The organism is Proteus faecis (assembly GCF_030286765.1).
Lineage (GTDB): Bacteria > Pseudomonadota > Gammaproteobacteria > Enterobacterales > Enterobacteriaceae > Proteus > Proteus faecis.
This window is the reverse complement of the sequence record NZ_JASVWV010000007.1, coordinates 115068-172738: the sequence shown is the minus strand read 5'-3', so window position 1 is coordinate 172738 and position 57671 is coordinate 115068. Positions and strand designations below refer to the sequence as shown.

At 37.5% G+C, this 57671-nt stretch carries 46 protein-coding genes (2 of these 46 cut by a window edge); 25 read left to right on the top strand and 21 right to left on the bottom strand.

The genetic code is table 11. The annotated features are described in order from the left end of the window. The 6 genes from atpA to glmS all read left to right on the top strand — a co-directional run. Window positions 1-647, top strand: the end of a protein-coding gene (atpA, locus tag QSH13_RS11265; RefSeq protein WP_006534343.1) for a F0F1 ATP synthase subunit alpha. The gene continues 895 nt to the left of window position 1, outside the view; the window shows 647 of its 1542 coding nt (coding positions 896-1542); its start codon lies beyond the left edge, outside the window; it ends in the stop codon at window positions 645-647. A gap of 58 nt (window positions 648-705) precedes the next feature. Then, a complete protein-coding gene (gene atpG / locus QSH13_RS11260) occupies window positions 706-1569 on the top strand; it encodes a F0F1 ATP synthase subunit gamma (RefSeq protein WP_006534342.1) in 864 nt (287 codons plus the stop codon). Between the two features lie 34 nt (window positions 1570-1603). Next, complete coding sequence (gene atpD, locus QSH13_RS11255; RefSeq protein WP_023583323.1) at window positions 1604-2986, top strand: F0F1 ATP synthase subunit beta; 1383 nt, start codon at window positions 1604-1606, stop codon at window positions 2984-2986. 21 nt (window positions 2987-3007) lie between these two features. Continuing rightward, window positions 3008-3424 (top strand): F0F1 ATP synthase subunit epsilon, encoded by a 417-nt coding sequence (locus QSH13_RS11250; protein WP_006534340.1) that lies wholly within the window; start codon window positions 3008-3010, stop codon window positions 3422-3424. A gap of 152 nt (window positions 3425-3576) precedes the next feature. After that, window positions 3577-4950, top strand: a complete 1374-nt coding sequence (glmU, locus tag QSH13_RS11245) for a bifunctional UDP-N-acetylglucosamine diphosphorylase/glucosamine-1-phosphate N-acetyltransferase GlmU (protein WP_196544742.1) — start codon at window positions 3577-3579, stop codon at window positions 4948-4950. A gap of 159 nt (window positions 4951-5109) precedes the next feature. Then, window positions 5110-6936, top strand: a complete 1827-nt coding sequence (glmS, locus tag QSH13_RS11240; protein ID WP_109398559.1) for a glutamine--fructose-6-phosphate transaminase (isomerizing) — start codon at window positions 5110-5112, stop codon at window positions 6934-6936. A gap of 114 nt (window positions 6937-7050) precedes the next feature. Here the strand turns inward: glmS and QSH13_RS11235 are convergent, their stop codons facing one another. Beyond that, entirely contained in the window at window positions 7051-7500 is a 450-nt protein-coding gene (locus QSH13_RS11235) for a DUF411 domain-containing protein (protein ID WP_109398558.1), read from the bottom strand. Between the two features lie 247 nt (window positions 7501-7747). Beyond that, a complete protein-coding gene (locus QSH13_RS11230; RefSeq protein WP_109398557.1) occupies window positions 7748-8155 on the bottom strand; it encodes a YgiW/YdeI family stress tolerance OB fold protein in 408 nt (135 codons plus the stop codon). A 352-nt stretch (window positions 8156-8507) separates the two neighbouring features. Here QSH13_RS11230 and satP point away from each other — a divergent pair, with 352 nt between their 5' ends. Further along, window positions 8508-9071, top strand: coding sequence for an acetate uptake transporter (gene satP, locus QSH13_RS11225; protein ID WP_109406954.1), 564 nt, complete (start codon window positions 8508-8510; stop codon window positions 9069-9071). A gap of 19 nt (window positions 9072-9090) precedes the next feature. On the opposite strand, the gene QSH13_RS11220 is transcribed toward satP, so the two are convergent. The 3 genes from QSH13_RS11220 to ybiA all read right to left on the bottom strand — a co-directional run bounded on the left by QSH13_RS11220 (window position 9091) and on the right by ybiA (window position 11385). After that, window positions 9091-9675, bottom strand: coding sequence for a rhomboid family intramembrane serine protease (locus tag QSH13_RS11220; RefSeq protein WP_109398556.1), 585 nt, complete (start codon window positions 9673-9675; stop codon window positions 9091-9093). Between the two features lie 88 nt (window positions 9676-9763). Then, entirely contained in the window at window positions 9764-10675 is a 912-nt protein-coding gene (gene nagK / locus QSH13_RS11215) for an N-acetylglucosamine kinase (RefSeq protein ID WP_109398555.1), read from the bottom strand. A gap of 158 nt (window positions 10676-10833) precedes the next feature. After that, the gene (gene ybiA / locus QSH13_RS11210) at window positions 10834-11385 is read right to left on the bottom strand and encodes a riboflavin biosynthesis intermediates N-glycosidase (protein ID WP_109398554.1); all 552 of its coding nucleotides are present in this window, start codon (window positions 11383-11385) and stop codon (window positions 10834-10836) included. A gap of 1372 nt (window positions 11386-12757) precedes the next feature. Between ybiA and QSH13_RS11205 the strand changes: the two genes are divergently transcribed. The 9 genes from QSH13_RS11205 to QSH13_RS11165 all read left to right on the top strand — a co-directional run bounded on the left by QSH13_RS11205 (window position 12758) and on the right by QSH13_RS11165 (window position 25819). Continuing rightward, on the top strand, window positions 12758-13156 hold the full coding sequence (locus QSH13_RS11205; protein ID WP_109406955.1) for a hypothetical protein: 399 nt from the start codon (window positions 12758-12760) through the stop codon (window positions 13154-13156). A gap of 170 nt (window positions 13157-13326) precedes the next feature. Next, window positions 13327-15447, top strand: coding sequence for a UDP-forming cellulose synthase catalytic subunit (gene bcsA / locus QSH13_RS11200; protein WP_109398552.1), 2121 nt, complete (start codon window positions 13327-13329; stop codon window positions 15445-15447). 2 nt (window positions 15448-15449) lie between these two features. After that, window positions 15450-17801, top strand: a complete 2352-nt coding sequence (gene bcsB / locus QSH13_RS11195; protein ID WP_286039149.1) for a cellulose biosynthesis cyclic di-GMP-binding regulatory protein BcsB — start codon at window positions 15450-15452, stop codon at window positions 17799-17801. 13 nt (window positions 17802-17814) lie between these two features. Then, window positions 17815-21516, top strand: a complete 3702-nt coding sequence (locus QSH13_RS11190) for a cellulose biosynthesis protein BcsC (RefSeq protein ID WP_286039148.1) — start codon at window positions 17815-17817, stop codon at window positions 21514-21516. Between the two features lie 15 nt (window positions 21517-21531). Continuing rightward, window positions 21532-22002, top strand: a complete 471-nt coding sequence (gene bcsD / locus QSH13_RS11185; protein ID WP_109398549.1) for a cellulose biosynthesis protein BcsD — start codon at window positions 21532-21534, stop codon at window positions 22000-22002. 39 nt (window positions 22003-22041) lie between these two features. Then, on the top strand, window positions 22042-22953 hold the full coding sequence (locus QSH13_RS11180; protein WP_286039147.1) for a sensor domain-containing diguanylate cyclase: 912 nt from the start codon (window positions 22042-22044) through the stop codon (window positions 22951-22953). Window positions 22954-23116: 163 nt separating this feature from the next. Then, window positions 23117-24076, top strand: a complete 960-nt coding sequence (galU, locus tag QSH13_RS11175) for a UTP--glucose-1-phosphate uridylyltransferase GalU (RefSeq protein ID WP_109398547.1) — start codon at window positions 23117-23119, stop codon at window positions 24074-24076. Between the two features lie 73 nt (window positions 24077-24149). After that, complete coding sequence (locus QSH13_RS11170) at window positions 24150-25178, top strand: family 8 glycosyl hydrolase (protein ID WP_196544655.1); 1029 nt, start codon at window positions 24150-24152, stop codon at window positions 25176-25178. 212 nt (window positions 25179-25390) lie between these two features. Beyond that, window positions 25391-25819, top strand: coding sequence for a TOBE domain-containing protein (locus tag QSH13_RS11165; RefSeq protein ID WP_109398545.1), 429 nt, complete (start codon window positions 25391-25393; stop codon window positions 25817-25819). A gap of 114 nt (window positions 25820-25933) precedes the next feature. On the opposite strand, the gene QSH13_RS11160 is transcribed toward QSH13_RS11165, so the two are convergent. From QSH13_RS11160 to fdnG, 7 genes are all read right to left on the bottom strand, one after another. Beyond that, on the bottom strand, window positions 25934-27583 hold the full coding sequence (locus QSH13_RS11160; protein ID WP_109398544.1) for an LTA synthase family protein: 1650 nt from the start codon (window positions 27581-27583) through the stop codon (window positions 25934-25936). A 110-nt stretch (window positions 27584-27693) separates the two neighbouring features. After that, window positions 27694-29556, bottom strand: coding sequence for a selenocysteine-specific translation elongation factor (gene selB, locus QSH13_RS11155; protein WP_196544657.1), 1863 nt, complete (start codon window positions 29554-29556; stop codon window positions 27694-27696). After that, entirely contained in the window at window positions 29553-30944 is a 1392-nt protein-coding gene (gene selA / locus QSH13_RS11150; protein ID WP_109398542.1) for an L-seryl-tRNA(Sec) selenium transferase, read from the bottom strand. The genes selB and selA overlap by 4 nt, the downstream gene beginning before the upstream one ends. A gap of 15 nt (window positions 30945-30959) precedes the next feature. Further along, window positions 30960-31880 carry a formate dehydrogenase accessory protein FdhE gene (gene fdhE / locus QSH13_RS11145; RefSeq protein WP_286039146.1) on the bottom strand — a complete coding sequence of 307 codons (921 nt, stop codon included), beginning with the start codon at window positions 31878-31880 and terminating at the stop codon, window positions 30960-30962. A 205-nt stretch (window positions 31881-32085) separates the two neighbouring features. Further along, window positions 32086-32742: a formate dehydrogenase cytochrome b556 subunit gene (gene fdoI, locus QSH13_RS11140; protein ID WP_109398540.1), complete on the bottom strand. Its 657-nt coding sequence runs from the start codon at window positions 32740-32742 to the stop codon at window positions 32086-32088. After that, a complete protein-coding gene (fdxH, locus tag QSH13_RS11135; RefSeq protein ID WP_109398539.1) occupies window positions 32739-33677 on the bottom strand; it encodes a formate dehydrogenase subunit beta in 939 nt (312 codons plus the stop codon). Before fdxH ends, fdoI begins: the two co-directional genes overlap by 4 nt. Window positions 33678-33688: 11 nt before the next feature. Beyond that, a complete protein-coding gene (fdnG, locus tag QSH13_RS11130; RefSeq protein ID WP_109406960.1) occupies window positions 33689-36736 on the bottom strand; it encodes a formate dehydrogenase-N subunit alpha in 3048 nt (1015 codons plus the stop codon). Between the two features lie 179 nt (window positions 36737-36915). On the opposite strand from fdnG, the gene fdhD reads away from it, so the two are divergent. After that, on the top strand, window positions 36916-37746 hold the full coding sequence (gene fdhD / locus QSH13_RS11125; protein WP_109398537.1) for a formate dehydrogenase accessory sulfurtransferase FdhD: 831 nt from the start codon (window positions 36916-36918) through the stop codon (window positions 37744-37746). A gap of 303 nt (window positions 37747-38049) precedes the next feature. Here the strand turns inward: fdhD and QSH13_RS11120 are convergent, their stop codons facing one another. Next, window positions 38050-38913 (bottom strand): ATP-grasp fold amidoligase family protein, encoded by an 864-nt coding sequence (locus QSH13_RS11120; RefSeq protein WP_109406961.1) that lies wholly within the window; start codon window positions 38911-38913, stop codon window positions 38050-38052. A gap of 243 nt (window positions 38914-39156) precedes the next feature. Then, complete coding sequence (gene umoA, locus QSH13_RS11115; protein WP_109398535.1) at window positions 39157-39693, bottom strand: UmoA family flagellar biogenesis regulator; 537 nt, start codon at window positions 39691-39693, stop codon at window positions 39157-39159. 423 nt (window positions 39694-40116) lie between these two features. On the opposite strand from umoA, the gene QSH13_RS11110 reads away from it, so the two are divergent. From QSH13_RS11110 to QSH13_RS11090, 5 genes are all read left to right on the top strand, one after another. Then, window positions 40117-41004: a LysR family transcriptional regulator gene (locus QSH13_RS11110; RefSeq protein WP_196544659.1), complete on the top strand. Its 888-nt coding sequence runs from the start codon at window positions 40117-40119 to the stop codon at window positions 41002-41004. 422 nt (window positions 41005-41426) lie between these two features. After that, window positions 41427-42227 carry a Slam-dependent surface lipoprotein gene (locus QSH13_RS11105; RefSeq protein ID WP_109398533.1) on the top strand — a complete coding sequence of 267 codons (801 nt, stop codon included), beginning with the start codon at window positions 41427-41429 and terminating at the stop codon, window positions 42225-42227. A 230-nt stretch (window positions 42228-42457) separates the two neighbouring features. Then, window positions 42458-43777 carry a surface lipoprotein assembly modifier gene (locus tag QSH13_RS11100; protein ID WP_286039145.1) on the top strand — a complete coding sequence of 440 codons (1320 nt, stop codon included), beginning with the start codon at window positions 42458-42460 and terminating at the stop codon, window positions 43775-43777. A gap of 41 nt (window positions 43778-43818) precedes the next feature. Then, window positions 43819-46872, top strand: coding sequence for a TonB-dependent receptor domain-containing protein (locus QSH13_RS11095; protein WP_109406964.1), 3054 nt, complete (start codon window positions 43819-43821; stop codon window positions 46870-46872). 26 nt (window positions 46873-46898) lie between these two features. After that, on the top strand, window positions 46899-47699 hold the full coding sequence (locus QSH13_RS11090) for a cell envelope integrity TolA family protein (RefSeq protein WP_185901498.1): 801 nt from the start codon (window positions 46899-46901) through the stop codon (window positions 47697-47699). A gap of 60 nt (window positions 47700-47759) precedes the next feature. On the opposite strand, the gene QSH13_RS11085 is transcribed toward QSH13_RS11090, so the two are convergent. Together QSH13_RS11085 and QSH13_RS11080 are read right to left on the bottom strand one after the other, a co-directional pair. Continuing rightward, complete coding sequence (locus QSH13_RS11085; protein WP_286039144.1) at window positions 47760-49721, bottom strand: hypothetical protein; 1962 nt, start codon at window positions 49719-49721, stop codon at window positions 47760-47762. 197 nt (window positions 49722-49918) lie between these two features. After that, a complete protein-coding gene (locus tag QSH13_RS11080) occupies window positions 49919-50383 on the bottom strand; it encodes a DUF1097 domain-containing protein (RefSeq protein ID WP_109398529.1) in 465 nt (154 codons plus the stop codon). Between the two features lie 653 nt (window positions 50384-51036). Here QSH13_RS11080 and QSH13_RS11075 point away from each other — a divergent pair. Continuing rightward, window positions 51037-51489: an excisionase family DNA-binding protein gene (locus QSH13_RS11075; RefSeq protein WP_109398528.1), complete on the top strand. Its 453-nt coding sequence runs from the start codon at window positions 51037-51039 to the stop codon at window positions 51487-51489. Then, window positions 51489-52058, top strand: coding sequence for a PIN domain-containing protein (locus tag QSH13_RS11070; protein WP_109406965.1), 570 nt, complete (start codon window positions 51489-51491; stop codon window positions 52056-52058). Before QSH13_RS11075 ends, QSH13_RS11070 begins: the two co-directional genes overlap by 1 nt. Before the next feature lie 351 nt (window positions 52059-52409). On the opposite strand, the gene mnmE is transcribed toward QSH13_RS11070, so the two are convergent. From mnmE to rpmH, 5 genes are all read right to left on the bottom strand, one after another. Next, window positions 52410-53774 (bottom strand): tRNA uridine-5-carboxymethylaminomethyl(34) synthesis GTPase MnmE, encoded by a 1365-nt coding sequence (mnmE, locus tag QSH13_RS11065; protein ID WP_196544006.1) that lies wholly within the window; start codon window positions 53772-53774, stop codon window positions 52410-52412. 131 nt (window positions 53775-53905) lie between these two features. Next, complete coding sequence (yidC, locus tag QSH13_RS11060; protein ID WP_109398525.1) at window positions 53906-55546, bottom strand: membrane protein insertase YidC; 1641 nt, start codon at window positions 55544-55546, stop codon at window positions 53906-53908. A 2-nt stretch (window positions 55547-55548) separates the two neighbouring features. Then, window positions 55549-55809: a membrane protein insertion efficiency factor YidD gene (gene yidD / locus QSH13_RS11055; RefSeq protein ID WP_072064717.1), complete on the bottom strand. Its 261-nt coding sequence runs from the start codon at window positions 55807-55809 to the stop codon at window positions 55549-55551. Beyond that, window positions 55773-56132, bottom strand: coding sequence for a ribonuclease P protein component (gene rnpA / locus QSH13_RS11050; protein WP_071788569.1), 360 nt, complete (start codon window positions 56130-56132; stop codon window positions 55773-55775). The genes yidD and rnpA overlap by 37 nt, the downstream gene beginning before the upstream one ends. Window positions 56133-56149: 17 nt before the next feature. Then, complete coding sequence (rpmH, locus tag QSH13_RS11045) at window positions 56150-56293, bottom strand: 50S ribosomal protein L34 (protein ID WP_004246509.1); 144 nt, start codon at window positions 56291-56293, stop codon at window positions 56150-56152. 741 nt (window positions 56294-57034) lie between these two features. Here rpmH and dnaA point away from each other — a divergent pair. Beyond that, a protein-coding gene (gene dnaA, locus QSH13_RS11040) for a chromosomal replication initiator protein DnaA (protein WP_196544005.1) crosses the window boundary here: on the top strand, window positions 57035-57671 show its 5' end (the start). 764 nt of this gene lie beyond the right edge of the window; 637 of the gene's 1401 nt are visible here — the first part of the coding sequence; its start codon is at window positions 57035-57037; the stop codon falls past the right edge of the window.

Below are 57671 nucleotides of genomic sequence, written 5' to 3'. Positions count from 1 at the left end.
AGCGTGCTGCTCGTGTTAATGCTGAGTATGTAGAAGCTTTCACTAATGGTGAAGTTAAAGGTAAAACCGGCTCTCTGACTGCGTTACCAATTATCGAAACGCAAGCAGGGGACGTTTCTGCATTCGTTCCTACGAACGTAATCTCTATTACCGATGGTCAGATCTTCTTAGAATCTAACCTGTTTAACGCAGGTATCCGTCCAGCTGTTAACCCAGGGATCTCCGTATCTCGTGTTGGTGGTGCAGCTCAGACTAAGATTATGAAGAAACTTTCTGGTGGTATCCGTACTGCACTTGCGCAGTATCGTGAGCTGGCAGCATTCTCACAGTTCGCTTCAGATCTGGACGATGCTACCCGTAAACAGCTGAACCACGGTCAGAAAGTGACTGAATTGCTGAAACAGAAACAGTACGAACCTATGTCTGTCGCACAACAGTCTTTATCACTGTTTGCTGCAGAACGTGGTTATCTGGAAGATGTTGAAATTTCAAAAGTTGTGCCATTTGAAGCGGCTTTATTAGCTTATGCCTCTCGTGAACATGCTGATTTATTGAAAGAAATCAACCAGACTGGTACTTATAACGAAGAAATCGAAGCGAAGCTGAAAGGCGTGCTAGAAAACTTCAAAGCGACTCAGTCCTGGTAATAACTATTCGGCCTAATAGTTAAACATTAGGCCGTCTGGTTCATGAGGAGAAGCAGAAATGGCCGGCGCAAAAGAGATACGTTCGAAGATCGCCAGTGTGCAAAACACACAGAAGATCACTAAAGCGATGGAGATGGTCGCCGCGTCGAAAATGCGTAAAACGCAGGAACGCATGGCAGCCAGCCGTCCTTATGCAGAAACCATGCGCAGTGTGATTGGTCACCTTGCGTTAGGGAATCTGGAATACAAACATCCATACCTCGAAGAGCGTGAAGTTAAACGTGTCGGGTACCTGGTTGTTTCGACCGACCGTGGTTTGTGTGGTGGTTTGAACATTAACTTGTTCAAAAAACTGCTGGCAGACATGAAAGAGTGGTCTGAAAAAGGTGTGCAGGTAGATTTAGCTCTAATCGGTTCTAAAGCCGCGTCATTCTTTGGCTCAGTAGGCGGGAATGTTGTTGGTCAAGTAACGGGTATGGGTGATGATCCAAAACTGTCAGACCTTATCGGTCCAGTTAATATCATGTTGCAGGCTTATGACGAAGGTCGTTTAGATAAACTGTATGTGGTGGCAAATAAGTTCATCAATACCATGGCTCAAGAGCCTAAAATTCTTCAGGTTTTACCATTACCACCAGGTGATGATGAAGAGCTGAAAGAAAAATCTTGGGATTATCTGTACGAACCTGATCCTAAGGCGTTACTGGATACTTTGCTGCGTCGTTATATCGAATCGCAAGTTTACCAGAGCGTCGTAGAGAACTTAGCGAGTGAGCAGGCCGCCCGAATGGTTGCGATGAAAGCCGCTACAGATAACGGTGGTAACCTGATTAAAGAATTGCAATTGGTGTACAACAAAGCACGCCAAGCAAGTATTACTCAGGAACTTACAGAAATTGTGTCTGGTGCAGCCGCGGTATAACAGCTAGGTTTACGAATTACGTAGAGGATTCAAGATGGCTACTGGAAAGATTGTCCAGGTAATCGGCGCCGTAGTGGACGCCGAGTTCCCTCAGGATAGCGTCCCTAAAGTATACGACGCTCTTGAGGTTATGAATGGTAAAGAAAAACTGGTGCTGGAAGTTCAGCAACAGTTAGGCGGTGGTATCGTTCGTTGTATCGCAATGGGTACATCTGATGGTTTAAGCCGTGGTTTAAAAGTTGAAAACTTAGGCCACCCAATTGAAGTACCAGTAGGTAAAGCAACACTGGGACGTATCATGAACGTTCTGGGTACACCTATCGATATGAAAGGTGATATTGCAACTGAAGAACGTTGGTCTATCCACCGTGAAGCGCCAACCTACGAAGAGTTATCAAACTCACAAGAACTGCTTGAAACCGGTATCAAAGTAATGGACTTAATCTGTCCGTTTGCTAAAGGTGGTAAAGTAGGTCTGTTCGGTGGTGCGGGTGTTGGTAAAACAGTTAACATGATGGAATTGATCCGTAATATCGCGATCGAGCACTCAGGTTATTCTGTATTTGCCGGTGTTGGTGAGCGTACTCGTGAGGGTAACGACTTCTATCATGAAATGACGGATTCTAACGTTCTTGACAAAGTATCGTTAGTTTATGGTCAGATGAATGAGCCACCAGGAAACCGTCTGCGTGTCGCATTGACGGGTCTGACTATGGCTGAAAAATTCCGTGATGAAGGCCGTGACGTACTGTTATTCGTCGATAACATTTATCGTTACACCTTAGCCGGTACTGAAGTATCAGCACTGTTAGGTCGTATGCCATCAGCAGTAGGTTACCAACCAACATTGGCTGAAGAGATGGGTGTTCTGCAAGAACGTATCACTTCAACCAAAACAGGTTCTATCACTTCTGTACAGGCCGTATACGTACCTGCGGATGACTTAACTGACCCATCACCAGCAACAACGTTTGCTCACTTAGATGCGACAGTTGTACTGAGTCGTCAAATTGCTTCACTAGGTATCTACCCTGCGGTTGACCCACTGGATTCAACCAGTCGTCAGTTAGACCCACTGGTAGTTGGCCAAGAGCACTATGATGTGGCTCGTGGTGTTCAGTCTATCCTGCAACGTTATCAGGAACTGAAAGACATCATCGCTATCTTAGGTATGGATGAACTGTCAGAAGAAGATAAACTGGTTGTTGCGCGTGCGCGTAAGATCCAGCGCTTCCTATCTCAGCCATTCTTCGTTGCTGAAGTATTTACCGGTTCACCAGGTAAGTTCGTTTCCCTGAAAGACACTATCCGTGGCTTTAAAGGTATTCTGAACGGTGATTATGACCACCTGCCAGAGCAGGCGTTCTACATGGTTGGTACTATCGAAGAAGCAGTAGAAAAAGCTAAGAAGCTTTAATACGGCTGACGGGAGGTTGATATGGCCGATACATCGTTCCACCTGAAAGTTGTCAGCGCTGAAAAGCAGTTATATGACGGCGAAGTCAAACGAATTCAGGTAACTGGTAGCGAAGGTGAGCTCGGTATTTATCCGCAGCATACCCCGTTATTAACTGCCATAAAACCGGGCATGGTACGTGTCGTAAAAACATCGGGCGAAGAAGAGGTTATCTACCTTTCAGGTGGTATTCTCGAAGTTCAGCCGACGGGCGTCATTGTACTGGCAGATACAGCTATCCGCGGGCGTGATTTGGATGAAGCGAAAGCGTTGGAATCTAAGCGTAAAGCTGAAGAACACATTCAATCCTCTCATGGTGATGTTGATTATGCTCAAGCATCAGCAGAACTAGCTAAAGCGATTGCAAAACTACGTGTAATCGAATTGACTCGACGTTGATGTAAATAGGCAGTCTATGAATAAAAAAGCCAGTTGGTTCTTCGCTAACTGGCTTTTTTGCGTCATGAAATATTTTGTGTGACGAAATATGTAGTATTATTTGGCATAAACAGGTTTACTTGCCATTCTTTACGGGAGTTATCAGGTTAATTATGTCTAATTCAGCTAAAAGCGTTGTTATTCTTGCTGCGGGAAAAGGCACCCGCATGTATTCACAGTTACCTAAAGTTCTTCATAAACTTGCGGGTAAATCCATGGTTCAACATGTGATTGATACCGCCAAGTCATTAGGCGCTCAACAAACACACCTTGTCTATGGACATGGTGGTGAACTCATGAAAGAAAAATTAGGTTCACAACCTGTTAATTGGGTACTACAAGCAGAGCAACTAGGAACAGGTCATGCAATGCAACAAGCTGCGCCTTTCTTTGCTGATGATGAAGATATCCTGATGCTTTATGGTGATGTTCCACTTATCACTAAAGAAACGTTAGAACGTTTAATTGAAGTCAAACCAGAAGGTGGCATTGGCTTATTAACGGTTATTTTAGATAACCCAACTGGTTATGGCCGTATTGTTCGTGAAAATGGCGAAGTGACTGGCATTATCGAACAAAAAGATGCTTCTGAAGAACAACTCAAAATTACTGAAATCAACACGGGTATTTTAGTCGCAAACGGTGGTGATTTAAAACGTTGGTTAAGTAAGCTCGATAATAACAATGCACAAAAAGAGTATTACATTACTGACATTATCGCGTTAGCGTATAAAGAAGGTCGTAAAATTGAAACGGCTCATCCTCGTCGTCATAGTGAAATGGAAGGCGTGAATAACCGTTTGCAACTGGCTGCATTAGAACGTATTTACCAAACAGAGCAAGCTGAACGCTTATTATTAGAAGGTGTTATGTTGCTTGATCCTGCGCGTTTTGATTTACGTGGCACATTAACTCACGGTAAAGATGTCGTGATTGATACTAACGTTATTATTGAAGGTGATGTGACTTTAGGAAATAACGTTGAAATTGGTACGGGATGTGTCCTGAAAAATTGTGTAATTGGTGATAATTCTATTATTAGCCCATATACGGTGATCGAGGATGCAAACTTAGCACAAGAGTGTACTGTAGGACCTTTTGCACGCCTTCGTCCGGGTAGTGAGTTGGCGGATAAAGCTCACGTGGGTAACTTTGTTGAGATGAAAAAAGCAAGCTTAGGTGTTGGCTCTAAAGCCGGTCATCTGACTTACTTAGGCGATACTGAAGTCGGTGCTAACGTTAATATTGGTGCAGGTACTATTACTTGTAACTATGATGGTGCGAATAAATTCAAAACAGTTATTGGTGATGATGTCTTTATTGGTTCAGATACCCAATTAGTGGCACCTGTTACTGTTGCTAATGGTGCAACAATTGGCGCAGGAACAACACTCACTAAGAACGTGAATGAAAACGAATTAGTGATTAGCCGAGTTAAGCAAACTCATATCAGTGGATGGAAACGTCCAGTGAAGAAAAAACAATAATTTTAAGAAAAGGGCGTATATTTAATTAGCGCCCTTTTCTTGTACGCTATTATTCTAAAAACAAAAATATCCCCGCTTTCTACAATGGCTTGGGGGAAAAAAATAATCAGGTATAAGACATCCAAGTGCGAATAAATGCACAGTTTTAGGAATAACACAATGTGTGGAATAGTAGGTGCAGTTGCACAACGCGATATCGCTGAAATCTTAATAGAAGGCTTACGTCGTTTAGAATACCGCGGTTATGATTCTGCGGGTTTAGCGGTTGTGGATAATGACTGTAAAATGACACGTCTGCGTGAAGCTGGCAAAGTACAAATGCTGGCTGAAGAGGCAGAAAAAACACAAGTGATTGGTGGTACAGGTATTGCTCATACTCGTTGGGCAACACATGGTGAACCTTGTGAAGATAATGCACATCCTCATGTATCAGGTACGATTGCGGTTGTACATAATGGCATTATCGAAAATTACCAAGAACTGAAAGCAGAATTAATTAAAAAAGGGTATCAGTTTGCTTCTCAAACTGATACTGAAGTGATTGCTCACCTTGTTAATTGGGAACAGCGTCAGGGTGGTACATTACGTGAAGTTGTACAACGCGTTATTCCTCAATTACGTGGTGCTTACGGCACTGTTATTATGGATAGCCGTACGCCTGAGTTATTAATCGCTGCTCGCTCTGGCAGTCCGCTGGTGGTCGGTCTTGGCGTTGGTGAAAACTTCCTTGCTTCTGACCAATTAGCTCTATTACCCGTTACTCGTCGTTTTATCTACCTTGAAGAAGGGGATATTGTTGAAATTACTCGTCGCCATGTTCATATTTTTGATGTGAATGGCAATGAAGTTAATCGTGATACGATTGAATCTAACGTTCAATATGATGCGGGTGATAAAGGCGTTTATCGTCACTACATGCAAAAAGAGATCTATGAACAGCCTCTTGCAATTAAAAATACGCTAGAAGGTCGTTTAAAAGCAGAAGGTATCGATCTTAGCGAATTAGGCCCTAAAGCTGAAGAGATCTTATCTAAAGTTGAGCATATTCAAATTGTAGCTTGTGGGACATCTTATAACGCAGGTATGGTTTCTCGTTATTGGTTTGAATCGTTAGCGGGTATTCCTTGTGATGTCGAAATTGCATCAGAATATCGCTATCGTAAACCTGCAACTCGCCGCAATAGCTTATTGATCACATTATCTCAATCAGGTGAAACAGCGGATACATTAGCGGCTCTGCGTTTATCTAAAGAGTTAGGTTATTTATCTTCTTTAGCTATTTGTAACGTAGCTGGCTCTTCTTTGGTGCGTGAGTCTGAATTTGTTTTAATGACTAAAGCTGGTGCTGAAATTGGTGTTGCATCAACCAAAGCATTTACAACACAGTTAACTGTTCTATTAATGCTGGTGGCATATATGGGGCGTATTAAAGGTGTTGCAACACTAGAGCACGATGTTTCTACGGCATTACACGCATTACCAAGTCGTATTGAAAGCATGTTATCGAAAGATAAAGTGATTGAAGCGTTAGCTGAAGACTTCTCAGAAAAAAGCCATGCTTTATTCTTAGGTCGTGGCGATCAATACCCGATTGCGGTAGAAGGTGCATTAAAGCTAAAAGAGATCTCTTATATTCATGCTGAAGCTTATGCTGCTGGTGAATTAAAACATGGCCCGTTAGCATTAATTGATGCAGATATGCCTGTTATTATCATTGCGCCGAACAACGAGTTATTAGAGAAATTAAAATCTAATATCGAAGAAGTGCGTGCGCGTGGTGGTTTACTGTATGTGTTTGCAGATCAAGATGCGGGTTTTGAAGAAAATGAAACAATGAAGCTGATTTCTCTGCCTCACGTTGAAGAGCTTATTGCGCCGATTTTCTACACCGTACCATTACAGCTGTTGTCTTATCATGTTGCTCTAATTAAAGGCACAGACGTAGACCAACCACGTAACTTGGCAAAATCAGTTACAGTTGAATAAATGATACGTTAATAGTCTTTAGTTGATAAAACCCAGTTAGAGATATCTGCTAACTGGGTTTTTTTATGGTTATTAAAATAACATTACAGTAAACAAAATGAAGTAAGGAAATAACTAGTTGTAAGATTTAAATAGGGACTGATTGCCTGATTTATCAAAAGCGATAACTTGGTAAGATTCTTTGTAATCACCTGCATACATACCTAAGCTACCCGCCGGCATTCCTGCAACTGCAATACCTGATTTAGATTTATCCATTAAGTCGATATTTTTTAAACTATCGACAGGGATGTGTCCTACTAAATCTTTACCTTGATAAGTCGCAAAGTGGCAACTTAATAAATTATTTGGTACACCTGCTTGTTGATATTTTTTCATTAATTGTGTTTCTGAAACGATATTCACTTTAACGTTAAAACCGGCTTCTTTTACACCATCAGCCCATAAAGTACAGCATCCGCAACTTTCTGTTTTATAAACCTCAACAACATTATGATTAGAAGCATAAGCTGTGCTTGTAAAAACAGAGATTGCAATGATAGAAGGCAGTAATAATTTTTTCATTGTTCATTCCTTTCATTAAGTTGATAGAAGAAACAATAATCTTTCCCCCTACTGGAAGGTCAATTTAATTAAGGTATAAACGCGTAGAGTTTTGTAAAAAAATATTTATAAAAAACAAAGATATAAATAATACTTTGTGTATCTTTTTTGATGTTTTTTTAGTTGATATAAAAAGGAAAAATAAAAAGCTAATATATTGAAATATATTAGCTTTTATAATAATCAGGCTATTTTATTTAAAGATAAATTATTTGATAATGGTAATTTGTTTTACGTCGATCTCTACGCTTGTCCACTCTTTATCAACTTTACCTTCAATTCTGACGGTATTATCTGGGGTTACTGTTTGTCCGCGCCATCTTTTATTGTCAATATCTACATTGATACCACCGGTGCTATCTTCAAAAACGTATAGCTCATTACCAATTTTTTTGGTGATTTTGCCTGTTAAGATAACCCAAGTATCATCAGAAAGATCTTTTGCTTTTGCGACAGTGGTTTCACTAATTGAAGGACCTTTAAATCCCCCTTGGTCAGCACTTGATTGGATAGTACCTTGAGGAGAAACAAAACCACCATTATTATGAGATGTTGTATTGGCTTGAGATGCAAAAGCCAACGTACTACCAATTAATAATACAAGAATTTTTTTCATATCAAGCTCGCTTTTGGTTTAAAATATAACTAATTATAGTACTTATTTTGTTTCAATTTTACATATAAAACAGTATGTAAAGGTAAACTTAAGTATTAATATATCAAATAATTGATATTAAAGTTTGAAAACTAGATTTATATTTTATAGTGTTGTTTTTTTCAACACAAGCATCTATCACTAAAGACTTCTTTTCTTTAAGTTAAATCCTCTAGTTATTTCCCCTTGGGATCAGTGTAGACCGTTATTCAAAAATATACTCTGCAAGATCATTGTTTTTAGATGTATTACCTCTTATCATCCAGCGCCTTCAAATTTTTTTTAATTTTCCCCTGTTATTTTTAGAGGTTTTATGACTAACGAACGCATTGCCAATCCGGGTCCATTAGGTTTAATGGGTTTTGGTATGACAACGATTTTGTTGAATATACATAATGCTGGTTTTTTCCCAGTAGTCTCCGTCATTATGAGTATGGGAATTTTTTATGGTGGGATAGCTCAAGTTATTGCTGGGATTTTTGAATTCAAAAAAGGCAATACTTTTGGGGCTACTGCATTTACCTCTTATGGCTTCTTTTGGGTAACATTAGTAGGAATTTGGTTATTACCCGTAATGGGGTTAAGTGAGCCAACAACCCCTCTATTTTTAGGGGTATTTTTAGCGCTATGGGGAATATTTACCTTTTTCATGTTTATTGGCACGTTAAAAGCCAATAGAGCACTCCAGTTTGTCTTTTTAAGTCTGACAATTTTATTTGTTTTGCTGGCAATCGGAAATATCACAGGTAATGCTCTGATTTTAAAAATTGCAGGTTTTGAAGGTATTATTTGTGGTGCTAGTGCTTTTTATCTGGCAATGGCTGAAGTATTAAATGAGATGTATGGCAGAACAATACTGCCAATTGGTCACAAGTAACTGCTTTATAAAGAAGTGGCTATTTAGCCACTTCTACTACTTGGCTTTTACGGCGTATTAATTTTCTTGCACACCATGCATAAAGTAACCCTGCAACGACACCTGAAATATGTGATTCTGTTGATACACCTAATTGCCCTGGGATTAAGCCATAGGCCATTGATCCATAATAGAATAAAACAAAGAGGGCAATGACAATATCGATAATTTTGTGGCGAGTAAAAGCGTGTGCAATAAGTAAAGACCATAATCCAAAAATCCATCCACTTGCACCAACGTGAATAGCATTTCTACCAAAAATCCAAACTAATAAACCACTTACGATAATAATAAATATGCTGGATAACACATATTCTCGTAGAGATTGTGTCATAGATAAAAAGCTAAGAATAAGAAATGGGAGTAGATTACTAAATAGATGAGACCAAGATCCGTGAATGAAAGGTGCGATAAAAATACCAATTAAACCTTCACCCGTTCTTGGAATAATCCCCCATTGAAGAAGAGATATGGAAAATAGTGAGTTAATAAGTTGAAGTAAGACTAATATGATAGTTAACCCGCCAAGAAAGGTGAGTCTTTTTTTAAACCAAACTTTATCCATAACGGTAGCCTTAATAATGTGATGACGTTGATAAAACGCTATAAATAGAAGAGTCTTTAATAAAAGAAGAAAGACTCTTTGTTATTTATCAATCTAATAAATTAAGGCAAGCAGCTCCACGAGCGCCACCTGCATCACCATGACGAGCTTTTTCTATTAATGGAATTTGTGCATTTCCGTAAACACAGTGTGAGAGATATTCAGGTAATAGCTCATACAGTGCGTTAAATTGTGATAATCCACCACCAATAACAATTAAATGAGGGTCAAGTACCGTAAGAATATTGCTAAGGTAAATCGCAAGTACTTTCATATAGCGATCAACATGCTCTTGGGTCTTTTTATCGCCCGCATAATATTGCTCAACAATATCAACCGCTCTTTGTGGTGCATCATTAAAGGCTTTATACATACGTTCAAAACCACGGCCTGATAAATAGGTTTCAAAACATGCTTTTTTACCACAACCACAAATAATTTTTGGCATCGTTTCGCCGATCACGTTATCTGCATCCACATTCAGATTCATATGACCGATTTCACCAGCAATCCCATTCTTGCCTGACAAGACTTTACCATCAATAACAAAACCACCACCTACGCCAGTTCCTAATATAAGACCTAGTACAGAAGGGTGATGACGAAACTCAGGATCCCAAGCTTCCGATAAGGCAAAACAGTTAGCATCATTTTCAACTTTAACAGGTCTATTGAGTATATGTGCGAGATCGTGGATCATTGGCTTGTATTTAGCTGCTGGAACATTAGTAGTAAATACTGTTCCTTCTTTAGCATTCACAATACCAGGAACACCAACTCCTACTTTTCCTTTATAACCTATTTCATTGTCAGCTTCTAAAGTCAGTTCTTTAAAAACATTCAATAATGCTTGATAGTCATTTTTAGGTGTTGGAACACGCTTTTGCCATACTTGAGTGAGATCTTTATCAAAAACGGCAAGCTCAATTTTTGTGCCGCCCATATCAAAACCATAATACATATCAGTCTCTTAATTATTCTGTAAATATTATTTATAGCAACGACAAAGTTGTCGTTACGTGGTCATTTCTATTTCAGTCAATACTTAAGTTATCTCTACTGCTTATATACACTAGGTTAAAGAAGAACAGTGATTGGTGACAGTTGAGTTTTCTTTATCTATTGATTACTACCTTCAATCAAAATACTACGTACTTTCATTAGAGCAAAGCCTAATAAATTTAACCCATTCCAAAGAAGGGGATTGTGAATTTCGTTGTCTTGCTCACTTAAACCGACGCCCCATATTTTATCAACAGGGCTTGCTTCAACAAGCACACGATTGCCTGTTGAAATCAGAAAGTTACCGAGCTCTTTATTTTGGGAAAATTTAGCGATATTGGCACGAATAACAATATCCATACGGTGTTGCTCCCAAATGTCTTGGTCAAATCCTTTTACTTCTCTGCCTAATGCTTTTGCTGAGCCCGGATTAGATGCAGTAATAATGCGATTTCTAACTTCTATATCATTAAATAGCTTCGCTTTTTCAGCCATCATATAGTGTTCAGCACTGGCATAACGCACATCATCTAATATAAAAGGTGCTGGATACCATTGGCTAAAGCAACTTTTTGCGATGTCATTACCTTTACTTTGGTGTCCCCAAAAGTAGATGTACTTTATTTTCTTTCCTGCACGAAATTCTTTTCTTAATTGTGCTAAATCCATCTTTTTTCCCGTTATGTTGAATACTCCTAATTCACATAATAAAGATAGCATAGAAGTAAAGAAGGATAGAGTGCCTTTTTGCGATTCTGTGAGTAGGTGAAGCGATTCCGCTATTTTTAATTTATTCTTATTAAATTCATCTTTATTTGATTATTTTTTGCTAAATAATAAAAAAAATATAACTTAGATTACTGAGATTATTCTTAAAAAAATCGAAATAAAGTGTTTCTTTATTTATATAATCACACAAAAAGATAATCTTAAAACGATATCTCTTACTTAGTATAAATGTGTAGTTAATTAAGTATTCTTAATATAAAAAATTACAATTATTGGTATTTATACTAGTTATTGGTATTTATAACTACTATTGTTGTTAATTTATAGTTTATTCAATATGTTATATCTTTTTTGTGTGCTACTTTTCATTATTTCATTTATTATTTGAACCAAATCACGCTTATGAGTTTGTTAAGCTAAATTAACAATATCATTTTATAAATAAAATATTACTTAAGTTAATTATTCTAAAATACTGGTTATTCTTAGCGGTATTTACTATAAGAGAGTAATAAAACCAATCATAGATTGATAATCTAGTTTTGTCTTTTCTTGTCATGTTTTTTTCTAAAACTTAATCAACTCTGATGTATTTTATTTTTTCTCATTAAAATAAAACGATCGTAATATGATAAAAAACAATAAAAACACTTTTTAGGTGTAAAAAAAGAATCTGTTTTGATAATGATCAATATGAATAAATAATCTTTTTTGTTTTTAATTATCATTTTTTTAGTCTTTTTTTGAGTGGGAAAAAGAAAGGGGATTAAAATTGATCTTGATAGGTTCTTTGATTTTTAGAAGAAATAATATCAATAAATAATTATTTTAGAATTTTATTTTTATAAAATTTATACAAATTGTTATTAGTTAACTCTAGTTATTATCTGTTTTTTTTACCTGTTTTTTTAGGTGAAAAAGGCACTGCTTTTGGTAGTAATAATAAATATAGCAGTAAGTAAAAATACTCATTTTTATAAGGTGAAAATGAGTGTCATTTTTCTTTTTGTACTTTTTTTGATGTTGTATTTTTCATTAAAATAATTATACAATTTAATTTAAATAATCATTACTAATAATATAAAGATGCTTATTTGTAATTAAATAGATTAGTGTTTATAAGATTATTTTACCCTATATAGTTGATGTTCATTAATTGAAAGTTTAATGAGAGTTTCAATATGAATTTATAAAGATATGTTTTTAACATATTGTGAAAAATATCTATAAGGCTCTCTCTTCTTTATTTTGAATGGGCATTAAGTTATTGAATAAGGTTTATAGAGTACTTGTTATTAAAGGGGGCCACACTATGTATGATGATATTAGTAACCTAAAAGATAAGTTTCAGGAAGATGCCTTTGCTTTTCAAGATTTTTCTTCCTCTACAACACAACATGTTGATAATAAAATAGAACCGGTTGTTACGAATAAAGAAGATAATAATAAACTTAGTAAGTTAAGTAATGATACGTTTTCTGAAACTTCGTTTTTAGTGAAAAAAGAACTCAAACAGCCTGTTATCTCATCGCCTATTCCTTCTTATCACCAGGATGCTTTAGCTGTTAAAGCAAAGAAAGACAATTTAATTAAGAGCAAGGAAAAGTTGTTATCAGATAATAAAATATTTGATAGCAAAGAAACTGATAGAGTTTATGCTCATGAAAATATATCACTAAAAGAGATATTTTCATTTATTGCCTCTGTCTAATCTAAATAATAAAAACGCTTTGTGTAAATAAATAATATTGACTGGTGTCAATTTTTAGCCATTGTTATTTTATTTTTAAGATAGGTTTGTTTCTTTTCGATATTTATTAATATCGATGGGGTGCCTTTGTCTTAAGAAAAGATCTATGGCGATGACAAAGGTACAGGTTTATGAATAAAATATTTAAAACATTAATTACGGCTTTTCTATTGATAACAATGTTTTCACTTATTGTTATGCCAATGAGTGCCGAACAACAATATATATTCGGTATTATCAATATATTGCTGTTATTTGTTATCGGTTTTAAAAAATCAAAAAAACGATTATTAACGATGGTTTTTATTTCATTGTTGATGTCAACGCGTTATCTCTACTGGCGTGCAACAAATACTTTAAATTTTAATACAACAATTGAGGCTATTTTAGGTAGTGGTTTATTTATGGCTGAGATTTATTCTTGGATAATATTAGTCCTAGGATACTTCCAAACGTCATGGCCATTAAATAGAAAAATAGCCCCCTTACCTAAAGATGTTTCTCAATGGCCTACAGTTGATATTTATATTCCAACATATAATGAAAGCTTAGATGTTGTACGTGATACGGTCCTCGCTGCACAAGCTATCGATTATCCACAAGATAAAATGAAAGTTTATATATTGGATGATGGTAGTCGTGAAGAATTTAAACAATTTGCTGGTGACGTTGGGGTAACTTACATTGAACGAGAAGTTCATGATCACGCTAAGGCGGGTAATTTAAATCATGCGATGGGATTAACAGACGGTGAGCTAATCTGTGTTTTTGACTGTGACCACATTTCAACACGTATTTTCTTGCAAGCAACGGTAGGAAGTTTCCTTGAAGATCCAAAATTAGCGTTGATCCAAACTCCACACTATTTTTACTCATCAGACCCATTTGAACGTAACTTAAGTGCAGCTAAAGATGCACCGCATGAAGGCGCACTTTTCTATGGCCCTGTTCAACGTGGTAATGATAACTGGAATGCAACTTTCTTCTGTGGTTCATGTGCTGTTATGCGTCGTAGTGCTCTTGAAGAAATTGGGGGGATTGCTGTTGAAACGGTCACCGAAGATGCACACACTGCGCTTAAATTACAACGTTTAGGTTGGAACTCTGCATTTATTGATATTCCTTTAGCTGCCGGTCTTGCAACAGAACGTTTAGCATTACACGTTAATCAACGTATTCGTTGGGCTAGAGGGATGACACAGATATTCCGTGTTGATAATCCTATGTTGGGCCGTGGTTTAACATTCCCTCAGCGTTTATGTTATCTCAATGCGATGCTCCATTTTCAGTATGGTTTGCCTCGTATCATCTTCTTGACTGCACCGTTACTGTTTATGTTATTTAACCTTAATATTATCGCTTCATCCGCAAGCATGATATTTGCCTATGCATTACCTCACTTAATCATGTCGGTTTATGTAAACTCGAAAAATATCGGTAAATACCGTTACTCTTTTTGGGGGGAAATTTATGAAACCGTCATGGCATTTAGTTTGGTATTACCTACCTTACTGAGCTTAGTTTCACCAAAATTAGGTAAGTTTAACGTAACAGATAAAGGTGACTTGCTTGATAAAAGCTATATGGATTACCTCACTGTACGCCCATTAATTATTACTGCACTCCTGCTTATTACTGGGATTTCATGGGTTATTGTTCGTTACCTATTGAATGATTTCCAAGGTATTGATCCTCTGGTTATTGTTTTAAACCTTACTTGGGCGACTTACAGTTTATTTATCATTCTTGCCTCTATCGCCGTGGGTAAAGAGACTCGACAAATTCGTAAGAATACGCGAATCAATGCATCTCTACCGATTACGTTACATTTTGATGATGGTGCTGAGTTAACAACGACCACTGAAGATATTTCAATGGGAGGTGTTCGCATTGCTGTGAATAAAATGTCTGAACTTCGCCAACGTAATGTCACGTCAATCACTCTGAATGTACAACGAGATGAAGTTACTGTTCCTGTTGATCTGGTGAGTTTAGAAAGCAATCAACTCCGTCTTGAATTCTTGCCTATTGATTTAAATCTTCGCCGTAAATTAGTGCGCATTGTTTTTGGTCGTGCTGATGCATGGATCCATCAAGCAGATTATAAGGACAAGCCATTTAAAGAATTGGCAGGTATTACGCGTTGTATTTTTGAATTGTTCTTTGGGCGTCGCCAAAAAGTGAAAGCACCAGCAATAAGAACGAAAGCAAAAGCTTCACTCTCTGTGCAATCTATTAACGGGGATGATTAAGCATGAAAAAGAAACTGACATTAATGCTAAGCCTGACGGCGATAGCGATTGCAAGTATCAATCTTTCTCAAGCAGATACCGGAATGTTAGAGCTAGGAGGAGAGCTTTTACCTGATCCGACTTCTTATGCTCATTCTTCTGTACAACAAAATGCAAATAACCCGATCCAACTTGGAGGTGGTGCATTATCTGAAGCGCGTAATATTGAAGAGCAATTAACATTAGCACAGATGGGCAGTCCATCACCTATCGTGTTATCAGGAAGAAAATTACTTTCTGGTGTGACGTTTAATATGGCGAACGATTTATTTATTGATAACGCCACATTAACGATGAAAGTGAAAGCATCTCAAGGATTAATTCAATCTGATCAAACACTTCACTTAATGCTAAATGGTCAACCTATAGGATTTCTACCTTTAGAAGAAGGTGGGCAAGAGCATGAATATGTTTTAGAAATTCCTGAAATGATGTTGACGAATGTGAATAACCTTAGCTTTCGTTTAGCCAGTCGTGATGCATTGGATGAAAACCAATGTATTCCTCCACTGGCTGAAGGACTAAGTCTGATTATTTCACCAGATTCATCATTAGATTATCGAGGTCGCTGGATTAATGGCGGGTATAGTTTGGAACGATTGCCCCTACCGTTCTTTGATCCTGACAGAATGACAGCGACCTCGTTACCTATCATATTGTCAGATAAACCTGATCATGCGGAGGTAACAACGGCAGCTATTGCTGCATCATGGTTTGGTAGTTTTAGCCATGATATTAAGCAAATTGATTTACCGGTTTTAATGAATCAGTTACCTGAAAGTGATGGTGTTTTAGTTGGCTATTCAGGACAAACTATTGCGGGTATTACATTACCTTCAGGAAATAGTGGGCAATTAACTATTGTTGATAACCCGGTTGATCCTGTTTTCAAATTATTATTGATCAGCGGTGATAATGAGAAATCTCTTCGTCAAGCGGTATGGGCATTAAATAATGGAAAATTGCCACAAAACGATCACTTAGTGGTGCCGTTTCAAACGCTTGCGATGAGTAAAGATTACGATGCTCCTCGTTGGTTAAATACCAACAAACCGGTTACGTTAAGTGAAATTGCCAATGGTAGTGATGACTTCTCACGTCAAGGTATTAACCACGCACCGAATCAGTTTTCATTTCGAGTCTCTCCTGATCTCTTTTGGTGGGATGGTGATGCACTACCTTTAGATTTGAAATATGTATTCCCTCATTCGGATAAAATAAATAGTCGTCGTTCTTCATTAATTGCCTCTTTGAATAACCAATTCTTAGGTGCATTGTATCCAGCGCGTTCAGAACCTTTAGGCATATTAAGGCAATGGTTAGGTATGGAGAGTGAAGAGCAAAACAGCACACTCTATTTAAACCCTCGTCAAATTTATAGCCAGAATCAATTACAGTTTTATTTTGATTTACGTGAACCCGATGATGCACCGTGTATTTTAACGGATGGCAGTAGTTTGATTAGCCGAATCGATCCGCAATCAACGCTGCAATTTAAAAATACTTGGCACTACTCAAGAATGCCGAACTTGGCTTATTTTTCAGGTGCGTCATTTCCATTTAGTCGTCGTGCAGATTTTTCACAAACCACACTGTTGCTACCTGAAAATCCAACAATAGAAGAGCTTTATACCTTAGTGAACTTAATGGCGAGATCAGGTTATGCCACAGGTACACCAGTTTCTCATGCTTCAGTTTTCTTAGGTGCTAAAGAGCTTGAGAAAAATAACCTCTCTCAACACGATGTGCTTGCGATTGGCTCATTAAGTAGTGAAGGATTTCTACCTGCGCGTTTTTCACAACAAACGTTCTCATTTTTAAATAAAAACGTTGAAATCAAATCTCAATCATTGATTGATAAAGCAAAAGGCTGGATTGCTGGCGATTATTTATCTCAAAGTAGTGATGCTGCAAGTTACTTATCTTCAGTAAAAGATTGGCGTGGCATGATGAGTTTTATCTCACCTTGGGCAAACGATAGGGTTGTCGTATTGGTTACAGCTAAAGGTAATGATTCGATAAAAACCATTATCAATGACTTAAATTTAGCCCAAATAAATGCGGCTATTAAAGGCGATATCACACTTATTAGTGGTAAAGATACCGTAAAAAGTTTCCATTTAGGTGAACACTTCTCGCAAGGTGACTTACCTTTCTTACAACAATTCCTTTGGTATAGCTCTAGACACGTATATTTGCTGGGTCTTTTAGCGGTTGGTTTTTGTGCGCTGACGGGGTTCGCGACTTATTACTGGTTACAACGTCGTTCAACTCGTCGTTTACATCAGATATCACAGCATCGTTCAGATAAATAAGGGGGGATATAAGATGAAAAATCATGCACTTAATATCATCGTTAAAGTCATCTATGCAGGTTGTATTCTAGGGGCTTCAAGTCAAGTTCAAGCAACAGCCGTTGAGGTAAATACAACAGCAACTGATCCAAATATTGTCAGTTCTCTTATTGAACAAGCTAATTATTGGCACGGTAGAGCGCACGACGAGCGAGCTGTAGAAGCACTGCAAAAGGTGCTGATTATGGAAAGCAATAATCAGGATGCGCTGTATTTAATGGCATTTTTTACGGCGCAACAAGGTAATGAAAAACAAGCAACGTATTGGCGAGAAAAACTTGCACAAATTGCACCGCAAGATCCACGAATTGGAGGATTAAAAAATATCCGATCATCACAATTTAGTGAACAACAATTAGGATATGCCAGAGAATTAGCAAAGAAAGGACAACATGAAGAAGCGATAAAAGCGTATCAACGTTTATTTGTTAGCAGTGAGCCACCAGAAACACTGGCGTTAGAATATTATCAAACCATGGCGGGTGTACCCGCAATGTTGCCTCAAGCTATTACGGGATTAAAGCAACGTGCTGCAGCAATGCCTGAGAATAAAGAAACGCAAAAAGCATTAGGATTAACGTTAACTTATAACGAAGAGACTCGCCGTGAAGGAATAACCATTTTAGGTAATATCTCAGGTGATGAGTCAGTCAAAAAAGGTATACGCCAAGCTCTGTTATGGTTGAATGTTCGTCCTGATGATGAAGTGTTATATAAAACTTATTTGCAAGCAAACCCGAACGATAAAGCGGTTGCAGAACATTTCCAAGGCGCTATTCAAGGTAATGCACGTCAAGCAGGTTATACCGCATTAAATAAAGGTAAATTGAAAGAAGCCGAAGGTTATTTCAAACAAGCTTTAGCGACAGATAACCATGATGCGCAAGCTTTGGCAGGTTTAGGTTATATCGCACTGCGTTCAGGTGATTTAACTACAGGTCAGCGTTTATTAAATCAAGCAGCACAATCAGGTGGCGAACAAGGTAGTAAATGGAAGCAACAAGCGGAAGATGCGGGTTTTTATGCGCAATTACGTCGCGCACAACAACGTGCTAAACAAGGGAATATTCAACAAGCTCTTGATCAATTAGCACCATTAACGGGGGCTTCAGGTGAAAAAGGGTTGTCTGCCAACTTATTACAAGCTGACTTATTACGTAAGCAAGGTAACTTACCCGCAGCTCACCAATTACTGTCAGGGCTTTATCAGCAAAATAGCCGTAATGAAAAAGTAGTTTCTGCTTATTACTATTTATTAGTTCAGGAAGGACAGAATACGAAAGCAGAGCAATTGCTGGCTCAACAATCTGCCTCTTTGCGTCAAAAACTTACTGCGAACACAGATCCTTCTGAGAAATTACGTCGTGAAGCGCAAAAAGCGTTAGAAAATGGTCAGCGTGTTCAAGCAAGACAATTACTTTTACAAGCTCAGCGTAAAAACCCGCAAAATAACTGGGTTTACCTCGATTTAGCACGCCTAATGACGGCTGATGGTGATAGTGCTGGTGCAAAAAATATTATTTCACAGCTACAAAACCGTAGAACAAAAGACTCTGATTATGTGGCATCTCTGTTTTATGTTGAGCAAAAAGAGTGGGATAAAGTTTTTAACTTGTTAAGTGGCCATCACCAACAAACTGAAGCAGAAAAAGAGTTATTACAGCGTGCTCGCTTTCACCGCCAACTTGCGCAAGCTGACCATTATCGTCAGTCAGGAAACCTTGTTGCAATGCGTAATATTTTACGCCCATTAATTAATCAAGTAGCTGATTATCCAAATGATGTGGGTGAATTAGCAGAGAAATTGGTTAACAGCGGATTAAATGATGAAGCGTTGCAATTAGTTGAAAGTGATATTGCAAAAGGCACTAAAGGCTCGATAGGTAACTACGCTGGTCATATCAATGTCCTCAATGAATTAGGTCGCTATACACAGGCATCTAGCTTGATTAATGATCCAGCTTTACAACAAGAAACACCAATTGTTGAGAAAAAACGTTTAGAAGTTGCCACTAAAGTTGCACAAGCAGATAGCTTACGTGAAAAAGGCGAAATTAAAGCAGCTTATGACTTGTTAGTCGTTGCCTTAAAAACATCATCGAATGATCCCGATTTATTAATGGCATTAAGTCGTGTTTATTTAGCGCAATCAATGCCGGAACAATCAAATAAAATTCTTTCTTACTTGGAAAAAGAGCAAGGAAAAGATAGCAAATTAATCCAAGCTCAAATTGACGTAGCATTAGCACAAAAAGATGGAAGAAAAGCACAGCAGTTATTGCAGCAAATTCCTTCATCTTCACAACCTGCTTATTTATTACAAGCGGCGCAAATTGCGCAATTAAATGGTGAAAATCGCAAAGCATTAACGTTACTGCGTAGTGCGCAATGGCAAAACAGTGATAACACATTAAAAACCTCAGCAGGCCAATTAAGTGTATTAGGGGAAAGTGACAATCCCGTTATTGCTGGTTCTATCTATGAACGTAAAGAGATGGCATCGGTTCAACGTTCTATTCGTGAATTAGAAGAAAAGGTTGCACCGTGGGTACAAGGCGGTGTCGCTATACGTCATCGTAATGGTGATAAAGGATTGTCTAATGTCACTGAAATTTCAGCACCAATCAGTATTTCGAATGTACCAGGTGAAGAGTTTCGTTGGGAACTGAATGTTAACCCTGTTTCGATGACAAGTGGTTCGGTTTCAGGAGAAAGAGCTAACCGATTTGGTACGGGTCAGCTTCAACATGCTGAACGCTTTGCTAAAAATAGCGATAACCATGACGAGAAAAATAAAATTAATGCTGATGAAGCAGGTAGTCAACGTGCTTCAGGTGTTGAATTAGGACTGCGTTTATCAGACAAGGATGTCAGCTTTGATGTGGGTTCAACGCCATTAGGTAAAGATACGGCAACGATTGTTGGGGGGCTCACATATTCACCTCAAATTAGCCCAAATGGGCAATTAACACTGACAGCGGAGCGCAGAGCCATAAAAGATAGTCTACTTTCTTATATGGGGCGTACTGATCCTATGACAGGCGAAAGTTGGGGGCGTGTAACACGTAACGGCGCTAAAGTTCAATATGCTTGGGATGATGGAAAAATAGGAGCTTATGCTGGTGGTGGTTTCTATAACTACCAAGGTAAAAGTGTTGCGAGTAATGATGAAGTGAAAGCGTGGATAGGCTCTTATGCTAAGTTCTATAAAGATGATCAACAAGAAGTAAAAGCTGGTGTGCATGTTGATTATATGAACTTTAGGAATAACCAAAATTACTTCTCATTAGGACACGGAGGTTACTTTAGCCCGCAAGATTATGTGTCTGTATCATTGCCTGTTGCTTATACCCGCCGTTTTGAAAAAGGTGAAGTCTCATTAAATGGTGCAATAGGGATACAAAGTTACAAACAAAAAGGCAGTGATTATTTTCCAACACATGGTTATATGCAAAACGCATTAAATAAAAAGAATGCGAGCGATCCTCGTATTAAATCCCAGTACGAAGAACAAGACGAAACAAATTTTACTTACAGATTAGGTTTAGACGCGAAATATTATTTAAACAAAGAAACCGAGTTAGGTGTCAGCTTATCGCATGATACATCGGGTGATTATGCTGAAGATAATATGTGGTTACACTTAAAATATACTCCAGATTTCCTGTCTAAATAATTAAGGAGATAAATAATGAATAAGCATGATAGCGATATTTTACAATTACCTTTTGAAAGTGGCTGGCAAGATCTAACTCAATTATTATTTTTTCAAATTTTAAATGACAATGATATTTCTACTGCTGGAAATAAATTAAGGAATATAGGTAAAGATATTGCCTTACGTTATCCTTTACCTGAAAGTGAAAATATTCAATTACTTGAATCACATATTAATCGTGTATTAACACTATTTAAATGGGGTTTTGTCACTATATCTCCAGCAATGAGTGAGCTTTTATTGGTTCATTGTGCATGGCCTCATTTTACGCAAAGCCAAGATGATGCTCAGTGGCGTGTTGCAAGTGCGGGGGTTTTAGAAGGGTTATATGAAGGCTGGTTAACGAATCAAGGTGGTAATGCCAAAATGCAAGTGCACCGCCAACCTACTGACGCAAAAGATGTCTTTATTTTTCGCTATGCACATAACTCATCAGTCGAATAATAATATATATGCTTTATTGATGAGTATAGGAGGTCAATAATGAATGATATGATATTTAATGATGATAATTCTAAATGCTTATTAATAAAGCAATTTACTAATAATGTTTTTATGATGTTAGTAACAGATATTAATGGCATCATTATTTATGCAAATGATAAATATTGTGAGTTCAATAATGTTCACTTTAAAAATATAAAAGGTAAAAAATACAGCTTATTTAATTTAATTGATGAGAATCAAATTAATTGTTGTGAAAATAGCAATAATGATAATAAAGGAGTCTATCGATTAGAGGCTAAAAGAAACAATAATACTCAACAAGATATATGGGAAGATATTAGTATTATTCCTGTTTTTGATAAAGATGATTTCATATCTCACTATGTATTTATTAGCTTAGATATTACTGATAAGGTAGAGCTAAGAAATGAACTGTTTAATAAAAGTTATGTTGATTCATTAACTGGAATATCTAATCGATTAAGTATTATTGAAAGAATTGAGAATGAACGATTAAATATTTCACAACCTTTATCATTTTGTCTTGGTATTATAGATTGCGATAAATTCAAATCTATTAATGATCAATTCGGGCATCATGCAGGCGATAAAGTATTGTGTGAAATATCAAAACGGTTGTCACAATTAGAAAATAAAGAAGTCTATTGTGGACGTCTCGGTGGTGATGAGTTTGCTGTGCTTTTTCCTAAAGGATTACGTTCTTGTTCTGTTATTTTATTAGAAATAATAGAATTACTTTGGAAATCCATGGAAAAACCCATCAATATTAATTCGGAATTTATGTTAACGCCTTCAATTAGTTTAGGTATTGCTGAATATCCTAAAGACGGAAAAACATTATCTGAATTATTAAAATCTGCAGATAAAACACTTTATTCTATAAAAGAAATGGGTGGTAATAAATATGGATTTTATTCTGGATTTTAAATAATTATTTAATAAAGATATATAAATAAGGTTGTCTCTTTTTAACGAAGAGGGAGGTGACTATTTTTAAAATATATCTGTCATTCCCTGATGAAATATAAGAGTAAATTTAAAATAATACTAAATATTATTTTTAGTTAAATGTCTATTAGAGGATTTTATTATGATGAAAGCAGTTATCCCTGTTGCTGGATTAGGTACTCGTATGTTACCTGCAACGAAATCAATTCCTAAAGAAATGCTACCTATTGTTGATCGTCCTTTAATTCAATATATTGTAGAAGAGTGTGCTCAGGCTGGTGTTGAGGAAATTATTTTAGTTACTCACTCTTCTAAAAATTCAATTGCGGATCATTTTGATACCAGCTTTGAATTAGAAAATATGTTGGAACAGCGTATTAAAAATAAATTATTAGAAGAAGTGCGTTCAATCTGTCCTGATAATGTCAAAATTATTCAAATTCGCCAAGGTCATGCTTTAGGTTTAGGCCATGCAATTTGCTGCGCGCACCCAGTGATAGGGAATAACCCATTTATTGTTTTACTGCCTGATGTTTTATTAAATGCACATTATTGCAATCCTCAGCATGATAATTTATCAGCAATGATAAAACGTTTTGAAAAAACAGAGCGTAGTCAAATCATGGTTGAACCTGTACCAATCAGCCAAGTACAACAATATGGTGTTGTAGATTGTGAAGGTGTTTTCTGTCCTCAAGGTAATTGGGCTCCTATTCGTCGTATCGTGGAAAAACCCAATCCTGAAGATGCGCCTTCTAACCTTTCTGTTGTTGGCCGTTATGTTTTTTCTGAAGCTATCTGGGAATTATTAGATGGTCTACCTGCTGGTGTCGGTGGTGAAATTCAATTAACGGATGCGATTGATTTATTATTGAAAAAAGAAGTCGCTGAAGCATATACCTTAGTGGGTAAATCACATGACTGTGGTAATAAGTTAGGGTATATGAAAGCTTTTGTTGAATATGGCCTACATAATTCTGCATTAAAAGATGATTTTTCTTCTTGGATGCGGGACTTCTGTGAAAAGACATTGTTAGCTAAAACAGAAGTCATAGAAGAAGATGAAACAAATGAAGCACAAGAGATAGCAGCTATCTTTTGAGTTTATATTGAAATGATATGCAATATGCCGACCGAAATAAGATAGCGGTCGGCAATAGCAGGAGAGAAATGCAATGTCTTTTAGGCACTTATCTCGTTATAATTATCTACTTTCTAGCTTTTTTATTTTAGGTTTGTTGCTTATGGTTTCTTCCCCAATACAGGCAGCAGATACTCAAGTAGGATGGCAACAGTTTAAAGAGCGCTATATTAAGGATGATGGGCGAGTTATAGATAGCGCTAATAAAAATATTTCACATTCTGAAGGTCAAGGCTATGGCCTGTTAATGGCTGTAATGAGCGATGATCATGAAACTTTTAATCAGTTATGGCGCTGGACAGCAACCTCTCTTTATCGTGGCGATTTAGGTTTATTTAAATGGCGCTATGAGCCCGAAAATAGTGAACACACTCCTGATCCTAATAATGCCACAGATGGTGATATCTTAATTGCGTGGGCATTATTAAAAGCCGGTGAGAAATGGAATGATGAAAGTTATCTTTCTGCTTCTGATTCTATTCAACACGCTATTTTGGAACATACTTTAGTTAAGACAAAAAATTATACTGTACTTTTGCCTGGTATTAATGGCTTTAAAACAGCAGAAGAAATTATTATAAACCCATCCTATTTTATTTTCCCTGCATGGAAAGATTTTTATCGTACGAGTAAAGACGTTCGTTGGAAAGCGTTAATTAATGATAGCCAGTCTTTACTTAGAAATATGCGATTTGGTGAATATCAATTACCAACAGACTGGGTAAGTTTATTTCCCGATGGAAAAATAGAGCCCAGTGAAAAATGGCCTGCACGATTTAGTTTTGATGCAATACGTATTCCGCTTTATTTAGCTTGGGCACATGATGAATTAGCGTTACAACCTTTTGTGCAATATTGGCAGCAATTTGATCGTGATAAAACCCCGGCTTGGGTTAGTATTGATGCTCAAGAGCGCGCTGAATACAACCTTACTCCTGGTATGATGGCAGTAAGAGATTTAACGCTGAAAACACCTATTGAAGATGTCGATTTAAGTAAAGATACAGATTATTACTCTTCAGCTTTACATTTATTAGCGGCATTTGCTCAGAACGGGCAATAAGTCTATTTAGCCAATTTGAATAATAGATAGCTTAAACTCCTTTTAATACAGATAGGAATTAAGTTATCTATTTTTTTATATTTTTATTAAATAATAAATAAACTTTAATCTATGATCTAAGAGTAATTTATTTAATAATATTTATGCTAAGGTTATCCAAATAACTTGATAGTGTTATTAATATAATTTCTTATCAATAATAAGGTGGGTAAATGAAAGTTTCAGCACGTAATCAGTTAGTTGGTAAAGTTGTTGATATTATTGAAGGTGCCGTAAATAACGAAGTCATTTTATCTTTAGCACATGGTGAAAAACTTGCCACAATTATTACTAAAGAGAGTTGTGACACTCTAAAGATCAAGAAAGAGGGTGAAGCAATCGCCATTATTAAAGCACCATGGGTTGTATTAGCACTACCTGATTGCGGTTTAAATTTTTCTGCACGTAATCAATTTACAGGTAAAGTGACTCAAATTGCACAAGGTGCGGTGAACGCGACTGTTCATTTAGAAACGGCGAAAGGTTTAGCACTTACGGCTGTTATTACAAATGAAAGCCTACAAGAAATGAAATTGGCAAAAGGCAGTGATGTTTTAGCTCTAGTGAAAGCATCAAGTGTGATTGTTGCAACGCGCAAATAATTGTACGTTTATCTCTTGAAATAAATAAAGAGGCTGAATTTTTAGCCTCTTTATTTGATATTACTTATCTTTGGGGATTTATCATCCCGATCATCGTTTATTCAAGTAATAAATTTAATTATTTGTGCTACCTGCGACTTTCAGTTTTTCATAGATATAATTTTTATAACTGTTAACTAATTTTTCATCCTCACAGTCATTTAATTTACCTTTACATAAGTGGCGCATTTGAATATTTGCTTTGTAGAAAGGAGATAAAGGCAAACGCGCGCGTTCTAAGATCATGCCACCTAAGAAGCTAATATCAGTTAATTCACCTGTTGTTATTGGCGCACCTTGCGATAGGTTATCTCTTAAGGTGAACTGAGTAATATATGCAGGGTTATTAAAAGGCGACTGATAATTTTTTAACTCAATATTGGGTTGATGATCACCAAAATAGAGGAACATCGTCGGTTTTTCTCTTTGTGCAACAAAATGGGCGAAATCTTTAATTGCCGGATCACTAGTAATGATTTTTTCCATATAGTGGCTAAATTTGCCTGGTGCATTACTGCTTTCTGTATGACCCGTAATTTGGTACATATCTCTATGTGATTCATCATAAGGACCATGTTCATACATGGTTAATGAGAATATAAACAAGGGTTTATCAGTACGTTTTTTCAGTATCTCTTCAACATAACCCAGCATATCGACCGTCGATATTTTCCAGAGATTTTCCTCTAATGTGCCCGGATAACCCAGCTCTTGAGGTTGAATGATTTCATCAATCCCCATTTTTTCATAAGCGTAACCGGCATGGTAAGCACTACGATTAAATGGCGTAAGTAAAACGGTGTAATAACCTTCGGCTTTTAGTTGGCGGAATAAACTCTCATTAAGATTATCGACAACAAAATAGAATACTGAGTTTTTACGTGCACCAAAATCATCCGTATTTAACCCTGTTAATACAGAAAATTCAGAAAGCCAAGTACCACCACCAAAGGTTTGCACTCGTAAAGGGCTTTGCGCACTGACACCTTCATCTTTTTGAAACATAAATAAATCAGGCAGTGTAACATCGGTATCAAATTGATAAATATGAGGGTTAACCGTCGATTCTTGTAATAAAACGACAATGTCAGGTTTTATGTCTGTCTGTGTTTCTGGCAATACGGTTTTGTTCGCTCGTTCTAGAAAGTAATCCGCATTTTCATTGAAATAAGGAGGGTGATAAGCCGTTTGGTAGCCAGACATGATTAAATTAGTCACAGTACCTCGTCCTCCTGGAAGTGTCCCCTCCCATTCAGCTTGCCATTTTTCTACGGTGAAATGGATTGTGGTAAATCCAATGACCATTAAGAGTAAGCCACTTATACGCAAACTTAGGCGTGATTTTTTGGAAAAATGCCAAGCAATAGACATATTGATAAGAAGCCATATTAGCATCGCAATTAATGCAACACCGGCTTCCCAATAATGACCTAATGTTCCTAAATTAGAGCTATCAAAAGCCAAATCAAAGTCAGAGAACATTAATGTTTCTTTGTAATAGTGGACTTTGAGTTGATTAATAAACTTAGTTATAAGGAAGAGCGTGCCGGTGGTAATAGCTGAAAATAAGACACGAGATGATAAAATAAAGCAAAGAGAAAAAAGAATAAAATAAGCACCGACTGAAAGAAGTGCAGTATAAATAAACGTTGCTTTCTCAAAAACAATAAAAAATGAGGCAATAAGAATAAGTGCAAGATAAGCACTTCCTAATATTTTTTTCATATCTCTTCCGAGTATAGCGATAAAGAATAAAGGGGATATTTTACAAATATTGTAGGTGATAACCTTAAATAGGCTAAATAAAGTTATTTAGCCTAAGTTAACATCTGTTTTTAGAATAACCCTTTATCTCGTAAAATATGAAGATCTTTTTTACGACGAGTAAAACCCGTACGGTCAAAATACTCTAAGATTTGTACTGCTAACTTACGCCCAACAGATAACTCATCACGGAAATCCGCAGCAGTGACACTGCCATTGCTCTCATTATATTTCACAATGATAGATGCAAATTTTTCCATTGATTGGTGTGTATAGTAGCGGTCAGCAATAATTGGAATAATTAAACCTAATTGTGCCGCTTTACGTAATAATGAGCGGATCACTTTCTCATCATTTTTCATTTCATTGGCGAGATCACGTACCCACCAAGGCTCGGATTGCTCAAAATAGACTTTAGCATTTTGCCATAGCGCATCTTGTTCTGGAGAAAAAGCAAGACCATGAGTTGGAAGGTGAAGCCAACCACGACTTTGGCTAATAGCACCTTCTTTACGTAATTGATCAATTAGGTGATAAACCAATTCATCATGATAAGTAGGTAGTGCCATCCGTTTTAAACGAGAGCGCCCAATTCCCATTTGATCATTATGTTGTTGGTGATATTCCTCAAGAGTGTTGAGTAATTTCTGTTTTGCGTGATCAGCATTCTCTTTAGAAAGAATGACACCAGCAACGTTGATTAGATCAAATGTTTCTAATAATTGAGTCAGTGCATTTTCGGTTAATTGCTGAGCCCAAGAAAACTGACTTAGGGAGATCTCACCTTTTGGTAAACATAACGCTAACTTGGCACTGACGCTGTCTGCATTATCAAGTTGGTGTAACCAAGCTAAGAATTCAGCTTGTCGTTTCCCTCTACGTGGCGAGTGCAAATATAAGACTTTTGCTGCGGCTAAGGTACGTTGAGCACTGATATCACGCAAAATAAGTCTATCGTTATCCACCAGCCAAAGGGGATCATCAAGAATAAGCTCTGCTAACTGTGGCGTTTCATGAGCATCATTTAAAAGAGCAACACGGCCCGTAATATGGCGTGTACCATGATGAATATGTACAGGTTGCCAATGCTTTAAAGGTTCATCGGCAATTAAACTGACTAATACTTTATGGGATTGATAGTTAGGCGCTTGAGAAAGTAACCAGTCACCACGAGAGACGTTTTCTCTACTGACATCACCCGTGATATTTATTGCAATACGATGACCCGCACCGGCACTCTCTACGGGCTGATTTTGTGCATGTAAGGCTCTTATTCTTACTGGCTTATCTGCGCCAGTTAGCCAAAAAGTATCGCCAACAGAAATTTGTCCCGCAAGTGCAGTTCCTGTGACAACTAATCCTGCTCCTTTAATACTAAATACACGATCTATTGCTAAACGAAAACGCTTATGCCATTGAGGGTGTTGTTGTGCTTTCTGATGAAGATCAACAAGATAGTCTCGAAGCGCTGAAATCCCCTCTCCTGAGGGTGCTGAGGTGACAAAAAAGTCAGGTTTTTGCCAACCTAAATTGGCTAACATATCTGTTGTTTGTGAACGAACTTCTTCAATTCGTTCTGCTGTAACACGATCTGCTTTGGTGAGGATAACGGTAACTTTAGGACAGCCAGCAAGACGTAAAATAGAAATATGTTCAATGGTTTGAGCCATAACACCATCGTCACAAGCCACAATTAATAGCGCATGAGAGATCCCTCCGATGCCAGAGAGCATATTTGACAGAAATTTCTCATGACCAGGCACATCGACAAAACCGATTGAAGTACCATCGTCTTGACGCCAATAGGCATAACCTAAATCAATGGTCATGCCTCGTTTTTTCTCTTCAGGTAAATGGGTTGTATCTACCCCAGTAATGGCTTGTATGAGTGTGGTTTTTCCGTGGTCTACGTGACCTGCTGTTGCAAAAATCATAGTAAAAGTGCCTGTATTAATGCATTTTCATCCTCAAGACAGCGCAGATCAAGCCACAGGCGACCATCAGTAATTCGACCGATAATCGGTTTTTCTAAATTACGCCAATGCGCAGCTAACGCATCTAACTGGCTACCTTTGCCATCTTTGGCTTCAAAAGTCAGTGCTGTACTGGGTAAACTTTCAATAGGTAACGAACCGCTGCCTATTTGAGAAGCACATGAGGATATTGTGATATGGTAGCTATTCCCATAATATGCCTGAAAATGAGGCAATAACCGTTGCGCCATATCATTAATTTCTGTTTGTGTCCGAGTTAACAAACGTAATGTTGGGATTTCAACAGCCATTTTCTCAGGTTGCTGATAAAGGCGTAATGTGGCGCCTAAAGCCGCTAATGTCATTTTATCAACACGTAATGCGCGCTTTAGAGGATGGCGTTGAATAGCCTCAATCCACTCTTTTTTTCCTAAGATTATCCCCGCTTGCGGGCCACCTAATAATTTATCACCCGAGAAGGTAACAAGGTCGATGCCTTGTTGCAGATAATCTTGAGGCATTGGCTCTGAAGGTAAACCCAATGCGGCTAAATTAGTCATTGAGCCACTGCCTAAATCGATAGCAGTTGGTAAGTTCATCTCTTTACCAAGTGCAGCCAGTTCATCGCCATGTACTTCTGCTGTAAAGCCTTGAATACAATAGTTGCTAGTATGAACTTTCATTAGCAAACCTGTATTCTCATTAATGGCGTTACGATAATCTTTAAGGTGAGTACGGTTTGTTGTTCCTACTTCTTTTAGTGTGCAACCTGCTTGCGTCATCACATCAGGAATACGAAACGCGCCACCAATCTCAACTAATTCGCCACGAGAAACAACAACCTCTTTATTAGGGGCAACGGTTGCAAGCATCAATAAAACAGCTGCAGCATTGTTATTAACGATACAGGCATCTTCTGCCCCCGTTAATTCACATAGCAAATCAGCGATAGCACGATCACGATGTCCTCTTGAAGCACCATCAAGAGAATACTCTAAGGTTGCTGCTGAGCGCATAACTTGGCTAACCGCTTCAATAGCGGACTCGGCCATTAATGCACGCCCTAGATTCGTGTGTAAAACGGTACCTGTTAAGTTGAAAACGGGTTTAATCGAAGATTTTCGTTGTAATGTAATCCGATTTTTTAACTCATTTGCCCAATGGTTATGCCATTGTGGTAACTCGTTTTCTTGCTGAATAATGATACGCGCTTCTTCTTGTAACTTTCGTAAATGCTCTGCAATAAATGTCTGACCATAAGAAGCCACTAAGTCTTGAATATCTGCTTGATGCAGTAGCTTATCAATAGAGGGTAGTTGACTATAAAGTGAGCGCATATCATTTGTCATGCTAATACCTAATTATTATTCATTTGGGAAAAGGAATGGATTAATACTACTACGAGCAAAGCCTTCTTCTTCCATTTTTGCATCAAGAACAATAGACGCTAAATCGTCAGCGACAGCATCCACATTGGCATCTTTTTCTTGATATAAAATTTTCAGATAGCTTCCACAATCACCACAGCTTTCTGCTTTCACTGGAGCATTTTCGCTGTCTAAAGACCAGTAATTTAATTTACCTGTTAATTCACAGTTGGTGCATTTAATGCGTACAACATGCCACTGTGTTTCACATAAATTACAGTGTAAATAACGCAAACCTTGTGTTGTACCGATTTGTACCATGCTTGCCACAGGCATACTGTTACAAACTGGGCAGAATTGACGATTTTCACCGTATTCTGTTTTAGCCTTACCTGGAATATTTGCCGCTAATTGTGCCCAGTAAAGAGACAATGCTGCCCAAATAAACACAGATTTATCTGCTGAAACTTTTGAATATTCATCATTGAGTAATGCCGTTGCCATCTCTTCTAATTCATTTTCAGAAGCTTTAGCGAGATTTTCTAAAGTGATAGTGGCACTTTCAGGTACAACAGGGCGTAATTCAGCAATAATCGAGGTTAATAAAGCATGCCAATGTTTACTGCGTTTGAAGGTTTTTCTATCTAAAGGTGCTACACCAATTTGCTGTGTAATAAGTGGAGCAAGATCAATGGTAAGTGGATTGTCATGAAGTGCTTTTTCTTGAGCCTTGACAATTTCTGCCGCAAATTCAAGGTAGTCTGCGAAAGGATTATCTTTTGCTAGTGTTTGAAAACGTTCAGCACGACGTTGATAAAGGTTTTTCAGATTAGGGAATAATACGGGTGGAATAAAGCTAATCCCTTTTTCTGATTGCTCTTTACCTAATTGCTCTTTAGGAACGATGCGAATACTCATAACGTTCTATCTTCCTATTATCATAAATTTTATAGTGAATACCCACAGGGTTTGGCTTCAGAATAAATCAAAAGCAAACATGAAGCCATGACAGTGGGTAATAATAGTGTGTTATTGTTCTTTTACGTCTTAACTGTGGGCGTAAATTGAATAAAAAACGGAGGCTAATCAAGCCTCCGTTTGTTCAGAAATACACTTTAAGGCATTATTTCTGTGACTTCTTTTCGGCTTCTTTTTTCTCTTCTTCGAGAATTTCACGATACCAACGAGGATGGTGCTTTTTAGCCCAACCACGAGTTACCCAGCCTTCAATCATGCTACGAATTGAACCTTTTACCCAGAATGCCGCATAAGCGTGAACAAATACGGTGATTATCAGTAATATTGCTGATAATGAGTGAACTAATAAGGCAATTCTAATAACTGGGATCGAGAAATATTCAGCGAAATAGGGACGCCAAATGATAATGCCACTGACAGTGAGTAAGATAAGGCTGATACTTAACATCCAGTAAATGCCTTTCTGACCTAAATTGTAGTGACCGATATCGCCAGCTTCTTCATTTTGTAGCACTTTATGAATATTTTTAGCCCAGACTAAATCATCTTTATCAATAAAGTTGTACTTCAAGTATCTGAAGAACATAAAGATAAAGAGAATTGCCATAGCACTACCCACAAACGGGTGTAACAGACGTGACAATTCTGGTGTACCTAAAATATTCATGAACCAGTTCAGAGATGGGAAGAAGAAACCCAATCCGCTGATTGCTGTGAACAGAAAGACAATCACAACGACCCAGTGGTTTATACGCTCTGATGCGGTATGGCGAAGAATTTTATCACCTTTCTTCTTCATCATTTCTGCTCCTCCTTATTCACAGAGGTCTGTGTTTTAGAAGATGCTTCCATCTCTTTGAGTGCTTCTTCTTCATCTTCTTCAGTTGTACGGTTTGGACCGACACCTAAATAGTGGAAAATAGCGCCCGCGAAGGTTGCGGCAAAACCAACAGCAGCCAATGGTTTCCAGATACCTTTCCAGAATTTAACGGTAGAGCTAATTTCTGGATTTTCTGGTAAACCGTGGTACAGATTTGGTTTATCAGCATGATGGAGAACATACATTACGTGTGTACCACCCACACCTTGTGGATCGTAAAGACCCGCTTTGTCATAGCCACGAGTTTGCAGTTCTGCAACACGCTCACCAGCAAGATTGATCATTGCTTCTTTCGAACCAAAATGAATTGCACCTGTTGGGCAAGTTTTCACACATGCAGGCTCTTGACCGACTTCTACACGATCAACACATAACGTACATTTGTAAGCACGGTTATCTTCTTCATTAATGCGAGGTACATTAAAAGGACAACCAGCAATACAATAACCACAACCAATACAGTGTTCTGATTGGAAATCAACAATACCGTTAGCGTATTGAATGATTGCTCCTTCTGCTGGACAGGCTTTTAAGCAGCCCGGATCAGCACAGTGCATACAACCATCTTTACGAATTAACCATTCCAGTTTGCCGTTCTCTTCAACTTCAGAGAAACGCATCACTGTCCATGATTTTGCTGTTAGGTCAGTTGGGTTATCGTAAACACCGACGTTTGTGCCAATTTTATCGCGAATATCGTTCCATTCAGAACAAGCTACCTGACACGCTTTACAGCCGATACAGGTTGTTACGTCGATAAGTTTTGCCACTTCTTCCTTGTAATCCCGCACCTGAGGCGCGGGAGTGAGGGAATTGGTGGCAGAGCGACGAATAATGTCTTGGGATTGCAGTGACATAATTTATCTCCTTACACCTTTTCCACATTAACAAGGAACGCTTTAAACTCAGGCGTTTGTGTATTCGCATCACCAACGAATGGCGTTAACGTATTTGCAATAAAGCCTTTCACTGCAACACCTTCAAAGCCCCAGTGAATAGGAATACCAATGGTATCCACTTTGCGCCCATCAACATCAAGGGTTTTAATACGTTTAGTGACCACCGCTTTCGCTTTGATATAACCACGTTTTGAGCTGACTTTAACGGTATCGCCTTGAACAATGCCTTTTTCTGCGGCTAAGCGCTCACCAATTTCAATAAATTGTTGTGGCTGAATAATCGCATTTAAGCGTGCGTGTTTAGTCCAGAAGTGGAAATGTTCTGTCAGACGATAAGTTGTACCGACATATGGGAACTCTTCTGCTTTACCCATATCTTTCCAGTCATCTTTAAAGATACGCGCCGCTGGATTTGAAACTACATTTGGATGCAGTGGGTTAGTACCCAATGGTGTTTCAATTGGCTCGTAGTGCTCAGGGAATGGACCTTCTGCCATCTTATCGATAGCAAACAGACGACCCATACCTTCTGGTTGCATAATAAATGGACCGACATCAGAACCCGGTGCAGCGTTGCTATAGTCAGGTACATCAATACCCGTCCATTTGCTACCATCCCATTCGATTAATTTACGTTTAGGATCCCATGGTTGACCTTGTGGGTCTGCTGATGCGCGGTTATAAATAATGCGACGGTTAAGAGGCCATGCCCATGCCCAACCCAATGTATTACCTAATCCTGATGGATCGGAGTTATCACGGTTAGCCATTTGGTTGCCTTTCTCTGTCCAGCTACCTGCGAAGATCCAACAGCCACTGGCCGTTGTACCATCATCACGTAATTGAGCAAACGAGCTAAGCAGTTGACCTTTTTTCAGAATGATATTGCCATCAGCGTCTTTTAAGTCGACTAATGCTCTACCGTTACTTTCTTGTGCAACTTCTGCGGATGTTGGATTATCAGGATCAAAATAATCCCAAGTCATATTCAACACCTGTTCTGGCATCGCACCGCCTTCTTCTTTGTAGAGTTGGCGTAAACGATGGAAAATACCAGATAAAATCTCAGCATCAGGAATAGCAACACCTGGGGCATCGCCCCCTTTCCAGTGCCACTGTAACCAACGACCAGAGTTAACGATAGAACCATCTTCTTCTGCGAAACAAGTTGTTGGTAGACGGAAGACTTCTGTTTGGATCTCGGCTGTTTTAACGTCGTTCTCTTCACCGTGGTTCTGCCAGAAACACGCAGTTTCAGTGTTTAGCGGATCCATTGTGATAAGGAATTTCAGTTTTGATAATGAACGAATAACTTTGTTCTTATTCGGGAATGATGCAACTGGGTTAAAGCCTTGGCAGATATAGCCGTTGACTTCACCTTTATCCATCATGTCGAAGTATTGTAGAACGTCGTAAGGTTTGTCCCACTTAGGTAACAGTGAGAAGCCCCAATCATTATCACGTTGAGCATTATCTCCATAGAATGTCTTCATCATACTAACGAAGAATTTAGGATAATTGCCCCAGTAGTTAACTTGTCCCGGTACTGTCGCTTTTGGCGTATTCGCAGCTAAGTAGGTTTCTAATGTAGTCTGTTTTTCAGAAGGCAGAGTCAAATAACCTGGTAAGCTTTGAGATAATAGACCGAGGTCAGTCAAGCCTTGAATATTAGAGTGACCACGTAGTGCGTTAACACCGCCACCAGCCATACCCATATTACCTAACAGTAATTGGATCATTGCCATGGTACGAATGTTTTGAGCACCAACAGTATGTTGGGTCCAGCCTAATGCATACAGGAAAGAGGCTGTTTTATCTTTCGCTGCGGTTTCAGCAATATATTCACAGACTTTTAAGAAATCATCTTTTGGTGTACCACAAATCTGAGTAACCACATCAGGTGTGTAACGACTAACGTGTTGTTTTAACAGATTCCAGACACAACGAGGATGTTGTAATGTGGTGTCGCGTTTTGCGAAACCATTTTCATCCATCTCGTAGTTCCAAGTGGTTTTATCGTATTTACGTTTTTCTGCATCATATCCGCTGAATAAACCATCATCAAAATGATAGTCTTCACGGACAATTAAGCTCGCATTGGTATAAGCCTCAACGTATTCTTTTTGATATTTCTTATTTTCGAGCAGATATAAGATAACGCCCGATAAGAACGTAATATCAGTACCAGAACGGATAGGCGTATAGAAATCCGCAACAGCCGCAGTACGGGTGAAGCGAGGGTCAATAACAATGAGCTTGGCGTTATTATGAATTTTAGCTTCCATCGCCCAGCGGAATCCCACAGGGTGTGCTTCTGCCGCATTACCGCCCATAACGACGATAAGGTTGGCATTTTTCATATCAACCCAGTGGTTGGTCATCGCACCGCGACCAAATGTTGGAGCAAGACTTGCTACCGTTGGTCCGTGTCAGACACGTGCTTGGTTATCGACAGCCAGCATCCCAAGAGCTCTTGAGAATTTTTGAGTTAAAAACCCAGTTTCATTGCTTGCTGCAGAGGCGCAAAGCATACCGGTAGTTAACCAACGGTTGACTTCTACACCTTCTTTATTGAATTTTTGGAAGTTGGCATCGCGGTCTTTTTTGATTAAGCGCGCAATACGATCAAACGTTTCTTCCCATGAGAGTTTTACCCATTTATCCGAGCCGGGTGCACGGTATTCTGGGTGTTTTAAACGACCTTCACTGTGGATAAAATCCACTAGACCAGCACCTTTAGGGCATAATGCACCGCGGTTTACTGGATGGTCTGAGTCACCTTCAATATGAAATATCGTTTCTTTTGCGTTTTTGGCGCCATCGCCCAGACTATACATTAATAGTCCACAACCGACAGAACAGTACGTACAGGTATTGCGGGTTTCGCGGGCTCTCAGTAATTTATACTGACGTGAGCCAGCTAGCGCAACTGCTGGTGCAAAACCGAGCGCTGCCGCTGTAGTACCTGCCATACCGCCAGCACAGATCTTAAAGAACTGCCTTCTGCTGACCTGCATGGGGTCTCTCCTCATCATACATTGCTTTTACTGACTCTAATTTTCTTCACGAAAATGGAGCTGATTGTTTTTTTATCCCTATTATCCCTAATAGGATCAGGTTCATTGCCTGATAGGTAGTGTAAAATCGTTTTTACCCGTATTGTTATTATGTATTAATAAATTTAGGAATTCATCTTATGGATGAAACAAAATCGACAAAATTGTTAACTAAACGTGTAATCGTTGGCGTAGATCAAACAATTGTGCAACACAAAGGATCTCTTAACAGACAAGAAGACGATTATATTGCACTCGAAGTTCCTGTTGCATTAGTGTACAACGGAATATCTCACGTCGTTATGATGGCAAGCCCTAAAAATTTAGAGTTGTTTGCTGTCGGATTTTCTTTATCCGAAGGCATTATAGAATCTTCTAATGAAATTCGCAGTATCGAAATTGTGGAAAGTTGTAACGGAGGTATTGAAGTTCAAATCGAATTATCAAGTCGACGTTTTATGGGATTAAAAGAGCGACGACGCAATATGACAGGTCGTACTGGCTGTGGTATTTGTGGAACTGAGCAACTAGAAGAGATTTTTCGACCTATTACTCCGTTACCTTTTACACAAACTTTTTCACTTTCAAATCTTGATAAAGCTTTAGAGCAGATGACCACTGTTCAAGAAATCGGTGAACTGACGGGATGTACACATGCTGCTGTTTGGTTGTCGCCAGAAGGTGAAATGCAAGGCGGATGTGAAGACGTTGGTCGTCATGTTGCGCTTGATAAGCTTTTAGGCATGAAAGCACAAGAAAAGTGGAATGAAGGCGCGGTATTAGTCTCTAGTCGAGCCAGTTATGAAATGGTACAAAAAGCCGCAATGTGTGGCGCAGAAATTTTATTTGCTGTTTCTGCTGCAACCTCTTTAGCTGTTGAAGTTGCTAATAAATACAATGTCACGCTGGTGGGTTTTTGTCGTCGCGGAAGAGCAACGGTGTTTACTCATCCACAGCGACTGACTAATTAAGCGCGTGCAACATCCAAAGGTTGGGTTCAAGATAAGTACCATATTGGCGTTGAATATCAATACTAACCGGTGCAAGCCCCATAGGAATGGCATAATCACCACTCATTGGAAATCGTAACGAAGTCCATTGTTCTCACGTTTCTTTTGAAGCTTTTGTTTTCATCGACTGTGGGGCTATTTTGATAATCATTGCACCGAAACGCCAGTGTGTACGTATTCAAGGGTCAAATGGCTTATTATCGTTATTCTGCCATTGGCAATATTCTTCATAGTTAATTTACTTATTAAAACGTAGTAACCAATTTATGACCATAAAGCACCTAATTTGTAATCCCACTCTTTAGGCTTGATGGGGATACGCCCTGCATTTGGGGTAAAGGTCATTTCACTAAAGATGAGCTTATTTTCAGACATTAAAAAATCAACTCGACAATAATTAAAGTTATTTGCCAGTTTAGCGGCTAATTGCAACATAATTTCAAATTGTATTGGTTTTTCAATAAGTTCTGGTGTGTTGGGATCTTCTAATGTGATAGGTTGTAACTGCCAATTTGCATCATACACATTTATATATTCATTCCCTTTGGTATCAGAAATATCAATTTCCGCATAATGGGGCTGACCATTAAAGCAGTGAAGACGACAAGTCGTTGGTATCATTGGATTTTGTGTATCAAATAAATCAATATATTCTTCACAGATAATTTTAGCTTTGATGTTTTTATAGTGCCATTCACGAGTGACGGGATAGAGATTACGTTTTAAATGAAATTGAAGCTTTTTCTTTGCTTTTTCAAAATCAAACGTAGCTTTATTAAGACAAATAATTGTACTGCCACTATCGTGATTACATTTGAGTACAAAACGTGAAGGAAGTTGAGTGATATCGATTTCATCAGGATGAGAATAGGTGTTAATGATAGGAACCAGATAGCGAGAACCAATCTTTTTTGCCACATAATCTCTGACTGTAATTTTATCTGCTAAGCGCGTATAAATTGGATTTCTATCGAATAACATACGCGCATTGATTTTTTCATTAAGTGATGCCGGTGTTTTAAAATTTGGCTGATAACCTAAGTTACGAATAAACTTATTTTTTAAATATATACGGTCAGGCAATGCAATAGTTCGGAACTGTTTGAAATAATATTCTATGATTTTCATAAGTGAATGATTATGTTAGATAGATAGGTGAAATAAAAACTCCCTTTTCTTAAAATTAAACTTTTCTATAAAGAAATAATTAAAGAGAGTACTATCATTGGTTGATCTTATTATGATGTTTTTTATTTATATAAAATTAGAAATCATTAACGTAAGTTAATATTCAAAGTATATATTTTAATAAAAGAAAAAAAGGTGACATTAAGAGAGGGTTAACAAAAAGGAATATTGATTAAGAGTATATTAATTTGATGACCATTTAGTTATATGAATTGGTTTATCCCAATTATTAAAGCGTAACCCTTTTCCTGTTCTATTTCCGTGAGCATCTAATATCTCATAGTACTCTTCAACGATTTGGCTACGACCACGTTGCCATTCGTTAGTTGTTGCAAAAGGATCAATTAAATAGATATCACCGACAACAGTATATAACTCACCTAAATAGCGAACTTTTTTCGTACTACTATTTGAATAGTGAGAAAACATGATTTGGTAGGTTTTATAGTGTTCTGGCTGACCATAAGGGCCATACTTCATTGCAATATAACGAATACCTTGAAGGTCAGAATGGTTTGCACCGCCCGGAACAGGCATATCTGGCGTGATATTAAAAAGAGTATATCGAGAAGTTGTAGCTGGTTGCCTTAATGCTTGTCGATAACTTTGTGTATCTAAACCTGAGGCCGTCCATGTTCTATCCACTAAGCCATCTCCTGCCATACAGGAAACAGATAATCCTAATAATGAAAGAATTATAAATAGGGACTTAGCAGACATAAATACTCCTTTATTGCCATTATGATGCCAGAAAATAAGGTACTTGTTCCGCGAAACAGAGGCATAGAAGCCTGTTATTTCTTGCGGTTATCTTATTTCATTCCAAAAGGTTATCGAAAAAAGCAAGTAAGTGATTACCCTTTAAACAATAAATACGTTCTCCTATTTGAAAAAGAGAGAAGGTTTTATAGGTAAAAACGTATGAACACATCTAAAACATTACGCGTTGCTACAGTACAGTTTCGATATAAAGCAAACGACAACACTTTTATTTTGTGAGTATTTTGGGTGCTCGTTAAAGAATAATCTCAATTTAATCTATTTAATTTGCTTATCAATGTATCGGTATTGGTTATTAATTTTATTTAATTATTCTGTGTTAGAATAATTAAAGGAGAAATAAGATAGGATTAATAATTAAGCATGGATACCCGTTTATTGAATGCTTTTGTTGTTTTAGCTGAAACAGAACATTTTGGTGAAGCTTCCTCAAAGCTTTGTATTAGCCAACCGGCACTCACTAAACAGATAAAAACACTGGAATCTCAGTTAGGTATCACGCTTTTTCAGCGTGGACGTTATGGTGCAAAATTAACGCCTGAAGGACAGTATTTACTGAATCAATCTCAATCAGTTTTAAGAGAAGTTCGCGCTCTAGAAAAACAAGCTCGTCAATTAAGTGAACCCCAAAAAGCAGAGCTTTATGCAGGATTTGGTTTGTCTTCATTAAATTTTATTACACCATTATTGGCAAAGTTTAATCAGGTTCATCCTGATATCACCGTTCATATTGATGATATACCTTCTAACATAATGGAAAGTAAATTACTTTTAGGAGAACTTGATCTCGCATTTTCACGCTTACCCGTTACAGAGCCACTTAAGGGGATTTCATTAGCACAAGAGCGATTGATGTTAGCGATTCCAACACAAAACATTATGGTGTTAGAGATTGAAGATGATCCATTACACTATTTTAATACGCTTGAGCTTATTCAGCTTGTTCCAGAAAAAGAAAAAAAACTACATCAACAAATAAATGCTTTTCTAAAATATCATCAAATCGAGCCTCGTGTATTACAACAATCGCAAGATATTCAAACGCAGTTAGCGTTAGTTGCTGCTGGATTAGGAATGGCATTGGTGCCTAAAAATGCAGAGCTTATTTGTGATAAACAAAAAGTGACTTTATTGCCACTGTCTGATCTGTATACACAATGGGAAATAGGTGTTATTTGGAATAATAATATTAAAAATAAAGATCGTGATCTTCTTATAAATATAATTTCTGATGAAATAAATAAAATATAATGAATGAAAATAATCTTTAATTTCAGAAATGATTATATTTTTAATGCGTGGGTTATAATAAATATAAAACATCTAATAAATATCAATTAGTTTTAAAACGAATAAAGATAAATAATTGCGAGTTTGTTCACAAAAATAAACATAAAATATTTATTTGTTTCTTATGTGTTTAAATAAAAAACCAAGTTAAATCATTCAATTAGTTTAATTCTCATAATATAAATAAGGTTAATTAAAATCTCAGTAATTAAAATGTGTTATTTACAATGAAAGAGATTTATTTAATATTACCTACGCCCGAAACAGCAAGCTTTATATTCGTAAGTGAAGCTGTAAAGATAAAATATTAATATCTCTGTAAGTGGCTACTTATTATTTTTAATAAGTAGCCACACCCTCAAACTAATAATATGGAAATTATTATGAAGAAACTGAATAAACTAACATGTGCACTGTTTATATTAATGGGGACTCATACTGTACAAGCTGAAATTCATTCTAATCAAAGCGGGTCGTTAACGACGATGGAAGTGGGGGCAAGTGACCCTATGCAACGTGGTGATCATCAAATGCCTGGTGGTGCACCAGGTGTGGGTATTAGTACAGTAGGAGGTGGAAAAAAAATTGGTTTTGCTTCGTTAACCTCACCAAGAATGAGTGGTGGAGCGGACAGTCATGGTGTTTATACTATCCAACCTAATGCTAATTCTCCTGCAAGTCACAGTAATATGGGCGTTTTTCACTTTGCCAAAATCACAGATGCCAATGTCTATTTTGGTGACTGGGCAAAAACAACATCAGCAACAGATGTAACACATCAAACCTATTATGTGGGTAAAGATGTCACTACCACATTGCCGACAGATAGCGCGACTTATACGGTAACGGGTATTAGCCAATACAGCGGCAGTAACCTACTTTCAGGTACGTTTGATGTTGATTTTTCTCAAAAGAAAATTGAAGGTTCATTGGCGAATAGCCAACGCACAGTTGAGTTAGAAGGTGGAAATCTTTATACCGCCAATAACCAAGTGACGTTTTCGGCAGATGCAAAAGAGGGCACAACATCAGGGATTGTTGAAGGTGCCTTTTTTGGCGAAAGTGCTGAAGCGTTAGCGGGTATTGTGGTATTTAGTTCGGATCACACAAAAGATATTGGTTTTGGTGGTGCGAAAGAGAGTAGTGAAAGTGAAGAAATAACAGCAAGCACGGATGCTTCTTAATTTTTTCAAAAATAATATTATAAATTTGTTTGGTCATACAATCGGTTAATTCTTTAAAAAGTGGTATTAGTGGTCATTAAGCTAAATGTTAGCAACAGATAATCAGGTATAGGGTTATCTGTTTTTTTTTATCAAAAATAAACCGATCTTAAGGAATAGGTCGATTTTTATTATAAGGATATACCATGCGTTATTATCAAAAACGAATGGAATTAGCTCTTATTATCAGCGTGTTATTTATTCCATTAAAAGTTAACGCCAAAGAAAATAATGCTATTTTATTCTCCTATTCTTCATCTCAACACCAAGTTGCACAAATAGGGCAACAACTTTATCGTGCTTTACAGCAACAGCAGTGGAAAAAGGCTGAAGAACTACTACTGGAGTATCAACAATTACCTTTACATGAAACATTATTAATTGATTACGCTAAAGCGCTTTTAGCCCAAACAAAAGGTGATTTTTTAAATGCTGAATTTTATTATCAGCAGCAACTTAAAAAAAAAGCCGATTTTATCCCAGCGCAAACAGGGTTAATTCAACTTTATTTTCATCTGCGAGAGTATAAAAAAGCACAACTACAACTCAATCAGTTGAGCAATATAGTTGATTTACCTAAAGATATTATCCAATCTATAGAATTTTATAAGGTTAAGCTAGCCTCTTATTTTCAAGGTCAACGTTTCTATCAACTAAGCTTTTTTTATGATGATAATATTAACCATGCACCTGATTTAGCAGAACAAGTTGTTTCTCAATCCATTCAAAGAAAAGTGACGCTAAGAGGTGCTAAACCCATTGTATCAACAGGACTTGCTCATTATTTTTCTTTTTATCAGCCTGTTGCTATTTATTCTCACCATACTTTTTCTTCTTATACTTATGCACGATATGTCGATTATCACTCTCACCGTAGCGCTAATTTTTTTGCGTTATATACACAATTAGGTTATCGCTATCAAAAACCTCTATATCAATGGTCAATAACACCTTATTACGAAATAAAAAAAACACCAACTCAATATGAATATCAAGCATGGGGAAATGAAATACAATTTTCTTATTTTATTAATAAAAAGCAAACTATTAATTTAAGTTTGGATTATAAAATAAAGAAATATCAAGAAGCGTTAAATAGTTTAAATAGTCAGCGAGTTAGTTATAGTGCTAATCATAACTACTATTTTAATAATAGAATACACTTAGTTAATCAATTAAATTATCAATTAGAACACAAAAAAAACACTTTATTAAATTATCATCGACATGGTATAAAAACTGGCGTTCATTATCCACTGTCAGTAAATTGGCATATATCTCTTTTTTTACAGTATCAATTTAAACACTTTAATAACTATAATCCTTTTTTAAAAAAGAGAAGAAGAGACAATGGTTTTGTTTTTACAACCAATATTAAAAATAAATCACCTTTTATTTTAGGGTTTTACCCCACAATAGAGTTCCGTTATACCCGAAGATTAAGCAATGTGGATTGGTTATATCAATATCAGCAACATGAAGTGTTATTTAAATTAGAAAAACAATTTTAATTGAATAAGTAACTTCCATTATTAATTTAATAGGTAAAACAATGCATATTATGCTTTTTAGAAAGCGGAAAATTGTTTCAATCTTCATTTCTCTATCGTTATTTTCTCCTTGCTTTTATCTGCAAGCTAAAGAAGATAAAACCGATCTTGGTCATATTCAGATCTCCGATAATAAAGAAAAAGATACACAAGGTTACTCACAAGTTTATGAGAAAGATGTCTCTAATGTTTATTTAGGCAAAGAGCTATTAGAACGTTATCAAGGTGTTTCTCCGGCAGATTTATTAAAAAGTGCCATTGGGGTTTATAGTGGTGAAGCTCGTAATGGTGGCGCACTTGATCCTAATATTCGCGGTATTCAAGGGCAAGGGCGAATTCCTGTTACTGTTGATGGGACAGAGCAAGCAATTACTGTTTATCGTGGGTATAGTGGTGCCTCTAATCGTAACTATATTGATTCTAATTTGATTAGTAGTATCTATATTGAAAAAGGCCCTTCATTAACCCCAGATATGAAAACAGGTATTGGTGGCGGTATTGCGATTAAAACCCTAGATATCCGCGATATTGTGCCTATTGGTGACTCTTTTGGTATTAATTTTAAAGGGGATATGAGTAATAACGCTACACGGTATAAAGAAGTTTATTTAAATATGATTGAAGATTATCGCTATTATCCGAAATTCTATCAGCAAAGTGCTTACATTATTGATCCTGCCTTAGAAATCACACCTCAAAAAAGTAAAGTACAAAACTTTCAAGATTATTCATTTCGTCTTGGGGTAGGTTTTGAAGAGGAAAACTTTAACTTATTATTTGCTTATGCACTACGAGAAAAAGGAAATTACTTTGCAGGAAAAAGAAATGCCAAAAATTATAGTGAAACAGATAAGGATTTACTTGAATCAGTTCATGTAAAAGATGGGGGAAGAAATTTTGAGCCTTATTTACCTTTTATTGCTCATATTTATCGCCCAAATAATGAAGTACCGAACACTTCCAATCGCAGTCGCTCTATTTTAGTTAAAGGAACGTTATTTCCTGAATTAACGCACCGTTTTTCCATTAATTACCGATACACAGACTTACTGTTTGGCGATATTATGCCATCACGTTTAAGTTGGGTTCGTTATGATAAAAATTTAGTGAACCAATGGCCTTTAGGAAATATTACACAACAAGCGGGAGTATTAACCTACCAATATAAACCAGAAGATAAACAAACTGATTTATTGTTACGGCTATGGGGTAATGTAACCTCAGGGCATACTAATACTCGAGGTGGTAAACCGAGAGAGCCAAAACAAGTTGATTCGTTTTCTAATAGAAATACTGAGTGGAGACTCAGTTATGATACGGGATTTATTGATACATCTTCTCTTTATCAAGAGAATAATCGTTATGGCATTGATTTATCTTCGATATTTAAATTATCACCACAATTTTCCATTTCATTTTCCAGTCATTATCAATTTGAAAAATTAGATAGCGATGAATTGGAATTACCTGAAGGCTTTGATTTTGTTACCTCCGGGCGAGCAGGGCAACGTCATGAAATTAATTTAGCCATTTCTACTGATTGGAAACCCCTTTCTTGGTTAGCCATTACTGCGGGAGGGAAATACCATTATTATCATTTAACAGATACCTTTTTAAATAATAAGCGACAGAATAACGTAAAAGGTTATGAAAAATCCCCTTCAATAAGAGGTTTTATTCTTCCTTATCGACGAACATTAACTGCGGAGGAATATTTATTATATAGAGCTTACCATCGGGTGGATGTAGAAAGCTTACCTGAAGAGCTTAAAAATTTTCGGCGTCATCCAGAAATACATAAAAAAATACGTGAGTTTTTACTCTCTAAATTTGTTTATCCTGAATATGAAAAATTATCACCTGAAATAAAAGAAAAGATTATTAATCATCATAAAGTTAATAAAATTCAAGTTCATATGATGCAAGATGATTTTCTTCGTGATGAACAAGGAAATTTAAACATAAAATCTTCTCAAAAACGCCCTATGACCACAGAATATACAGTCTTACTTTATGATAAAAATGGCGAATTATCTAAAAGTAAAAATATGTTCTTAAGTAGTTATGTTGATATCAATGAAAAAGTGCCCGATCCAATTATAGGTAAGTTAGTTAATAAATATGAAATGGGTGTAACAAATCCAATCCCTATTTATCTTGATGATGATAAAGATAATTTTGCACCGGAGCCTAGCTATCAGCATGGGGCATTTTCCCCTCTAGTTTCTGCAACGGTGTATGCCAACGAGATATTACGCTTTTATGGGCGCTATACCGAGCAACTGCGTTTACCTAATTTATTTGAAGACACCAGTGGTTTTTCGGGGTCAAAAGCTCGTTATTACGGCTTTAAATTAAAACCAGAACGCGCCAAAAGTACAGAATTTGGGGTTGTGTTTGATTTGACCGATTGGCTTAATGTCGAGCGCCATGCTGATATTAAAATAAATTATTTTCATACCAATATTGAAAATGTGTTTGATAGAGATGGGAATTGGCAAATTAGGCAATTTGAAAAACAAGTATTAAAGGGGATGGAAGTTCAAGCGCGTTTTGATAACGGTTTTATTTTTATGGATACAGCTTTAGTTTATAGCCATAAAAATAAGGTATGCGATAAAAATGCCTTTAGTCACTATGATCCTTTTGGTTTCTTGGGCATTAAAGAGTGCATGACAGGCGGTTATCCCGGTGGTTTTTTACGTACCTCTATTCAGCCTAAATATTCGGTTAATTTACATTTAGGTACTCGTTGGCTAGATAATAAATTAGAAATAGGCAGCCGCTGGCTCTATTCATCAGAAGTAGAAAATAAAGATGAAAAATGGCTAAAAGAAAAATTACCAAGAGAAATGTATGGCCGAAATAATAACCCGATGCGTTGGGCAGAAGTCTTTACTGTTGATGCCTATATTAACTATCAATATAGCCCTAATTTATCTTTTGAAATAACGGGCAGTAATTTATTAAACGAATATTACATTGATCCATTAACGCGATCAGGTATGCCCGCACCGGGAAGAACGTTCCGATTAGGTGTGACTGCACAATTTTAATTAAAAGAGAGTAAGGAGCTTTTGTTATGTTGGCACTTTCTGTCAGACAACCGCTTAATATTTATTACTGGCTAATAGGCATATCGTTAGTTTATATCGCTATATTAAGTTGGGTGTTACGTTCACTTTCTATGACAGAAAGTGCACACCATATTCATCAGCAACAAGAAAATACATTATCCGTTTACCAAGTGGTATTTTCACAACCCCAACAATCGACAGCTGTGCCAGAGCCTTTAGTGGAAACGCTACCTCAAGAAACGCCCATTGTGTTACCCAGTGCCGAAAAAGGGGAGTTTGTTGAAGCATCAAAGAAAATGCCTGAAAAACCCAAAGAAAAACCTATACCTATAAAACCTAAACCAATAACTTCAGTAAAAAAACAGGTAATACAAGAAAAGGTAGAACCGATAAAACAGAGTGATTTAGAAAGCCAAATAGCGCAAACAGTATCTGAAGCATCGGCAGAAAGCTTAACGCAACATACCGCAAGTTCGTTAGCAGGAAGGAGTCATGCATTAAGTGAGAAAGGAATAGGGAAAGGTGAATCTGATCATCACTATATAAGCTCACTGCGTCGAGAAATAGAACGCCATAAACGTTATCCATCACAAGCGCGTCGCATGCAACATGAAGGTCAGGTCGTGGTGAGTTTTTCACTAACATCAGAAGGTGTGGTTTCAAGAGTTGAGATAGAAAATACTTCGGGTATTTCCTCTCTTGATAATGCGGCTATTGCTGCTGTTAAACGTGTAAAACCCATCGGCCCTAAACCTGAAAGTGTATTGAATCCCCTTATTGTTTCATTAGATTTTCAATTAAATTAATGAGCTAATAAAAACGCCTAAGTATGATTAAGGCTTAGGTGTTTTTATTAGAATCGATGGCTAAAACAGTACGGTAATATCTGCTAATACCGTATTAGGTTTAGAAAAGTGCAAATAAAAATAAAGATTGGATTCGTTTTCACGTATGAATAAATAGTCTAATTCAAGCTGATAAGTACGAAAATAGGCTTTGTTATTTGTTACTGGATGATTAAGTAACGGTGTTATTTTATAAACGATATTGTCCTGATTTAGGCCAAGTGAAAATGTATTTGAAGCGACTAATGTACCATTTATGGCATTACCTGTTCGCACTGAAATTGAAAGTGATTGTTCACTTTCAATAGCACACTGTAGTAACACTTCCATTTTTTGTGGATTATCTGTTTTTCTAATCGTTTCTTCTGAAGGTAAACAAAAATAAGCTTCTTGATTTAACAAAATACAGTTTTTACCAACCAGCATATCGCTATAACCATATTGAGCTTTGCTTAATTGCGTATCAAACCCATGATTTAAATCCAGTTCATAGCTTTTTTGGGGGAGCGGTAGCTGGTTTTCAGTTTCTAGCGTAAGGGATGCATATCCATCATAAAAACGAAATATCGGAGCCGATTCGGTTAGCCAAGCGCCAGAATCATCATGGCATTGTTTGCCATTATGCCGGCTTAAGTAAAGGTTTACGCCATTAAAACAGTAACCAGGAATATTGAGATAAGACTTGTTCTCTCGACGGCCTTGACCAATGGTAAAGCTATTATTATTTACATCATCAAGCACCATATAGTGTAATGCACCCCAAGGCGTGTCAGAAATATAACGTACAGAAGGCAAAATTTGAGAGGGCGATAAATATGCTTTGCTACTATCTGGTGTAAAAAAGGTGTCTGTTTTTAATACATCGCGACCATCACCCGTTACACCATAACAGCCTTCATATTGAAAACTATCTACTATTTTTTCAATACTTAAATAGTTGTGTTTAATACGAATAACGGCATCAATATGGGAATAGGTTTCGATACTCTGTAACATTGATGTTCGATGTAATATATCTTTGCCTATATCAAAATAAGCTTTGTAATAGCTGATTTTAGGATCATGGCTATAATCGTTTCCATATAACTCTAAGCTATTCCAATGAGAAAAAGGGGTGTTAAATTCGATTTCAAAACTCTTTTTTATCCAAGCCTGATAAAAAGATAATCCTGAGGTATAAACACCGGATAAAAAGGTATTACTTTTATTGTAATCATCTTTAAATACACCAGAGGTTTGCTGATAAATTGTAGTGTGAATAGCACCATTAAATTTATCTATACTCTCTCTTAATGTTTTTAGATTACTTTTAAAGTAATTATCACTTAACTCGAGTTTGTCTTTATTGGTGAGAATATCGTAGTGTGCCACAACAAAAAGGGCGCAACAATGACAATAAAAAGGTAAGCCTGCTGATTGCGCTAAATTTAATACTAAGGGTTGTTGAGAAACAATGGTAGTAATCACATCATCAAAACGGTTGAGTACTTGTTCCCGTAAATCTTGTTTTTGTTGTGCCGAATAACGCATTGTGGGATCAAGATAACGAGCAAGTGAATCAGAAAATAACTGATAAACATCAGATATTCCTTCTGTAGTGAGTTTGATTATCTTAACGTTATTATCAGCGATTTTTGCATCAATAATACGAGAGACATGTTCGATAATTTGATTAGCGAGCGAGCTATCTTTCATATTTTTATTCATCAAGCCAAAGAGTGCAGAGGTGATTTTCGATAATGCACCACCGACAACAGGTATTAAGCCAATAATATGTCCGATGACGGTTTGCCCTACAATCATGGGGGCATTTAGCGGATCTTGCTCATTGAATTTGTCTACAATGGTAGGCAATACACTACTGTTGCGGTTAATCATATCCAACATACCTTCTTGGAGTTCTTGGTAGTCGATACAGATTAATGGCTGTGTTGCAGGTAATGATGAAGGACTAATAGCAATTTTTAATGGGTTTAAATACATAACGAAAGCTCCTTGTTTAAATCAGTTCCATGGTTTGATTAACTAAGAGCTCTTTTTTGACGTAAATAGAAACAAACTACAATTTCAAATTTTGTTAGTTATCTATGAGGGAAAGTAGAAAAGTTAAGGGAAAAAGAAAGCGGTACTTTAAGAGGGAAAGTATCAAGTTACCGCTTTTTATTGGTTTGATAAATTAATTAAACTGTTTTTCCCTGTGATTTATTGGCAATCCAAAGTCCACTCATTTTCATTGAATAACCAAATAATACACCGACAATAAGCGAAGGAATGGTTTGTGTTAAATCACCTTGTGCTGCAAAAATGGTACAGGCGCCAATAAAAGTGCCGGGGATATAGGCAAGCAGAGTGCTTTTAGCTTGAATGCACATGATAAAGGCAATCACACCCGTTACTGCATAGCCGAAAATAGAAATATCATTAAAAATCTGGCTACCATAAATAATGGCTAATGCCCAAATTACACCACTCATAATTGTGGCAATTGTCACTGCTAATCCTTTAATACCTTCTTTTGGATAAGCAAAATAAGCCGTACAACCTAAAAAGCCAGCCCAGCTTAATAAATCAAATTGATTAGCAACAAATGCCCAAATGGCGGAAAGAATGCCTGTTGTCAGCGCAGTAAAATAAAGCGTTCTCACGATAGACTCTTAAATATAAGGGGGATATTTACCCAGTTAACTAAAAACGAAGTTTAGCATTATCATTAGTTGATTTACTATATTTAGATCATTAAACATCATCATTTAAATACGTATTTTTTCTTTCTATAAAATCTATTTTTCTTTTAAAAAAAGAAAAAGATAAAGTAAACGATTGCGTTATTGAAATAATTAGTTAATTAGCAAATAAATATTATTTATTAATATAAAAGATAAAAAGAAAATAAGTGAATTCTTTTTAATTTGCTCTTTCTTGAAAAAATTCGTTACCAAGTGCAATGTCGATCGCTTATTATTTACCAGCTATAACTGTTAAAAGCATATTTACACGGTATAGCAGGTCAATTTTAGTGATTACTTTTCAATACAGAAACTAAAAATGCAAAACCACTCAAAGTGTTAGAAAGCTATTGGCGCAGATTTGGAGTGTAACCTTTTGTTAGGTTTTGCCATGAAGAACTCATTATTGAAAGAAACGAGTCGTTTTTGGAGGTAAGTTTTCAGGAATATCTCATGCAGTAAACTCTCTTAGTGTTGCGAATATTTCGAATATTGACTTTTCGAATATTTCGGATAATATTGTGATGTATAGATTTGTATAATTTAAATTTGAAACTAGAGAGAGAAATACGATGAATACTGTTACAAAACTGCCAAGTGCTGAAGAAATTGCACTGGCTAAGCTTGGTAGTCAAGAGTTGTCAGCCGTAATGGAAATCAATGGCGGAGCTCAAAGGATCAATGTTATCGATAAATTAGGTAAGACTCACGAAGTCATGATCCCATCAAATGCATTAAATATGATGATTGAGGTGCTTACTCAATTAGGTCAAGGTAACTCTGTTAGCATTACACCCATTCATGCTGAACTAACAACACAAGAAGGTGCTGACATGCTAAATATGTCTCGACCTACATTTATTAAACTCTTAGATTCTAAAGAGATTCCGTTTAATCGCACTGGTAATCGCAGGAAGGTAGCCTATGCTGACCTTATGGAATACAAGAACCGTTTAGAGGAAAACAGACTAGCAGCTCTTGCTGAATTATCCGCATTAGATCAAGAAATGGATATGGGATATTAATGACATCATATACGGTGATTTTAGACGCATGTGTTATGTATCCAGCTCCGCTTCGTAGTTACCTAATGTATTTGTCCAACACCGGGCTATTCAGAGCACGATGGACAGAGCAAATACATGATGAATGGATTCGTAATCTTATCAAGAACAACCCAGATGCCGATCTTGGACGGCTAGAAAGAACCAAGCAGTTAATGAACGCTCATGTACCTGACTGCTTAGTTGAAGGTTATGAATCATTGATTAATGGTTTAACCTTACCAGACGTTGATGATAGACATGTTGTTGCCGCTGCTATTAAAGGACGAGCAGAGTCTATCATCACTTTCAATCTAAAAGACTTCCCTACAACGGAGCTTGATCCGCTAGGTCTTTCTGCAATACATCCAGATGAGTTTTTATGTGATATGTTTGAGCTAGATAGCAGTGCTTGCGTCAAGGCTGCCCAGCAACAACGAGGTTCGTTGAAAAGACCACCAATGACTCAAGACGAGTTTTTAACTTGCTTGCAAAAGCAGAAGCTTCCAAGTTTCGTCTCAAAATTAAAGAACTTTAAGCTTGTGCTTTAATAGAAATAATTTTATAACCAAGATCACCAAGCATGTTTGATCAAAACACGGCTTACAGATTGAAAATCAATCAAAAAATCACTTCTTGATATCATCAGGGTGTTCTGATTATAGCAGTGGGATGCTTACTTTATCAAAAGCCACCGAAAAGTGACTTTACGATGAACTTGACGGCTCTAGCTGCTGGACTGGGAGTAAATAGGGATCAAACTCTAGCAAAATGGAACAAAAGTATGTGAAATGCAGTAAAACCTCTTCGTAATCAAAAATAAATAATTCTCATTGAAAACAACTGGTTATTTTGATTTTTTAAAAGAATTCTACCACATTTCATCTGATTGATAAGTTACTTTACTTCCCGATACAAAAACTAGAGAAAATACGACCTAATAAATCATCGGAGGTAAATTCACCCGTGATTTCACTTAATGCTTGTTGAGCGAGTCTTAGCTCTTCTGCCAATAACTCACCTGATTTTGCATAAACCAGTTGCTCATGGCCTTGCTGTAAATGTTCTGCTGCGGTATTTAATGCTTGTAAATGGCGACGGCGAGCTAAAAAACCACCTTCAGTATTACTATTAAAGCCCATCGCTTCTTTTAGGTGATCACGCAACAACTCAATACCCATACCATCACGAGCAGATAAGCGGATCATCGGGTAGTTACCTTGTGCCGTGATCTCGACATTTTCCCCTGTTAAATCTGATTTGTTACGAATAACAGTAACAGGCAAGGTATTTGGCAAACGTGCCATAAATTCAGGCCAGATATCTTCAGGTGTTGTTGCATCGGTAGTGGTACTATCCACCATAAATAGCACTCTATCTGCTTGCTCAATCTCTTTCCAAGCACGCTCAATACCAATACGTTCAACTTCATCACTGGCTTCACGTAAGCCCGCTGTATCGATAATATGTAAAGGCATACCATCAATATGAATATGTTCACGCAATACATCGCGAGTTGTACCCGCAATATCCGTGACAATCGCGGCTTCTCTGCCAGCTAATGCATTTAATAGGCTTGATTTACCCGCATTAGGACGACCAGCGATAACCACTTTCATTCCTTCGCGTAACAGACTACCTTGGCGAGCTTGAGCACGAACATCATCTAATTCAGCAATAACAGCATTGAGTTTTCCTTCGATGATGCCGTCAGAAAGAAAATCAATCTCTTCATCAGGAAAATCAATGGCCGCTTCAACATAGATGCGTAAGTGAGTTAATGACTCAACCATCTCGTTAACATGAGAAGAAAAGGCACCTTGTAATGAATTAATCGCTGAACGTGCCGCTTGTTCTGAGCTAGCATCAATTAAATCAGCAATCGCTTCAGCTTGTGCTAAATCGAGCTTGTCATTTAAAAATGCACGTTCAGAAAATTCCCCAGGGTTTGCAATCCGCACACCGGGAATTTGTAAAATACGTTTTAGTAATAAATCCAGAATAACGGGGCCACCATGGCCTTGTAGTTCTAGAACATCTTCGCCGGTAAATGAGTTCGGGTTCGGGAAGAAAAGGGCGATACCCTGATCAAGTACTGAGTTGTCATCATTGCGAAATGGCAGGTAATCGGCATAACGAGGTTTAGGTAATTTACCTAAAACGGTTTGTGCTACAAGAGCTGCTTTAGGGCCAGAAACGCGCAGGATACCAACACCGCCTCTTCCCGGGGGTGTGGCCTGAGCGACGATAGTATCAGTGCTATGCATGGTGTACTCGCTTAATCAGAATAATCATATCAATATAAAAAAACAGAAGGCGGTCATTGTAGACCGCCTTCGCTATTTTATGTCACTTTCCTTTGAATGTAACCAAGGAAGAGGTTTTTCCTCATGTGACCTTATTTTTTGTCTCTACTGTGTAAGCCACGTTTTTCCAGACCACGGTAAATTAACTGCTGCTGGATAATGGTCACTAAGTTACTGACGATATAGTACAGAACCAGACCTGATGGGAACCACAGGAAGAATACAGTAAACACAACCGGCATAAAGGTCATGATTTTTTGTTGCATCGGATCAGTCACTGCTGTAGGAGACAGTTTCTGAATGATGAACATTGTCACACCCATTAATAATGGCAGGATGTAGTACGGATCTTGTGCAGATAAGTCTTGGATCCATAACATAAATGGAGCATGACGTAATTCAACAGAGCCCATCAGCATGTAATACAATGCAAGGAAGATTGGCATCTGGATAATCAGTGGTAAACAACCACCCAGAGGATTCACTTTCTCTTGCTTGTATAACGCCATCATTTCTTGGCTCATACGTTGTTTGTCATCACCAATACGTTCACGCAGTGCAGCCAGTTTTGGTTGCAGTAAACGCATTTTCGCCATAGAGGTGTACTGCGCTTTTGTCAGCGGATACATGATACCACGAACGATAAAGGTGATCATGATGATGGAGAAGCCCCAGTTACCGATAAAGCTGTGAAGGAATTTCAGCAGTTTAAACAGTGGCTGAGAGATAAACCATAACCAACCGTAGTCTACAGACAGGTCTAAATGTGGCGCAATAGCGGACATTTCTGACTGAATTTCAGGGCCAACCCATAATGTTGAGCTGATATCAGCACTGCTATTTGGTGCAATTGTCACCGGTGCTGATTTATAACCAATCAGAGCAATAGATTTGTTTTCTAAAGTGATAGTATAGAATTGATTGTTCTGACTATCTTTAGATGGAACCCATGCTGTTGCAAAGTACTGTTGTAACATTGCAACCCAGCCATTATTGGTGGTTAGAGATAAGTTTTTATCTTCGATATCACCAAAGCTGTATTTTTTATAGTTGGTTTCATCTGATGAGTATGCCGCACCACGATAAGTGTGTAGCGCAAAGTTGCTACTACCTGTATCACGGCTTTCTGGCAATTTAACAGATTGTTTTAACTGACCGTAGAAGTTCATTGTCAGTGTTTTATCTGTTGTATTCTCAATTTTGTAATCAACGCTGATATCGTATTGACCTTTTTTCAGAATGAAGGTTTTGATGAATTTCACCCCTTCTTCATTCACAAAAGTCATAGGTACGCGTAATTCATCTTGATTTTCACCAAGTACGAATTCGTTCTTATCTGCGTTATAGATAGGGCGAGATTTCTGATCTGGACCATCTGGGCCAATTAAGCCACTTTGTGCCTGATACAGAAATTGTGGTGTAGTTTCCAGTAAACGGAAAGGCGTAGTCGAATTAAGCTCGGCGGGATAGGCTAACAAATCAGCCTCATCGATAGTACCGCCCTGAGTATTGATACGAAGATCAAGTACGTCAGTTTTTACGGTAATCAATTTTGCCTGCTCATTGCTGTTACCAGTTACAGCAAGACTATCACTGCTTGGCACGTCCGCTTGTTGCGAGATCTGAGCGGTAGTGGTGGTGTTTTGTGAAACTTTATCACCCTCCCACTGCTGCCAGATCAGGAAAGAAACGAACAGCAAAGCGATGAATAGAAGATTGCGTTGCGAATCCATCGTTAATTTTCTCTGTTATCGTCGTTTTTTCTAGGTGGGACAGGATCATCACCACCTTCGTGTAAAGGGTGGCATTTTAATATGCGTTTCACTGTTAACCAACTACCTTTTATCATTCCAAACCTGCGCAATGCCTCAATTCCGTAATTAGAGCACGTAGGATTAAAACGACAACGAGGCCCCAACAGAGGACTAATCCCCAGTTGATAGCCCCTAATTAGCAAAATCAGGACTTTTGAGCCAAGCGACAATGACGACGCCATAATTTACCCAACACTTCCGTCAATTGATGGTTATCAAGTTCAGCAACCCCTTTTCTTACTAATAGCACAAAATCCATCGGCGGTAATTCATGCTGATGTAAACGAAAGTATTCACGGGCTAATCGTTTAATCCGATTGCGCTCATGAGCACGTTTAACGTTTTTCTTTGCGATTGTTAGACCGATGCGGGGATGCCCCAGCTCATTCTGGCGACCCAAAATAGTAACTTCTGGAGAACTCGCACGTTGTGGTTGCTGGAAAACAAAATTGAAATGCTTGGGAGTTAACAAACGTAACTCCCTTGGAAAAGCGAGCTTAACCACGGAATGGTTAGCTTTTATTATTTCGAAGAAACGGTCAGACGAGCGCGGCCTTTCGCACGACGGCGAGCCAGAACCTGACGACCATTTTTAGTGGCCATACGAGCGCGGAAGCCGTGGTTACGGTTGCGCTTCAGTACAGACGGTTGAAAAGTGCGTTTCATGGCGATTTCTACCTACTTAATATAATTACTGATTCAGCAAATGCGTTGACAGACAGGCGTGTAATAAATAAACAAACCGGTACTTCAATCGCAGCATCAATGATGGAAAGATGCGGGATTGTAATAAAATCACTCAAATGCGTCAATGAAGATGACGCTTTAAGTACCGATTTTTGTCGTCTTTTTTAGCAAACCCGATAATCAATCCTGACTTATGCGCAACGAGTACGCTTATTAGCGACCTAAAAAGGGCCTTAAATAAGTGACATTGTTGGTACAAGCACGCAGGGTGCAAGATTATACGGACTCATAGTGAAAGCGCAAGGATCTTTGAGGGATCAAATGAGAGATATTTGATCACTTACTATAAGAAAGAGAGATTTATGCAAAGAGAAAGTTATCCCCAATTGCTATTTATAGGGCGACTCAAGTACACTAGAACGCCTTTGCATATTTAATTTGGTGAATTATCTTAAATCAGTAAGCCTGTGGATAAAAACCATAAAAACTGTGCAAAAGAAAGAGGATCTTCGTTTCATTTTGCGATATGATCCCCCGTCACGATCAGAATAGCCAGTCTGCGATCGTGAGTCACGATGTAAAAAAATCGTTGTCACCAAGAGTTGTTCCTTATTAAGAATTGAAGAGGAACGGTGTTGTGCACTTTGTATTTAGGCACACAGTGTTTAACTGCATTTTTCCTGTTTATTTTTTAGTCTTGTTTTTTTAGGGGAGTCCGCCGTGTCACTTTCGCTTTGGCAGCATTGTCTTGCCCGATTGCAGGATGAGTTACCTGCCACTGAATTTAGTATGTGGATACGTCCCTTGCAGGCAGAACTAAGCGATAATACGCTGGCACTGTATGCACCTAATCGTTTCGTTTTAGATTGGGTGAGAGAAAAATACATTAATAATATTAATGCATTGTTAGTGGATTTTTGTGGCTCAGAAGTCCCTTCTTTACGTTTTGAAGTTGGTAATAAGCCGGCATCAGTGCGTACTACGGAAAGTATTCCTAAAGCTGTTGTACATCCAACGGTGAATACAACGCCAACACATAGCCAGCCTGTTCGCCCTAGTTGGGATAATCAACCGGCGTCTCAACTGCCTGAACTCAATTATCGCTCTAACGTTAACCCTAAACATAAGTTTGATAACTTCGTTGAGGGTAAATCAAACCAGTTAGCAAGGGCGGCAGCAAGACAAGTTGCTGATAACCCAGGTGGCGCTTATAACCCACTCTTTTTATATGGTGGAACAGGACTTGGTAAAACACACTTGTTGCACGCAGTGGGTAACAGCATTATGGAGCGTAAAGCGAATGCAAAAGTTGTTTATATGCATTCTGAACGTTTCGTACAAGATATGGTAAAAGCGT

What these genes read in the sequence shown, in the direction of transcription:
- atpG (WP_006534342.1), top strand. Translation starts at nt 706, where the DNA reads ATGGCCGGCGCAAAAGAGATACGTTCGAAGATCGCCAGTGTGCAAAAC.
- atpD (WP_023583323.1), top strand. Translation starts at nt 1,604, where the DNA reads ATGGCTACTGGAAAGATTGTCCAGGTAATCGGCGCCGTAGTGGACGCC.
- QSH13_RS11250 (WP_006534340.1), top strand. Translation starts at nt 3,008, where the DNA reads ATGGCCGATACATCGTTCCACCTGAAAGTTGTCAGCGCTGAAAAGCAG.
- glmU (WP_196544742.1), top strand. Translation starts at nt 3,577, where the DNA reads ATGTCTAATTCAGCTAAAAGCGTTGTTATTCTTGCTGCGGGAAAAGGC.
- glmS (WP_109398559.1), top strand. Translation starts at nt 5,110, where the DNA reads ATGTGTGGAATAGTAGGTGCAGTTGCACAACGCGATATCGCTGAAATC.
- QSH13_RS11235 (WP_109398558.1), bottom strand. Translation starts at nt 7,500, where the DNA reads ATGAAAAAATTATTACTGCCTTCTATCATTGCAATCTCTGTTTTTACA.
- QSH13_RS11230 (WP_109398557.1), bottom strand. Translation starts at nt 8,155, where the DNA reads ATGAAAAAAATTCTTGTATTATTAATTGGTAGTACGTTGGCTTTTGCA.
- satP (WP_109406954.1), top strand. Translation starts at nt 8,508, where the DNA reads ATGACTAACGAACGCATTGCCAATCCGGGTCCATTAGGTTTAATGGGT.
- QSH13_RS11220 (WP_109398556.1), bottom strand. Translation starts at nt 9,675, where the DNA reads ATGGATAAAGTTTGGTTTAAAAAAAGACTCACCTTTCTTGGCGGGTTA.
- nagK (WP_109398555.1), bottom strand. Translation starts at nt 10,675, where the DNA reads ATGTATTATGGTTTTGATATGGGCGGCACAAAAATTGAGCTTGCCGTT.
- ybiA (WP_109398554.1), bottom strand. Translation starts at nt 11,385, where the DNA reads ATGGATTTAGCACAATTAAGAAAAGAATTTCGTGCAGGAAAGAAAATA.
- QSH13_RS11205 (WP_109406955.1), top strand. Translation starts at nt 12,758, where the DNA reads ATGTATGATGATATTAGTAACCTAAAAGATAAGTTTCAGGAAGATGCC.
- bcsA (WP_109398552.1), top strand. Translation starts at nt 13,327, where the DNA reads ATGAATAAAATATTTAAAACATTAATTACGGCTTTTCTATTGATAACA.
- bcsB (WP_286039149.1), top strand. Translation starts at nt 15,450, where the DNA reads ATGAAAAAGAAACTGACATTAATGCTAAGCCTGACGGCGATAGCGATT.
- QSH13_RS11190 (WP_286039148.1), top strand. Translation starts at nt 17,815, where the DNA reads ATGAAAAATCATGCACTTAATATCATCGTTAAAGTCATCTATGCAGGT.
- bcsD (WP_109398549.1), top strand. Translation starts at nt 21,532, where the DNA reads ATGAATAAGCATGATAGCGATATTTTACAATTACCTTTTGAAAGTGGC.
- QSH13_RS11180 (WP_286039147.1), top strand. Translation starts at nt 22,042, where the DNA reads ATGAATGATATGATATTTAATGATGATAATTCTAAATGCTTATTAATA.
- galU (WP_109398547.1), top strand. Translation starts at nt 23,117, where the DNA reads ATGATGAAAGCAGTTATCCCTGTTGCTGGATTAGGTACTCGTATGTTA.
- QSH13_RS11170 (WP_196544655.1), top strand. Translation starts at nt 24,150, where the DNA reads ATGTCTTTTAGGCACTTATCTCGTTATAATTATCTACTTTCTAGCTTT.
- QSH13_RS11165 (WP_109398545.1), top strand. Translation starts at nt 25,391, where the DNA reads ATGAAAGTTTCAGCACGTAATCAGTTAGTTGGTAAAGTTGTTGATATT.
- QSH13_RS11160 (WP_109398544.1), bottom strand. Translation starts at nt 27,583, where the DNA reads ATGAAAAAAATATTAGGAAGTGCTTATCTTGCACTTATTCTTATTGCC.
- selB (WP_196544657.1), bottom strand. Translation starts at nt 29,556, where the DNA reads ATGATTTTTGCAACAGCAGGTCACGTAGACCACGGAAAAACCACACTC.
- selA (WP_109398542.1), bottom strand. Translation starts at nt 30,944, where the DNA reads ATGACAAATGATATGCGCTCACTTTATAGTCAACTACCCTCTATTGAT.
- fdhE (WP_286039146.1), bottom strand. Translation starts at nt 31,880, where the DNA reads ATGAGTATTCGCATCGTTCCTAAAGAGCAATTAGGTAAAGAGCAATCA.
- fdoI (WP_109398540.1), bottom strand. Translation starts at nt 32,742, where the DNA reads ATGATGAAGAAGAAAGGTGATAAAATTCTTCGCCATACCGCATCAGAG.
- fdxH (WP_109398539.1), bottom strand. Translation starts at nt 33,677, where the DNA reads ATGTCACTGCAATCCCAAGACATTATTCGTCGCTCTGCCACCAATTCC.
- fdhD (WP_109398537.1), top strand. Translation starts at nt 36,916, where the DNA reads ATGGATGAAACAAAATCGACAAAATTGTTAACTAAACGTGTAATCGTT.
- QSH13_RS11120 (WP_109406961.1), bottom strand. Translation starts at nt 38,913, where the DNA reads ATGAAAATCATAGAATATTATTTCAAACAGTTCCGAACTATTGCATTG.
- umoA (WP_109398535.1), bottom strand. Translation starts at nt 39,693, where the DNA reads ATGTCTGCTAAGTCCCTATTTATAATTCTTTCATTATTAGGATTATCT.
- QSH13_RS11110 (WP_196544659.1), top strand. Translation starts at nt 40,117, where the DNA reads ATGGATACCCGTTTATTGAATGCTTTTGTTGTTTTAGCTGAAACAGAA.
- QSH13_RS11105 (WP_109398533.1), top strand. Translation starts at nt 41,427, where the DNA reads ATGAAGAAACTGAATAAACTAACATGTGCACTGTTTATATTAATGGGG.
- QSH13_RS11095 (WP_109406964.1), top strand. Translation starts at nt 43,819, where the DNA reads ATGCATATTATGCTTTTTAGAAAGCGGAAAATTGTTTCAATCTTCATT.
- QSH13_RS11090 (WP_185901498.1), top strand. Translation starts at nt 46,899, where the DNA reads ATGTTGGCACTTTCTGTCAGACAACCGCTTAATATTTATTACTGGCTA.
- QSH13_RS11085 (WP_286039144.1), bottom strand. Translation starts at nt 49,721, where the DNA reads ATGTATTTAAACCCATTAAAAATTGCTATTAGTCCTTCATCATTACCT.
- QSH13_RS11075 (WP_109398528.1), top strand. Translation starts at nt 51,037, where the DNA reads ATGAATACTGTTACAAAACTGCCAAGTGCTGAAGAAATTGCACTGGCT.
- QSH13_RS11070 (WP_109406965.1), top strand. Translation starts at nt 51,489, where the DNA reads ATGACATCATATACGGTGATTTTAGACGCATGTGTTATGTATCCAGCT.
- mnmE (WP_196544006.1), bottom strand. Translation starts at nt 53,774, where the DNA reads ATGCATAGCACTGATACTATCGTCGCTCAGGCCACACCCCCGGGAAGA.
- yidC (WP_109398525.1), bottom strand. Translation starts at nt 55,546, where the DNA reads ATGGATTCGCAACGCAATCTTCTATTCATCGCTTTGCTGTTCGTTTCT.
- yidD (WP_072064717.1), bottom strand. Translation starts at nt 55,809, where the DNA reads ATGGCGTCGTCATTGTCGCTTGGCTCAAAAGTCCTGATTTTGCTAATT.
- rpmH (WP_004246509.1), bottom strand. Translation starts at nt 56,293, where the DNA reads ATGAAACGCACTTTTCAACCGTCTGTACTGAAGCGCAACCGTAACCAC.